Consider the following 56,504-nt stretch of genomic DNA (forward strand, 5'->3'; position numbering starts at 1 on the left):
GCTGACGGAAGGGTCCACCGGGCTGTGACAGGGACGGTTAACGGATACTCCTAAACGCCGCTTGCGGCCACAGAGGCTGCGAGGCGTGTTCTGAACGGTGACTGTTTTCCCGGTTTTCAGACGCCGGCGATCGTTTTTGGTAGTGAGTTTGCGCTGAGTATTGCGGGTACGTGGCTCCAGCTCTCCTGACTCTGTTAATAAGCTGCACCGGTCAGCAATGAGCTGGCCGGTGCCCCGCAATTAAACGTCAGGGTAAAAGCGACGCTTTTTTCAGCGTGATAGCAGAGAATTCATTTTTCGTGGTACCGACAGTTGTTTTACTGATGTTGCCCAAAAATATTCCTTAGTCAGATCTGAGATGCACCGCCATCGGCAAAAATTTCCGCGCCGTTAATATAACTGGCATCTTCACTGGCGAGGAAGACTACAGCTTTTGCTATTTCTTCAGTCTGGCCGATACGGCCAATCGGACTGCGGTCACGCAAAGATTGCAGAATGGCGTCAACGGGCTCGGGAAGGAAATCGTGTAAGGATTGAGTATCCACCGGTCCGGGGCTGAGGATATTAATGCGAACGCCAGCACCTTTTATGTCCAAAATCCAGCTGCGTACCATTGCACGTAAAGCAGCCTTGGTGCCTCCATAAACACTGAGGCCCTGACCAGGATTAATGGAGGCCGTTGAGCCTGTGATAATAATGCTGCTGCCTGGTTTCATAAGTGGTAATGCTTTCTGAACGGTAAACGTGATACCCCTTACGTTCGTTGTGAACTGACGATCGAACTTCTCCGGGGTAATCTGCCCGAGGGGTTCAAATTCGCCCATGCCGGCATTTGCTATCAGAATGTCAATACGACCAAACCGGGACAATATTTGCTTATAAAAACTATCCAGTTCGGAGAGGCTGGATACATCCACCTGAAACTGACTCGCATCCGGCCCAAGAGTACTAAGTGCGGATTTAAGTTTATTTTTGTCCCGGCCGGTAATGATCACAGTTGCACCGAGTGCTGCTAATTCCTGTGCGATCCCAAGACCAATGCCAGATGATGCGCCGGTCACAACCGCGATTTTGTTCTGAAAAGAGTGAGTCACTATGTATTCTCCTGATTATCGTGAGCTGGATTTATAGTGATCACTACATTAAAAATTAAATCCTCACAAGTTAAAATTCAAATTAAATTTAAAAGATGATTTATATCAACAATATGATTAAGTTGGTGTATGTAGATTGTTTTAGTGGTTACTACATTAACTTTTTCAGCAATGAAGTTAAAACAAGAGAGCAGGTTGCGACGATCTGCATTTTAACGCGAAGCATTAGTCGCAATTGCACAGGCACTCTTTCATGAGCATGGCTATGACGCTGTCAGGATTGCTGACCTGAAGCGGGGGCTGAACACCAAGCCGGATATCAAGGCACATACCTGACTGTTCATCGATAATCATGAGGGTCCATACAGGACAACGGTCAAACGTGACGTAAAACATTCCAAATCCGGTAAATTTCCGACATTTCAGATCCGGATCGCACTTGAGCTAAAAGCGCAGTTCAAAGTTGCAGCGACAGAGGCGTGGATGGGGCTTGGGAACTGGTTGAAAATGCCTGGACGGAGGGGGTTGGAGCAATGGGGGTTGAATTTAGAAGTAGGTTGTATTAGCTCATGGTTGATGTGATGTGTTTGTTGAACAGCGCAAAAGTTTATTTGATAGTCCGCTGTGTGCCAATAGCGGACGTCGCCGTTCAATTTTTATGAAAAAAAGCCCAAATCATTTGGGCTCGAAATTGTGGAGTAAATATTTTCATTCTTCCCTTTTGCGGTAGGGTTGAGTGAATTGTAATCGTGATTAGCTTCAGCCTTTTATTATTCTATGCTTTAAAGAAATTTGGTGGTTTATTTATCCATCGGTTAGGTGATTGTTTTATCAATATATGCTTTTAATTGGCTTCGTTTCTTGACGGATTTCTCTATAGGTACGATTAATTAATAGGGACATATTTAATGGCTTGGTAATGTTGAGGTTGGAAATTCATAAGGACCAAACTGCTTATTTATCAATATGTTAAATTTAATAACCACAGGGGAAATGATGAAAAAGAACACTAATGAACATACAAATGAATCAGAGACCTTGCTTAAGAGCGGACTTGCCTGGAATGGCCAACGTTTAGAGAGCTATCCCTCTGGCGAACTTGAAATTACTGTTATGAAAATGACCATCCCCGCTCATTCAGAGTTACCATGGCATACTCATCCCATTCCTAATACTGCCTACATTCTGTCCGGCTCTCTGACCATTGAAGACAAAGACAGCGGAGAAACCAAAACCTTTCATGCTGGCGAGGCTTTCAATGAGTCCATCGATATAGCACACCGAGGATTCACCACGGATGAAAGCGTTGACGTCATCATCTTCTACGCAGGCGCAAAGGGTGAGGAGCTCTCCGTCCCTTTACCTGGAGAAGAATCTGAGTATTAAGGCATCCAGTGCTTACTACTAATTGATTTTTAAAATGAATGGCGGTGGTGAAAGCTACCTCCATTCATCTGCATTACCTGTATGAGGCCGACACGTTTGACTCCTTACTGGTTCAACCCTAATCCTTTTTTATCTAAAAACTCAGTAATTGTTTGCGCGAGTTTTCGTATCTGGGAATCGTCACGCAGGTCTGGATGTTTCGCTAACCAGATATCCAGCGTTAGCATTGGTTGTTCAGTGGGCAATTTAATCAGCCGTGGTTCTTTATCCGCTAAAAAACAGGGTAAACCCGCTACACCAATTCCTGAACAAGCTGCCTCATATTGATTGCTCAAATCGCTGACTTCACAACTAACCCGCCTGTTTCCTATAACCTCATACAGCCATCTTTTATGCGCGAAACTGGGTTCCTTGTGGGAATAAGCAATAAAATCCCAGCTTGAAGGATTTTTAATATTCCTGTAATCAGGCGTGGTATATAAACCAAACTTCATCAGACCTGCTTTTTTTATAATATCGGTCTCTTCTATTGGCGGAGAGAGGCGCAGCGATAAATCAGCTTCCATTTTTGAAAGAGACACAAATTGTGGTTCACTCTGAATAGAAAGCTGTATGTCAGGATTTTGCTGCGTCATCTCAAAAAGAGCGGGAGCAAAAAAATGTCGGGCGAGTATTGGTGGAGCCGAGATCGCTACCCTTGAACGGGTAGATGTTTTACCGGAGGAGGAAAGTCGCGCAACGGAATAAACTTTCGCCTCAATATCCTTTGCCTCTTTTAAAATTTTTTCACCAATCGGTGTCAGGCGTGCTTCACGAGGTCGTCGGATGACAAGTTGAATGCCCAATACTGCTTCAAGCGATGCAAGCCTGCGACTCACTGTGGCTTGATCAACTTTCAAATCTTTTGCAGCACCTGAAATCGTACCGGCTTTAGCAATGGCCAGAAAAAAACGGAGATCTTCCCAATTCATGATGTATGCGTTTTTGCATGGATGGTGTGCAAATTTTAGTATTTACGCATGTCGTGTCAATTCTTATCCTTTAGTCATGATTCACTCATTTTGGCTTAGTTTGTAATGTCGAAAATAACGCCCACTTTAGCGGCAACACTCATCTCATCCTGCATGGGCTTTTTGGTCGTTCAACTCGATGTCAGCGTGGTTAATGTTGGATTGAGCGCATTGAGAGAGGCGTTTAAAACCGACCTTACTGGCCTTCAATGGGTCATCAATAGTTATGCTTTAGTGTTTTCAGCACTGCTAATTCTTGGAGGCGCATTAGGGGATAAGTACGGTGCAAAGACTGTCTTTGCCTGGGGATTTGGCATCTTTACGTTCGGATCGATCGGCTGTGGGTTAGCTGACGGCATGGCAATGTTGATTACGCTGCGTGGTATTCAGGGAATTGGCGCTGCCCTGTTGGTACCCACCTCCTTAACGTTAATCAGGCTGACTTTCCAGGATACAAATACCCGTCGTACGGCCGTTGCTATGTGGGGTGCCTGTGGAGGTATCGCTCTTGCTGCAGGACCGGTGCTGGGCGGCATCCTCATCCAGTATTTGGGCTGGCGAAGCGTGTTTTTAATCAATGTTCCCATTGGCCTTATCGCAATTATCCTCATCCTGCGTTTTGCTCCAGCTTCTCCACGTGTTGATAAGAAAGTCGATGTGCCGGGTCAGATAGCAAGCGCTATTGCCATCGCTTCCCTGACATATGCCCTGACAGAATCGAGCGATCGGGGCTGGACAATGTTGCCTCTTGTAGCGTTATGTCTGGCAATCCTCTCAACCTTAATATTTACAGTCACGGAAAGGCATGTGGCGGATCCTATGCTGCCTCCTCGTTTAGTCAAAAATAAGATGCTGATTGCAATGTGCCTTAGTGGCGCCGTCATCAACCTGGTTTTTTACGGCACCGTTTTTGTTCTAAGCCTCTTTTTCCAGACCGTTAAAGGCTACGGTGCATTCCAGACTGGCATCGCTTTCATTCCTTTGACTGCCGTGCTGACCGTATCAACGATGATATCTTCACGAGTTGCACGTCGGGTAAGTGCGATACGTATCATCACCACCGGATTTAGCGTGCAAATTATCGGGTTTTTATTGTTATCCCAATTATCGGTTAACTCATCTTTATGGCTACTGAATGGCGCACTAATGCTGGTCGGTATGGGTAGCGCGATGTCAGTACCCTCAGTTACAAATACGATGCTCGCTTCAGTTTCACAGCACGATGCCGGTATATCCTCGGGTTTGATGGCGTCAGCAAGACAGTTAGGTGGGGTCGTTGGCGTCGCCATCTTTGGGGCGCTAATAACACATACCGATACTGCAACATTTTCGCGCGGTATGGCTAAAGCGATGCTGCTCTCTGCCTTGGTTTTGTTGTTCTGCATAGTGATAAATCTCATTATGACGAGACGCGCACGCGAAGCAGTCGAGATTTAGTTCTCACTGTCAAGATGGATGCCGACATTGAACACAACCATTGCAAACGCCCTGTTTGTTAACTCGAAATGAACTGCCCCTTTATCATGATGCATGACCAAATTTACACTGTAAATTAGAGTTATCAGGGGGTATTGGAGTCATAGTTCCCATCTGGCAAACTGTCCGGCAACGCTCATAGCTGCAGGCAAATAAGTCTATTTTCAGGTGATCAACTGTTATGGCAGTAATCGCTAATGAAGATAGCGCCTTCATGTTATGATATACCCCGGTACAGTATGTGAGGATGTATGCCACACTCTCCTGAAGATAAAAAGCGAGCGCTTAACAGAATTAAAAGGATACAGGGTCAATGCGAAGGCATTCAGCGATCGCTGGAAGCTGGGGTGGATTGTGCTCCTGTATTGATGCAAATGGCTGCTGTCAGAGGCGCAATTAATGGTCTGATGACCGAGATCCTGGAAAGCTACATAAAAGAAGAGTTCGCAGGGAAGTTAACATCCGAAAGCGGTAGCGATCAGGAGATCGGTGAACTGGTTAAATTAGTTCGCTCTTATTTTAAGTAATCAGTTTGACGGTGGCTCATTTAGGGCCTTGGTGAAGCAGCGTTTTTTGGCGCTGCTTTTTTATGTCTACAGTTAAGAAGCTCAGTCTATTAAATTATCATCGTTAAATTATTTGAACGAGCCGCCATTAATCTATGTGCTAAAGTTTGTTCAGTATTTTACGGACGATCAATATGACTATTTCAAGCAATCAGAAAACCGGCCCCAGAGCGATAAATTATTCAATTAAATCAGATGACTGCAATAGTAGGGATCTTGTTTTGCACGCAGTTGTCAGAGACATTATAAAGTGGATTGATGGCAACCTTGATGTAAATCTTAGAGTTGATGTTATTACCAGAAAGAGTGGATATACCCACTGGTATTTTCAACGAAGATTCAAAGAAATAACCGGAATATCCATAGCGGATTACATCCGGATTTGTCGTGTTATAAATGCTACCAGTGCGCTAATCACTACCGACAAAAACATTATGTCGATCGCAATGGATAATGGTTTTAGTAGTCAGCAAACCTTCACGCGCGTCTATCGTCACTACGTTAACGAACCACCAGGAAGCATCCGCAAGGCCTATTGTGGCGAACCTGCATATGTTGAAAATATGAGGTCAGAAATGTTTCAGAGCTATCCTTTCTTCCAGAGTAGAGAAACGACTCATTAACCTTTTCTCACCTTCTTTTGTGGCGATAGCTAACAGCGGTCGCCGCTCTCATTGCATCATCATAAAGCGGGCGTTTGCAGAGGTTATGGGAACTACAAACAATTTCGTTGTTGTTTAATGTCATTAAAAAACAATTATATATATTGATTTTCATGTAAGATTCAAAAATTATATATACCCCATAGGGGTATGCGATCTATACTCCCCCTACTCAATAAACATTTACCACCTCTTTAGAGCGGCGTGATTAGCATTTTGCGAATAACCACTCCGCTCAATCCGAACCCTCAATTAAGTGGAGTGCAGTTATGAAATCACGCGCTGCTGTTGCATTTGGCCCAGGCCAGCCTTTAAAAATTGTTGAAATTGACGTCGAGCCACCACGCGCTGGCGAAGTGTTAGTAAAAATCAGTCACACCGGCGTCTGCCACACTGACGCCTTTACCTTATCAGGTGATGATCCTGAAGGCGTTTTCCCTGCAGTACTTGGACATGAAGGTGCTGGCGTAGTCGTTGAGGTTGGCGAAGGTGTTACCAGCGTAAAACCTGGCGATCACGTCATTCCTCTTTACACCGCTGAATGTGGCGAATGCCTGTTCTGCAAATCCGGCAAGACCAACCTGTGCACCGCAGTGCGTGCCACTCAGGGTAAAGGCCTGATGCCAGACGGCACAACGCGCTTCTCATACAACGGTCAGCCGATCTACCACTACATGGGTTGCTCAACTTTCAGTGAGTACACTGTGGTGGCTGAAGTCTCTCTGGCGAAAATAAATCCAGAAGCCAACCACGAGCATGTTTGCCAGCTCGGCTGCGGTGTAACCACCGGTATCGGCGCTGTTCACAATACGGCAAAAGTGCAGCCTGGTGATTCAGTGGCCATCTTCGGATTGGGTGGCATCGGTCTTTCAGCCATTCAGGGTGCGCGTCAGGCGAAAGCGGGCCGCATCATTGCTATTGATACCAACCCATCCAAGTTTGAGCTGGCTAAGCAGTTCGGCGCAACAGACTGCATCAATCCAAACGATTTCGACAAACCTATTCAGGAAGTCATTATTGAAATGACTGGCTGGGGTGTCGATCACTCTTTCGAATGTATCGGCAATGTGAACGTGATGCGTGCAGCGCTTGAGTCTTCACACCGTGGCTGGGGGCAGTCGGTCATTATTGGCGTAGCCGGTGCGGGCAAAGAGATTCCCACACGTCCGTTCCAGCTGGTTACGGGCCGTCAATGGAAAGGCTCTGCATTTGGTGGCGTTAAAGGCCGCAGTCAGCTGCCAGGAATGGTTGAAGATGCCATGAAGGGTGAAATTGAGCTGAAGCCATTTGTTACTCACACAATGTCACTTGATGACATTAATGATGCATTTGACCTGATGCATGAAGGCAAATCTATCCGCACCGTTATTCACTACTGATCTCTCAACGCATCAGGTGTGGCGCGCTTGTCGCACCTGTTTAATCAAGGATTAATTCATGAACGTTCAGAAAATCCATCCAGCGGTAGACGCCGACATTAAAGCTGCAAATGAGCATTTTTCTGGTGGCGTGCTGCATTGCCACTGCACGGAAAATCAGGTTGAAGTAAAGCTCGATAGCCAGACCATGTTTAATCACGCCTGTGGTTGCACGAAATGCTGGAAACCTTCAGGTGCTTTATTCTCACTGGTTGCAGTTGTTCCCAAAGGTAAAGTCTCTGTAATCGCAAACGCAGAGAAATTGAAAGTCGTTGATGAAAATGCCCTGATTAGACGTCATGCCTGTACCCAATGTGGCGTTCATATGTATGGCCGCATTGAGAACGAGCAACATGCATTTTACGGTCTGGATTTTGTTCATACTGAACTGTCTGATGCCGAAGGCTGGTCTGCGCCAGGATTTGCAGCTTTCGTTTCGTCCATTATTGAAAGCGGTGCGCCTGTTTCTAAAATGGCCGACGTCCGTGAGCGCTTGTCTGAGCTGGCGTTGACGCCATACGATTGTCTGTCACCAGAACTGATGGACATGCTGGCAGCTCACAGCGCCAAACAGGCTGGAACCTGGCAGGAATAAACGTCTCACGGTGAGTGTCGGGCGTTAATATTTTCTACTATAAAAACGATATGCAATGATGCTTAGCCGGTTACTCACCTCGCAGTAACCGGCTTTTTTTGTACCTGAATCATGTGGAATGAATCGCTGTAATTCCGAGGTGGTGGGTTATCTCACGGACAAAAACAAATCCTGCGAGCACCTGCAACGCCTCTTCCGATAAAGAGAGTGGATGGTAGGAAATATCATCCGCCAGTTTATTGAAGGCTTCCTCAATGTGCTCGGGTGTGGCTAAAGATGCATCTTCTAAATAGCCAGTACACACGGCCTTTAACAAAGGATCTCGGCTGCTTGCCTCACCATGGATCGGGGTGATTGTCGAATCGGATTCAATAATCTCCTCAGTGCGGTAAATCATCATTTCAAGGTGCCAGGCGGTAAGCGATGTCTGCGCCGTTATTCCGGATAGGATGTAATCCAGGCCTCTCGCTATATCAATTCTTTTGCCTGATTCGGGCCAATAAAAATGTGTGCTTTCACGTAATAGGGAAAATTCAGCGTTAATCATTTCACACCCTCAAGCTGTTAAAGGAGGTCGTTAAGCGTCCGTCTGACGTTGAACGCGTTAAAAATAGATGACATCATAAATACCACTAACGGGCTCATCTACAACAAGGTGTTTCTAATGGATCGTCTTACCAGTATGACGGTTTTTACGCGTTCCGTAGAATTGGGCTCATTTACCGCCGCTGCTGAAGCGCTGGATATGTCACCTCAGCTGGTTGGAAAAAACGTTTCCTTCCTTGAACAACATCTGGGTGTTCGCCTGATAAACCGCACTACACGACAGCACAGCGTGACTGAAGCTGGTCGCGACTTCTATGAGCGGGCAAAGATTATTCTTGCTGAGCTCGAGGCAGCAGAATCCTTTGCAGCCGAGACACGGGCGACACCGCGAGGCCGCATCCGTATTAATGCTCCTGTCACCTTTGGCGTTCATGCGCTTGCACCATTACTGCCGGTTTACCTTAAGCAAAACCCAGACGTTACTGTTGAACTGATGCTGGCGAACAGAATGGTAGACCTGATTGATGAAGGTTTTGACATCGTTTTTCGGGTTGGACATCTCCCGGACAGTGGTTTGGTTGCGCGCGCGCTACATCCATACCAGCTGATTGCCTGTGCTTCACAAGCTTACCTGGATGATGCGCCGCCTTTGGTTCATCCCAGCGATCTCAGCCAACATGAGTGCCTGATTTTCAGTCATACCTCGTTGAGAACACATTGGGAGTTTGAAAGCGCTGAAGGGATGCTACGTGTTGCCATCGACGGAAGGTTGATGCTGGACAGTGGAGAGGCGCTCATCAATGCTGCTCGCGCCGGACAGGGCGTGGCGCTACAACCTGCAGAGCTGGTTAAGCCACTGATTGATGAAGGCTACCTGATACAGGTATTGAGCGAGTTTAAAATTCCCACGCGTCCTTTGCATATTCTTCACGCACCCGATCGTCGCCTGACGCCTAAGGTACGCAGCTTCCTTGATTTTGCTTCAGACCACTTTGGTTCCGGACGGCTTTGAGTATCTGCCGCCCATAAACATTGAGTCAAATAGCGATGTCGTCATTGAGATTAACCTGTGATCTCAATGCCATCTCTCTGCGCCATGCATCAATTTTTTGCGGCCATTTAATCCCTTTAACGATGGATAATGAGCGCAGTAGTGGGAAGAGACGAATATCCGTGAGCGAGAAATGCCCGGTCTCTTTCTCTTGCTGCGAGAACAACACCTCAAGAATCTCGAGTTTTGCGTTTATCTCAGTCACCATGGTTTCGGTTTGTTCCAGCAAACGTGGGAAGGGACCGAAGACTGCTTCTTTTTTACTGACGAAATATTTTCTCGCCGCATCCTGACGAAACTCTTCAAAATCAGCGCTTGCCCAGCGCGGGATCGCCAGCGGATAAATCACTTTTGTCGCCTCTTCCATCCAGGCTTCGATGGCTGGATCGTCAGCCACGGTTAGGACAGAAGCTCCATAGTTCTCATCAATATACTTAACGATGTCCAGGCTTTCGCCAATCGCTTCATTGCTCTCTGTAACCAGTACCGGGAGCATTTTTTTACCGATGAGGCGAGTTGGTGTTTCTTCGTCATCATTTGGCAGGACAATGATTTCGCACTCAACATCTTTTAAGCCAAAAATCATGCGTGAGCGCACACAGAACGGGCAGTGATCGTACACATAAAGTTTCATAGCGGAGCCTTTCATCGTTTTTAATCTACAAAATTAACGGGTAAATCCATCAAAAGGCGTCATATACACGGCACCAAACGGATCTAAACGTTTACGGATTTCATCATCGGGTTCGCCGTAAACCGTCAGGCCGGTGATGGTGACTAAAGAGAGGAAGGTTTCAGCGAAAGGTGCGAACGTGTGATCAACATGGCTCACCAGGTCTTGCTGACGATAACGCTCAACGATGTGCGCTGTTTTCTGATCGTCGCTGACGCTGTAGACATAACTCAGCGTGCCGGGTTCTTTACTGGTGGCTTCTACAACGCGTGAAACCAATTCTTTAAACGCCGGAAATTGTCCGTCATTAACGGCCAGATTAAACACGCAGGTAATTTCATTTTTCATCGTAATCTCCAGAACTATGGGAGCAGGCGAATGTGCAAAGAAGAGAGGCAGGCATTCCCCGCAAGAGGAATATGCCGTTATGCGCTGGGGCATAACGGCGAATTTGACTAAGGTGCGCTGCTGGTCAGCTCGACTTTTTCAGCGTCTCGGCAAAAATTTCACCTGAGATTGCCCAGTTGTCGGTGGTTACGTCGTTGAAAATGACATAGACATACTGTGGGTCAACTTTAGCGTGGGTTGCGATAGCTTCAGTCACTGCTTTAGCGATAGCAGGTTTAGCATCATCACGACCATCGAACATCTGGATATTAACTACTGGCATGGTAGAACCCCTTCATGAGTGGATGAATTGTCAGACAACCTGACGTTGAAGAAATCCTACGCTGATAGCTGAGGTGGATAAACAGGCTCAAAGGGGACAGAGTGTAGAACTGATGTCTACAATCATTCGAATGCTTTTTGTGCCGCTAATTCAATCAACTCATCAATGATAAAACGTACGCCGGGTAGCAAGTGTCGGGCGCGGGGCCATATGACATTTAGCTCGGTGGGCGCTGGATTGCAGGCGGCAAGCAGGGGAACCAGTTTTCCTGTTTGTATATGTGGTCGTAAAAGCGCTTCAGGAAACTGAATTAAACCGGCACCGGCAATGCAGGCATCGATCATGGCATCGCCATCACTGATTTGATGAAAAGGTGTGGGTTTAAGTCTAATGTCCTTGCCGCTCTCGTCACGAATTAACCAGCTAAGCGGTGCGCCGCCGCGCCAGGCAAGAATACAGCGGTGCCCGGCCAGTTCGGTCAGCGTCTCAGGCTTACCGTACGTCGAAATATAGGCGGGTGATGCGCAGATAATCAGATGCTGGTCGTTCAGCTTACGCGCGATAAGATCGGTGGTGTCTTTAACTGGACCAAACCGGATGGCAAGATCAAAACCAATATCCAGTGGGTCAATGATGCGATCGTTAAACGTGATGGTTAGCTTCAGATGTGGATAGCGCTTAGTCATGTCCATCAATACCGGCATCATCACCGATCGGCCAAAGGCAGCAGGCAGATCGATCCTCACTGTTCCCGTGGGTTCCGTTAGCTTTGAACGCAGCGCCATCTCGGCCATTTGCAGGGTTTCCAGCGCACTCTGGCAGCTTGCCAGATACGCTTCGCCTTCCGTGGTCAGGCTGATTTTACGCGTGGTGCGATGAAAGAGTGGAATGCCGAGATTATGCTCAAGTCGCTGAATACTTTTGCCAATGGCTGATTTCGACACGCCCAACTGTTCAGCAGCTTCGGTAAAGCTACTTGCGTTAGCCGCCGTCACAAAGTGGACGATGCTGCTGAAAGATTCGGTAGAAATCACTGTTGGCATCGTGAGCGCCTGGATGAAAATCAGAGGGTTACTTTAGCGTAAACTCGAAATGCAAAACAGCGAACTGGAAGGATCATCTTGTCGAAAGGCACTCGGCCAAAACGTGGGGGGCAAGGAATGGTTGAATGGCGAACAATCTGTTCGCCATCTTCAGAAATCTTATTTTTTTACTGTCGTAGGTTTAAGGGCAAATTTGCCGTCGCCGGTCAGTGCCAGAACAATCAGACCAACAATCCAGAATGCAGGGAATTCCCAGCCACCGTTAGGATTAGTAAAGAAGAAGCCTGCAGGTCCGTGGACTGTGACAATCGCGCCCAGTAACACCGGAATCAAAACCACAGCAACAATTCGAGTGTAAATACCCAGAATCAATGCAATCGCGCCAATTAACTCGACTGCCATGGTCAGGTAAGCCAGACCACCCGGCAATCCTAGCGATGCAAAAAATTTAGCGGTACCTGCCGGTGTGAAGACAAAAAACTTCAGCCCAAAGTGCGCGAGAAAAAGGATGCCTAAAGACAGGCGCATAACCAGAGCTGCATAAGGTGTTGTACGGGTATCAAACATGGTGTGTTCCTCTCATTAAGTTGATGAGAGAACTCTACACTTATTCCTTTGAGGATATTATCCGATTAAAAAAGGTGACTTTGTTTCCAAATTGGAAATTAATCCCAGCGAGGTGCTCCATCAAAGGCTTCAACCAAAAAATCGATAAGTGCCCGGGATTTATGGGCAATATATTTAGCCGGTGGATAAACGGCATAAAGCCCCATTGGCGGTGCTTCGAAGGATGGAAGAACGGTCTGCAGTTTACCCGCTTTAAGCGCCTTGCTGACCACAAACGATGGCAGGCGGGATATGCCTAACCCTGCAGTGGCTGCATTTAAACAAACTTCGGCATTGGAGAATTTCATCCTTCCTTTAACAGGCTGAGTGATGAGTTGCTTGTTCTCATTCAGAAATGGCCACAAGTAAGGCTCACGAAAGTTTGTGTCCACCACGCAGTCATGCTCAGTGAGTTGCTCCCAATGGCTGGGTGTTCCCCGCGCGGAGAGGTAGTCAGGAGAGGCGACAAGAACAATCCTGATATCACAGAGTTTTCTGGCAATTAAGCTGCTGTCCTCTAACTTTCCAATACGTAAGGCCAGATCAAAACCTTCATCGATAACGTTTACCAGGCGGTCAGCAAAACGCACGTCGAGTTCAATATCAGGATATCGATGTGCGAACTCAATTAATAAATCTGGCATTTGTAGTGTGCCGAAGGTAACCGGCGCTGAAATTCGTAATATACCTGAAGGTGTATTCGAGGAATTTCGGACCGAGTCATTGAGGGCATCATAGTTGGCGATGAGTTGACGAATCTGCTCGTAATAAGCACGGCCCACTTCAGTCGGGGTCAACGAGCGGGTGCTTCGTCGAAGCAAGGTTACTCCCAGATCACGCTCAAGGCGTGAGATCAGCTTTGATGCCTGTCCATGGCTGGCACCCAGGCGCTGCGCTGCCGCCGTAAAACTACCGGTTTCCATTACCGCTATGAACATGCGGTCACACTCAATTCTTTCCATAATCCCTCGGGTTGATCGTCACCCTTCATTAAAAACAAATCATATACAAAGCATCTATGAAATGGACATTTATTTCATTTTGTTCCGAATCTAAGGTGTGAAGCATTAATGCTCAAATCCAGGGGGTTGAGCTCAATTCTTGAATACCGAGGTTAATACTATGGAAGATAATAAGCTAACGGGCCTGAACCGCTGGCTGTCGGATTTTCTGACGCCAGTCAGTGCCCCTCAATGGCCAGGAGAAATTCCACACGAGGTTGACCCACCAATTGGCAAGTTGCGCGGTAGCCGGTCCGACGGCGTCTATATTTATCGTGGCATTCCCTACGCGCAGCCACCGGTGGGAACGCGTCGTTTTGCGCCTCCTGTTCCAGTTCATCCATGGGAAGGCATCAAAGATGCGACTCAGTTTGGACCGATGAGCTATCAAGATGGCGAGGGTAATTTCTCCGAAGACTGCCTGTATCTGAATATCTGGAGCCCGGAGGTCAGTAATACAGCGGCACTTCCGGTTTACGTTTTTATTCATGGTGGCGGCTACGTTTTAGGAAGTGGCTCCCAACCACTTTACGAAGGAAAACACCTGGCTCAGCAAGGTATCGTGGTTGTCACTCTGAACTATCGTCTGGGCACTTTGGGCTTTCTGCCCTCTGCTGCGGCGTATGAAGAACATGGCACTACGGGAAACTGGGGGCTCCTCGATATTGTTTCTGCTCTCGAATGGGTAAAGGAAAATATCCGTGCATTTGGTGGCGATCCTTCGCGCGTCACGGTTGGGGGAGAATCAGCTGGCTCTTACGCGGTCAGTACGCTGATTGTTTCTCCGCTTGCGAAAGGCTTATTTGACCAGGCGATTATGCAAAGCGGAAGTCTGCCCAACGCCACGGCGGTTGCGCCAGAAAATGTTCTCTCTCTTGAACAGGCCCACGGTAAGGCATCACGTTTTTTTGATAAGTTGGGATTGAAGGATGATGCAAAAGGTCTGGCCGCTTTAAGGGAAGAGCCTGCCTATAAATTGCTGGCCGTATCTGCACAGTCAACACTGCAGCCGCCGCAAGTCGCCGGTTTCTGGCCCGTGCCTGACGGGCATGTTTATCATGCTGACCCCATTGAAACTGTCGCGAAAGGTGAGATAAACCCGGTCAGGTTGCTTGCAGGGTTTAATACCGATGAAGGCAGCCTTTTCGTACCGCCAGATGCGACTGAACAGCAATATGTCTCATTAATTAATAGTGCCTTTGGTGACAGTGCCGCTGAGGTTTTGCAACGTTTTCCGGTCAATATGGAACACAGCGCTGCTGCACGCATGAACCAACTCATTACGCTGGGATTACTGCGCAGCGGTCTATATCTGTATGCGGATACGCTGGCACGTCACCGCGAAGTCTATATCTATCATTTCGATTATGTCGATCCGGATATCGCTGCGACAGGATTGGGCGTTATTCATGGCTCTGAGTTAAAGTTTATTTTCAATAATCTTATCGATCATGATAACTGGAATGATGATTCGATTCAGGTTGCGCGCGAAGTGCAATCGGCGTGGATTAATTTTATTAAGTTTGGCAATCCCAATGCGCCGTCTGAAAACCAGCTATGGCAAAAATATGATTCCGCGTCGCCGCAAGAGATGCATATTGCTGAAGAAAGAACTATGCAGCCGGTTTTAGACCGGGATGATGTGGTGTTCATTAATCAACGATTACAACGTCAGCGCTAAATCAGTGTTATCATTAATAGCGGCATATAATTAGCCGCTATTAAATCACTCGCTTACAGGTGTGACTTTTAAATCTTTGAACCATGCAACCGTGCCTGACTCAATCCAGATGCCAACACCACCCTGTGCTGAACTACCCAACTTGAGGTCATTGACCATGAAGGCAGGTGTGGGATTGTTATTCAAATACAGTGTGGCATGCTGACCAGTGACCACGATTTTCATATGTATCCATTGGTCAGGTTCGATATCAGCGTAGGTTTCATAGCGTTCCGGGGCTTCTTTACGCAGCCTATCGAAACGAAAGTTTGGATAGGCAAAATACTGAACGCTGTGATTACGACGAACTTGATCCTGCGACTGGCTATTGGTTGGACGTAGGTAAATGTTTTCAAAACTGCCATCTGGCTGAATGCGAAATGACACACCCGCAAAACCTCTCGCGTAGTCAGGCGCTCCTGTCGCCAGCGTACTGGCAAGATCTACTTCAATAATACCGTTATGAAAGCTGACGGGTAACCATGCCATGAAGTTACGATCGGTTAATGTCTCTTTGTTTGGATCTTGCCAGTGATTGGAGGGTAAAGACATCCGCAATGCTTTACTTCCTTTGAAATTATCGTCCTCCAATGTGACACCTATCAAGTTAAATTCCTCAACAGGCTTAAGTAGCGCTGTATTGGCATCTGAGCTGAAGGCAAGAATGCAGCCAACCGTTAACAATCCACTTTTTTTAATCATGAGTGACGGCCTTAAAAATTGAGTCGTGTTTTCGTCAGATTACGATAGGCGCATTACTGATAAGGATAAATATTAACGTGGTATCGACAGAATATATGTTTTGTTTGGAATAGCCTTAATCAGGTCTATCCATGTCAAAATATTAAGTAATGGAGAATGTAAGTCTTTGCTGTTGGCACACGCAGATAGGTATATTTTTAACACGCCTCCTAATGCTGTAAAAACGACTTGAATGCCTTGGCCAGCTTTCATGAAGAACCTGAAGTAATGTGATGGATTATATCCACAACAGAATCCAATTCGATTTCAGGATAGTGTTCACGCATGCCCAGAAGTAACCCATCATCTGTCCACTCGTTCTGCCTACCCAGATAAAAGGCAACTGCAGATAACGGCATCTTCTCGACCTTAGTCACCAACACTAAGATCTTATCCGAAACATCCGAAGCATTTACGTACAACATTGGGCCCGGGACTATCTTCTTCTCCCGCCAGCGTATGGTATGCGTTTTAAGTCCTGACCGAACTTCAGGTAGCAAGCGTGAAACGATTTTAAGGCTCTGCACAAATACTCCTTCAAGGTTAAGAGTGGGTTATCGCTAAGCATAATAGGACGCAGAGGTGCGCTGATAAGATATGCCTATCAGCGCGATAGTTAGCCCGATCACAATACCAGCATTTATTGTTAACATTGAAATGGTAACCATGGTTATCATTATTCCATCGAAAGCAAACAAGCTTTCAACCATACATACTAAGGAATATGACCATGAAAACTATCAAAGCAATGTCTATCGCCGCTGTAGCCGCTCTTTCACTGATGTCAGCAGCAAGCTTCGCGCAGAGCGTTACTGCGACTTCCCTGACACTGGATGGTGCTGAAGCGAAAATCGCCGCACAGGCACAGCAGCAGGGCCAACAGTATAAAATTCTTGAAGCCAGCAATGGCAATGTTGTTCACATGACCGCTGAGCTGTACAAATAACGGATGGTCTCAAATGGAAGTTCCAGAAGAGGTCACCCTATGGGCGGCCTTTTTTGCGTTTGAATCTATAAGGTGTTTTTGCCTTGTCCCCGGTTCACTAAAACACTTAGGTGTTATCTAGGGCCCTGTTCTCAGCTTAAAACAAATTGAATTATTGATAAGCCTGTAAAAAGGTTAACTCCAGAAATCAGCCTAACCACAGCAGCTATGTCCAAATAAAGAATTGCTTGTCGCCCACAACCATCCTTCATAAATTCTCTTACACCCCAACAAAATTATCGTAGGCCGCAGAGATGAGTGAGTTCGTTACAGAGGAGTGGAACAAAGAGGGTTATTTAATCAGCACGGATGAAAATAAACTGGACCTCGCCGCCATACACCGTTATCTCACCACTTCGACATGGGCAGCAGGCATTGATGAAGAGACGGTTTATGCCTCGGTACAAAACAGCCTTAACTTTGGTCTTTATCATCAAGGCTTACAAATTGGCTTTGCGCGGCTCATCACGGATTACGCCACCTTCGCTTATCTGTGCGATGTTTACGTGCTCGACGCGTATCAGGGAAACGGCCTGGCACGCTGGTTGATGGCGTGCATTCATGCGCATCCGGTTTTTGCGCGGCTGCGCAGAATTACGCTGTTCACCAGCACGGCGCCGTGGCTGTATGAAAAGTTTGGCTATCAACCGGTTAACCAGCCGAATTACGCGTGGACGATTACCCGGCCTGATATCTACAAAAACAAAGCGTGATAAATCTCACAGCGCCAGCTGAATCGCCTGCACCTCATCCTCCTGCTGCGCCGGCCGCGCGCAGCAGATCAGCACTTCATCATCCGCCACTTGCGCGCTCGGTGGCGTTAGGTAAGTCACCGCGCCTTGCAGCAGTTTGGTTTTACAGCTGCCGCAATGTCCGGCGCGACAGCTGTACGCTGGGCTCAGGCCACGCGCTTCAGCCAGCTCAAGCAGCGAACCGGTATCCGGCGTCCAACGCGCCTCTTTCAGTGAATCCATGAACTTCACCGGCACCGATTGGGTTGCTATCGGCAACAGCGGTTTTGCTTCTTTAACAATATCGTTGGTGCGCTGCAGCGACGATGGCCCAAAGGCTTCGGCGTGAATGCGATCGTCGGCGATATTCAAGGCGCGCAGCCCGTCGTACAGCGCCTGGGTAAATTGCGGCGGACCGCACAGATAGAAGTCGTAATCGTTAAACGGCAGCACCCGCGAGAGCAGCGCCATATCGATGCGGCCGGCAAAATCGTAATCAACATCCGGTTCTGCATCCGCCGTCTGGCTTAGCACGCGCACCAGTTTCACCGCGCCGTGCGCCGCCGCCAGCAACTGGTCGAGTTCGCGCACAAAAGGGCGCTCGGCTTTGCTGCGCGCCGACTGGAACAGAAACGTAGGGCGCAGGCGCTGTTTGCGCACTCCTTCGTATATCAGATGTCGCAGCATCGCCAGCATCGGCGTGATGCCCACGCCGGCGGCAAGCAGCACCGCCGGACGTGGTTCGCTGGCGTCGAGAGTAAAATCACCCGCCGGCGCACGCGCTTCCAGCGTATCTCCGGTGTGGAGATGATCGTGCAGGTAACGCGAAACCACGCCATCGCGCTTGACGCTGATGCGGTAAAAATTCTCCGATGGCGCGACCGAAAGCGTGTAGGCGCGCATCAGCGGCTTATCCGTACCGGGCAACTGCAGGCGAATCGGCAGATGTTGACCGGCCAGATGCGGCAACAGACCCGCGCCATCATCCGGCACTAAATGAAACGAGCGGATCGTGGCGCTCTCATCCACCACCTTAATCACCTTGAGCGGACGCCAGCGCGAAGCCAGATCTGCTGCACGCAGGCGTTCGGCGGCGGCTTGCCAGTCGCCGGTCATCAGCGAACTGGGTGCGACGCCATCCGGCGGCGTTAACCAGCGTAAGGCGAGGGCGGCACGACGACGCACGATACGGCGCGGGCGAAACGTCCACAGCCGCTCGGCACCCTGAAAAGCGGCGATCTCGGGCGAGTCGAGAATCACTTCGGCATCGCCGCTCAGTTGCAGCGTGTCGCCGCTGGCGTAATCAACAAACAGCAATCCCGCTTTGCCATTATGGTGAATGTTGCCCAGCGTGGAGAAAAACAGATTGCCGTTGAAGTCGGGAATGGTCAGCAGACCATCTTCGCTGACGCGCACGAAACCCGGTTTGCCGCCGCGATGCGAGGCATCAACCTGGCGTTCGGCATAGGTGGCGACGTAGAAGGTATCCGCCGCGCCGATGCTGGCGCGCGCGGCATCATCCAGCGCGCTCAGGGTTTCCACCTCACCGCGATAAGGTTCGGCGGGAGGATGTGCAAAGTGAAAGTCACGCAGCTGGATATAGCGCGGGCAGTTGCCAAAACTCTGCTCCACCTGCACGCGAAAACCAGCGCCAATCGCCTGCAGCACGCCGTTCATGCGGTTACGTCGCCGCGTGTGCAGTTCGATGCCGAGCAGCCCAATCGGCGCGCCATCCTGCATGCCCGCCGCCGCGGGATCGCCTTGATGCGGACGCGCCTCGATATCCAGCGTGGTGGCATTGGGCGAGAAGATAAAACCGGGTTGGCCTTCCAGCAGCGTGGCCCACGCATCGCCGTGCGCATCCACGCTGCCCGCCACAATAAACGGCAGCTGCGCGTAGAAGTCGCGGTGTTGATCTGGCATGTGATCGCGGATCACACGCTGGCCGACGTCCGCCATGCGCTCCGCCACGCCCGCCTGTTGCTGAAGCGCAATTTCACCCTGATGCCAAACCGGCAGTTTCTTGCTCATGATGGTGGACTCAGGCGATGCTGCGCAGGCCAGCCGCAGTTTGGGGGAAGGGCACAAAGCCCGGCAGCGCTTCGATGCGACGCAGCAGCGCGTTCACCGCCGGATAGCCAGAGAGATCGACATTGCCTTCTGGCGCACCCACGATATAGCTGTACTGCGCGACGTCGGCGATAGTCGGACGATCGCCGACCAGCCATTCACGGCCTTCGAGATGCTGCTCAATGCGTGACAGCACCAGATGCGCGCGGGCAATCACCTCTTCTGGATTGAACGGGCGGCCAAATACGGTAATCAAACGCGCCGCGGCTGGACCAAAGGCGATATCACCGGCTGCCACGGTGAGCCAGCGCTGTACCGCCGCCGCGCCCAGCGCATCTTCCGGCAGCCATTCGCTGCGACCGCTTTTCTTCGCCAGATAGACCAGAATGGCGTTGGAATCGGCAATAAACACGCCGTCATCCTCCAGCACCGGCACCTGACCAAACGGATTCATGGCGAGGAATTCCGGCGTTTTGTTTTCGCCAGATTTGAGATCAACATCGATGACTTCATGCGGTAAATCCAGCAGCGACAGGAACAGACGTGCGCGGTGAGCATGACCAGAAAGCGGGAAGTGATAGAGTTTCATGTTGCGGTTCCTTAGGTGTTGCTCGGGATAATCCCGAGCCTTGCCATAAGGTTCGCACAGACAATTTAGCGGCAGAATAGCCGGGTTAGCGAAGTCATTGTTGCGAAAAATGGAAGAATCGTGCCGGAGCTACTTCTTAGCTTCCACGCCTGGCGTAGCGGAGCGAACCAAATACTGTTCGGTCACGTCCGGCAAATGCGTCAAGGTCCAGTCGGCCATGGCGATTTCCTGCTCACGGATGCGCGAGAAGATATCGGCACTTTCGTGATCGTTGAGATGCTGCGCCGCCGCAATCAGTGAGGTGTAACTGGCAATCTCAAGGTGCTCAAACACGTGGCCGCTGATCGCGCCTTTCACCACTTCATCTTCCACCATCACGCCGCCAATCGACTGACCGAAAGCAGAGATTTTGCCGGCGAGGTCTTTCAATACCGATTGAGAAGTGGAGTAGCGATCGATCACGCTCTGCACCAGCGTCTGATGTTCACGGGTCTCAACAATATGCTGTTCGATACGCAGTTTAAGGTCGGGATAGTGTTCAAGGCGCGAGGCCATTTTTTCCAGCATGCTTTCAGCCTGTTTTTCCATGGCATGGGCATCTTTTACCCAATCGAGAAAGTGCTCTTCGCTGTTGTGGCTCATAATATTTTCCTGACAAATAAATAAAAGGAGATTGCGGCTGTTGCCGAATTACCGGCCAGCCGCAATAACGTTATGCGGGAGATTTATCGACGACTCGACGGCTTTTTTTACCGCCTTTTCGTCCCGCTTCAATCGCACGCTCTGGATTATTACGAAAATTGCCGCCGCTTAATTGGCCGCCTTTTTTACCCGCTTCGCGGGCTCTTTCCGGGTCCATGGCAAAATTGCCAGAACCGCCACGTGGTGCTGTCATAATGAATACCTCAGATAAAGGGATAACGCATATTTCATTTGCTACTTAAGGTTAGCCCTAAAAGCCAAACGTACAACCAATTGAAATTAGGAATTATCCTAAGGGTATTGAAATCGTTCAGTTATTTTTTATACTTAAAAAAAGTTGATTTGATAAAAAAGATAATTAAAAATTCGCGATTAATGGATGAGATAAAATAATTGACCGCTGCGCTTATAATTTTTTTCTCTTCCAACGTGATGAAATGAATTAACATTCCTGATGCTTTTATTTTTTTCTCAGACAGAGAGTGGCGACCAGATCATTAGCCATAATCTTAAAAGGGGTTTAATAAATATAAATGCTAATAAAAAGGGATTATTTTAAGCGAAGCGCACTATTTCTGCTTTTTAACCATAAATAGTGCGTTGGGATTATTTTACCAGCACCTGCGCACCGGCGTTTTTCTCCAGTCGCGTTACGTCAAACAGCGACAGCAGCACCAACAGCGCCACACCGGCAAAGGCGATATGAATATCGCTTTGCGCAATTTCGCTATGCTCCTGCCACAACATGGATGCGCGCAGGAACAGCGCCGCCAGCGCAATACCCGCGCTCATGCTGAACTGGAAGAAGATGCTGAACACCACCGAGGCATCGCTCATCTTGTTTTGCGGCACATCGGCGAAGCCCAAGCTGTTGTAGCAGCTGAACTGCAGCGAGCGCGACAGCCCGCCAACAAACAGAATCGCGGCAATCGCGAAGTAGCCCAGCGACGGAGTGAGCAGCAAGCAGCCGAGCATCGCTGCAAGGCTGATCATGCCATTGAACATCAGCACGCGACGAAAGCCCCAGCGCTTCATCAACCAGGTTGTCGCTGGCTTCATCGCCAGGTTTCCGGCAAATACCCACAGCACCATCGCACCGGCCTGCGCCGCGCTCCAGCCAAAGCCAAGCTGAAACAGCAACGGCAGCAAATAGGGCACCGCGTTGATCGAGGCGCGGAAGAACGAGCCGCCAATCACCGCATTACGGAAGGTGGCAATTTTCATCGCGCTAAACGGCAGCAGCGGCTGCGCATGGCGGAAGCTGTGACGATACGCCAGCCAGCTGCACAGCATGCCCAGCAGCAGCAACGGAATGCCAAAACTGAGATGCATCTGCCCGAGCGCTTCCAGCGCGATAATTAATGAGGTGCAGGCGGTGGCGGTAAGCACAAAGCCGCGCACATCAAACGGCCGCCGCTGTTCGCTTTTAAACTGCGGCACCAGATAAGCGGTGGCGATAATGGCGAGGATGCCGAGCGGAATATTGAGCCAGAAAATCCACGGCCAATGCCCGTAGGTGACAATCAAACCGCCCAGCGGCGGGCCGAGCACCGGCGCAATCAAACCCGGCCAGGTAATAAAGGCGATGGTTTTCACCATCTCCTTTTTCTCCGTGACGCGCAGCACTACCATGCGACCGACCGGCACCATCATCGCGCCGCCAATGCCTTGCAGAATGCGGCTCAACGTGAACATCGCGAGCGTGTCGCTCAATCCACACAGAATCGACGCGAGGGTGAAAATCAGGATGGCGCTGGCAAACACCGTACGCGCGCCAAAGCGCTCTGCCAGCCAGCCGCTCATCGGAATAAATACTGCCACCGCCAATAAATAGGCGCTGACGCCAATGTTCAGCGCCACCGGGCTGGAAGCGAAGTCGCGCGCCATCTGCGGAATCGCGGTGGTGATCACCGTGGCATCGAGGTTTTCCATAAAGAAGGTCACGGCGACCAACAACGCTAACAGCAGGGTGCGATGGGAGTTCGGTCTGGCTTCTCTGCCTGAGTCGATCATGCGAGGTCCTGCGAAAACAGAAGGATGCAAAGACTTTTAATGAAAAGCGCGGCAGGTGCAAATCAAAATCACAGAATGTATAAGTCTTAGCGGCGCAATTCATTGCTCGATGAATCGCGCCGCTAAGCAATGTGCGATGACAGGATGCGCACTGGATAAAATCAGATGGTTTCTGCCACGGTAGCTTTTGCCTCAATAAACGCTATCACCGCTTTCGTCACCTCTGCCGTATTCGCTGTGCCGCCAACATCCGGTGTCAAAATGCCCTGAGCGCAGACATATTCAACACCTTGCATAATCAGCGCCGCAGCATCCCGCTCGCCGAGGTGCTCCAGCATCTGTACCGCCGTCCAGAACGTGGCGATCGGATTGGCGATGCCTTTGCCGGTGATATCAAACGCCGAGCCGTGAATCGGTTCGAACATCGACGGGAAGCGACGTTCAGGATCAATGTTGGCGGTGGGCGCCACGCCCAAACTGCCCGCCAGCGCGCCGGCCAGATCCGACAGAATATCGGCGTGCAGATTGGTGGCGACAATGGTATCGAGGCTCTGCGGATGCAGCGTCATGCGATGCGTCATCGCATCCACCAGCATCTTATCCCACTGCACATCCGGGAACTCCTGCGCCACTTCAGCGGCAATCTCATCCCACATCACCATGCCGTGACGCTGGGCGTTGGATTTGGTCACCACCGTCAGCAGCTTGCGTGGACGCGACTGCGCCAGTTTGAAGGCATAACGCATAATGCGCGTCACGCCAACGCGGGTGAAGATCGCCACTTCGGTGCCGACTTCTTCCGGCAAACCACGATGCGCGCGCCCACCATTACCGGAATATTCGCCTTCTGAGTTTTCCCGCACAATCACCCAGTCGAGATCGCCGGGGCCGCGATTGCGCAGCGGCGAGGTGACGCCCGGCAGAATTTTGGTCGGACGCACGTTGGCGTACTGGTCAAAGCCCTGACAAATTGGCAAACGCAAACCCCACAGCGTGATGTGATCCGGCACGTCGGGCGCGCCGACCGCACCAAAGTAAATCGCATCAAACGTCTTCAGCGTTTGCAGGCCATCTTCCGGCATCATTACGCCGTGTTGCTTGTAGTAATCCGAGCCCCAGTCAAAGGTTTGCACCGTAAACGTCAGCTGCGGATCGTGACGCGTCAACGCGTGCAGCACGGCTACGCCAGCAGAGATCACTTCCGGGCCAATACCATCCGCAGGAATCGCGGCAATTGAGTAGTTACGCATGATGTTTCTCCAGTTAGGTCAATGTGTATGAGGATGAGCAAGCTCTGCGGGATGCGGTGTTTTGCCGCGGGCAGAGAGAATCAGAACTACAATCGCCGATAGCACCAGCAGCCCGGCAACAAAATAGAGTCCCCACGTATAGCTGCCCGTTTGCTGACGGATCACGCCAATCATCATTGGGCCGACAAAACCGCCAAGGTTGCCGATAGAGTTGATGGTGGCGATGCCCGCGGCCGCCGCGGGACCGCTCAGGAACAGCGTCGGCATGCTCCACAGCGGCGGTTTGGAGGCGCTGATGCCGACGGTGACCAGCGTCAGGGCGATAATCACCGTAAACAGCGTGCTGACGTTCCCGGCATAAATCAGTCCGGCAGCCGCCAGCAAACAGGCACCGATAACATGCCAGCTGCGCTCTTTGGTGCGGTCCGAATGGCGCGCCCACAGAATCATGCCGATCACGCCCAGTACCGCCGGGAAGGCGTTGAGGAAACCAATTTCTATTGAGGACGCGCCGAAGCTGCGGATGATTTGCGGTGACCAGATGCCGAGGGTGTACAAACCTGCGGATGTGCCGAAATAGACCAGCGCCAGCGCTAACACACGCTTATCGGCCAGTCCGCGCCAGGCGCTGCTGTGGCTTTGATTGGCCGCGCGCGCCTGTTCTTCGGCCTGCATGGTCTTTTCCAGCCACGCCCGTTCTTCATCGGTGAGCCACTTGGCTTTCGCCGGGCGATCGGTGAGGTAAAACAGCACCACGATGCCGAATATCAGTGCCGGTATCGCTTCCAGCACAAACATCCATTGCCAACCGGCGTAGCCAAGCAGGCCATGCATCTCCAGTAATGCGGCGGAAATGGGCGAACCTAACGCAGTGGAAAGTGGGGCCGCAGCCATAAAGATGGCGGTAACCTGCGCACGTTTCGCCGCCGGGAACCAGTAACTGAGATAAAGGATGATGCCGGGGAAGAAACCGGCTTCCGCTACGCCAAGCAGAAAGCGCAGCAGGTAGAAGCTGGTGGTGCCCTGCACAAATGCCATGCAGCCGGAAACCAATCCCCATGTGATCATGACGCGCGCAATCCAGATGCGGTGCCGACTTTATGCAGAATTAAATTCGACGGCACTTCAAACAGAAAATAACCGAGAAAAAAGATTCCAGCGCCAAAGCCAAATACCGTGGGCGAGAAACCTAAATCCTGATTCATAGTTAATGCAGCAAAACCAATATTGACGCGATCGAGAAAAGCGATGAAGTAGAGCAGCATGATGAAGGGCACAATGCGTAACGTCACTTTACGCATCACCCTTTTTTCGAGGTGAGAGTTCATATTAAAGTGCTCCAGATTGTGTAGGGTGGTGTTATTTTTTGTAATCGAGTTCAGTATGCAGTTTTACTTTGGCTTATCATCAGATGTGGATTATATAAACTATTTGCATAATCAGCGGGTGAGGGGAATGTGGATATAAATCAATTGCGTTGCTTTATTTCGGTCGGTAAAGAACTGCATTTTGGCCGCGCCGCACAAAAGATGGAAATGATGCCTGCGTCACTTTCTCGCTTCATTCGTTTACTGGAAGAGGACCTCGGCGTGCGTCTGTTAAATCGATCGACGCGTAATGTTTCATTAACTGCCGAAGGCGCGCTCTTTTTTGACGACGCCAGCAAATTAATCGATCAATTTGATGCGCTGGCGAAACGTTTTAAAGTGGGATTAAAAGATGAACGCCGCACATTACGTATTGGTGCGATTGATAGTGCCGCGCGTGGGTTAGTTCCGGCGTTACTTAATTTATTTGTTCCGCTGCATCCGCACAGCGATATTCATATTATTGAAGACAAAACCATTAATTTAATTCCGAAATTAAAGTCGGGTTGGCTGGATATGATTTTTATTCGCGAGCCGCAAAGTATTGATGCGTCATTAGCGGTGCGCTTTATCACGCGCGAAAGCTGCGTGCTGGCGGTGCCGATTCAGCATGCGCTGGCGGCTCGTGAACGGGTGGCGGTGGCCGATTTTCAACACGAAGCGATGATCATTCCAGACCGGCGCACACGCCCGCACAGTCACGATCTCACCATGAGCCTGTTTAAACTGGCGGGATTCACGCCGCACATCGCGCAGTTTGCCGAAGAGAAGCAAACCATCCTGAGCCTGGTTGCTGCGGGGCTGGGATTGGCGGTGGTGCCCGCCTCGTATCGCACCATGAACAGCGACAGCGTTAGCTATATTGCGCTGGATCTGCCGGAGCAGATTAAAGGATTGCCATTGAGCATTGCCTGGCAGAAGGGCAACGAAGATCGGTTTCTGCGCGAGATGCTGCGCCTGTTGCATGAGCATCAGCGTGAGCTGACGGATAAGTTGTGATTTCCCTCACCTTAACCCTCTCCCAGAGGGAGAGGAAACTGGCCGCTGCGGAGTTTAACAATTCCCTCTCCCGCCTGCGGGAGAGGGCCAGGGTGAGGGGCAAAGCGCACTTTCCACCCTGTGGCTAATTCCCACCACTCTCTCTATGATGAAAACTTTCCCGCGCCAATGTCGGGAACGATCAATGAGTTAGGGAAAAATTGCGCGATGACCATTTTAAACGACCTGGATTTGCGGCAGCTGGAAGCCTTTTCGGCGGTGATCTCTGCCGGTAGCATCACGGCGGCGGCGAAGGCGCTCAATCGCTCGCAGCCGGCGGTGTCGCGTTTGATTCAGGAGCTGGAACAATCGCTGGGTTATCCGCTGTTTATCCGCAACGGGCCGCGCATTCATCCTTCGGAAGAGGCGCTGCAGCTGCATCAATACGTGCAGAAAGCGCTGCTCTCGCTGCAGCAGATTCGCCTGCGCGCGCAGGAGATCGCCCATCAGCAGCATCGTCCGCTGAGCATCGCCGCCACGCCGGCATTGGCGGCGGGTTTGCTGCCGCAGGCGCTGGCCGCGCTGAATCTGCAGAACAAAGTGCAGATCATCAGCGAATCCGCCGTGCAGACGGCGCATGCGGTGATCACTGCCGAAGCCGATCTCGGTTTATGCAGTTTGCCGCTGGAGCATCACGCGGTGGAACTGCACTGGATTGGCCAGTCGCAATGCGTGGTGGCGCTGCCAGAGCATGACGAGCTGGCGGCGCAATCTCAGCTGTCGTTAAGCAGCCTGGCGGGACGCCGTTTGATTGCACCGTGGAGCCCGCAGCGGTTGCGCGGGCGCTACGAAAAGGCGCTGAAAATGGTCAAAACGCCGCTGCACGAAACCATCGAAACCAACTCCTCCGCCAATATTCTTGGCTGCGTGCGCGCCGGGCTGGGCGTGGCGATTCTCGAACCGGTCACCGGTTGGGGCATGCCGCTGGCCGGTGTGGCGATTCGTCCAATTGAGGAGGATATTCCCTACTACTTTGGCGTGATCACGCCGCAGGGAAGACAGATTTCAGCTGCCGCGCAGGCGCTGGTTGAGGCGTTAGCCAGCGCGGCCGCCGATTTGCTGCCGGGTTTTGAGCGTCTGCCCGCCAGCGAGCATCCGCGTATTATGCGGTTGATTAATCAGGATTAAATATCTCACCCCAATCGTATTTTTTAGCGGTGCGATAAATCGCGCCGCTCCGAAATATACGTGATGTCAGTCATCAGCCAGCGTATAAAAATCTTCTTTTAACAAGCCTTATAACATTTCCGGCATAAGATATAAGAAATCCATTGGTCAAAAGCTGAGCGCGATTATTGACTCTGTTTTAGGGCAAGAGGATTATGCGAAACCTTAGCTCTTACTATGTGATTTAGTGATTAATGACCATTAACTATGTGTTATCAGGATAATGGAAATGCACAATCACTTACGCGATTTGGTGGTTTCGTCCGCACCCTGGCCGCCGCTTATTTCTGGGAAAACATGTATGACTTATGCCGCCGATGGCCTTGCCGCGCTGGAAGCTCAGCTTCAGCAGGATCTGGAATATCTTGAACTGCCCGCTAAATCCTGGGTGCCCGAGCGCACACAGGATGGCGCACTCGTGCGTGACGTGGTGGTGATCGGCGCGGGCATGTGCGGGCTGGCGGCGGTGGCGAAATTGCAGTTCAGCGGCATCAGCAATGTGGTGGCGTATGACGCCGCACCCGCCGGGCTGGAAGGTCCGTGGGTGACCTTTGCGCGCATGGAAACGCTGCGTTCACCGAAATCTCTACAAGGCCCGGCGCTCGGCATGGCGCAACTGACGTTCCGCGCGTGGTTCACCGCGCAGTGGGGCAAAGAAGCCTGGCAAGCGCTGGATAAAATTCCCAAAGCGCAGTGGATGGATTATCTGATTTGGTATCGCAAGGTGCTGAATCTGCCGGTGCGTAACAATGTACGCGTCACCCAGATTGGCTTTGCTGGCGATCTGATTACGCTCGATGTAAGCGGTGCCGAAACCGGCCGCATTTACACTCGCCGTTTGGTGCTGGCCACCGGACGTTCTGGTCTTGGCGGCTTTGCCGTGCCGGATTTCCTGCAAGGTATTAGCCGCCAGTTCTGGGCGCACTCCGCTGACGACATTGATTTCTCAGCCTTAAAAAGCAAACGCATCGCGGTGATTGGCGCAGGTGCATCGTCAATGGATAACGCCGCCACCGCGCTGGAAAACGGCGCGGGCGCGGTGGACCTGCTGATTCGTCGTAAGCAGATGCCGCGCATCAATAAAATGACCGGCATCGGCAGTCAGGGCGTGGTGCACGGCATGCATCAGCTGCCGGACGCGTGGAAGTGGAAGTTTGTCGATTACACCGCCACCACGCAAACGCCGCCGCCGCGCTCCTCGACGCTGCGCGTATCGCGTCATGCCAATGCTCGCTTCTTGCTTAATTGCGGCATCAAAGCGGTTAAGCAAGAGGCCGATGGGCTGCTGATCGAAACCACGCAAGGCGCGCTGCGCTACGACTACCTCATTGCGGCCACCGGCTTTAGCAACGATTTCCACGACCGCCCGGAGTTTGCCGCGCTCGCGCCACATATCCGCAGCTGGCGCGACGGACGTTATCAGTCGTCAATGGGCGCGCCGCGAGCCAATCTGCTGGAAGCGCCGGATCTCGGTCCCGCCTTTGAATTCCGCGAACTGACACCAGGCGCATGTCCGCTGTTGGCGCACATTCACTGCTTCAACGATGCCGCGATGCTGACGCACGGCAAAGTCTCCGGCGATATTCCGGCGGTGAGCGCCGGTGCCGATCGTCTGGTGCGCGGCATTACCGCTTCGCTGTTTGCCGAAGACGTCGAGCAGCATTACGCCAACTTACAGGCTTTTGACACCCCTGAATTGCAGGGCGATGAATGGGTGGATTCCACGCCCTTACTCAACCAGGAGAACGCGCAGTGAGTGACGCAATTGATCGCGCAGTCGGTTTAAACGCTGAAGATGCGCTGTACGGCACGCGCCGCCTGCGCCCGGAATTTGTTGACGGCGCGGAGCAGTGCCGCATCTCGGTGCTGGCACCCAACGACGATCAGGGCTTAGCGCCGGATGTGCGTTTAGCGCTGGCGCAGCGCATGGCGCAGCTGAATAACGATGCCGCGCTGCAACAGGATTATCAGACGCAGCTGGCGGCGTTGCAGCCGTCAGAGGCGCTGCTGGCGCTGGCGGCAGGCGCCACCGATCTGCCAGAACCGCTGGCGACCATCGCGCGCCACGCCGATCTCATTACCCAGCAGCCAATGCACGCCACCGAGCAGCACATTCGCCTGCTGGAGCAAGCCGGATTGAGCAATTCACAGATTGTGGCGCTCTCCGAGCTGATCGCTTTTATTAACTTCCAGACGCGCGTCGCGGCCGGATTACGTTTGCTGAGGTCTGCATGATTCCATCGGTTAATCTCAAGCCGCTGCACTGGCATCCGTATATTGCGCCGGTTGAGGTAGAAGAGGCCACGCCCGCGCAGCTCGATGCGATGAAAGTGACGCCATCGAATAAGAAGATCTCCGAATATGTGCGCACGTTAGCGCACGATCCCGACAGCTACGTGGCGCGTACCGTGCTGTTCAACGCCATTATGTATGTCGATGGCGGGCTGGATCGCGCGGATCGTGAACTCGGCGCGCTGGGCGCGTCGATCGTTAACGGCTGCAAATATTGCGCGGTGGTGCATGCGCGTCGTCATGCGCAGCTGGCGGAGAGCGATGCGGTGGTGAGCGCCATCTATTTTGATCGTGCGGATGTGCTCGGCGAGCGAGATGCGGCGATCTACCGTTTTGCCCGCCGCCTGTCGGTGACGCCGTCAGAAGCCAGCGTCGAAGATATAGCGGCACTGCGCGCGGTCGGCATGAACGATCAGGAGATTATCGATCTGATCCACGCCATCGCCATTTTTGGCTGGGCCAACCGTCTGATGCATGTGCTTGGCCATGCTGACCTGCACAAATAAGGGCTGCTGCATGTTAGAACTCAACGATATTACGCTCTCTTACGGCAGCACGCCGATTCTGAAAGGTGTCGATCTGTCGGTGAAACGCGGCGATGTGGTGTCGATCATCGGGCCAAGCGGCACCGGCAAAACCACGCTGCTGCGCTGCATTAACTATCTGGCGAAACCGGCGTCGGGCACCATTCAGCTCGATCAGATCCGCATGGATTATCAGTCACCGGATAAAGCGGCGATCCAGGCGATCCGCCTGCGCACCGCGATGGTGTTCCAGCAGTTCAACGTGTTCAAAAACATGACGGTGCTGGAAAACGTGATGGATCCGCTGATCGTCATTCAACGCAAAAGCAAACAGCAAGCGCGCGATATCGCCGTGCAGGAGCTGGAGCGAGTGGGATTGGGCGCCAAACTCGATCACTATCCGTCGCAGCTTTCCGGCGGTCAGCTGCAGCGTACCGGCATCGCGCGCGCGCTGGCGGTGCGTCCTGATGTGATGTTGTTTGATGAACCGACCTCATCGCTCGATCCGGAGCTGGTGGGCGAGGTGCTGAAAGTGATTAAAGATGTGGCGTCCTCCGGCATTACCTCGCTGCTGGTGACGCACGAAATGCAGTTCGCCAAAAGTATCTCGAACCGCATCGTCTTTATGGATCAGGGCGTGGTGGCCGCGCAGGGCAGCCCGACTGAGATGTTTGATAATCCAACCCTGCCGCGACTTGCTCAGTTCCTCAATTCAGAACGCGTATTCTAATAATTAAAGGAATCAACGACATGCCTGCAATCAAAACCACTTTACGTCGCCTGGCCGCGCCTGGCATCATCGCGCTGGCACTCATCAGCGGTAACAGCTTCGCCGACGCGGTGCGCACTATCAAAATCGCCACTGCGGCGGAGTCTAAACCGCTGTCGTGGGGCGCGATTGGTCACGAGCCGCAGGGCTACGAGCCGGACGTGCTGAAAGCCATCAACGCTAAACTGCCGCAGTACAAATTTGTGATGGAAGGTGCGGCGGATATCGCCCAGGAAACCGGCCTCGCCACCGGCAAATATGACATGGCGACCGGCGGTTATTACAAAGCGCCAACGCGCAGCAAACAGTTCCTGATCCCGGATGCGCCGATCGGTGCCAGCCTGATGAAGATCTACAGCCGCAGCGATAGCACCATCAACAGCATGAAAGATCTGGTCGGCAAGAAGATTGTGCCGGTTACCGCCGGCGGCGGCGTGTACAAATTCGTGACGCAGTGGCAGCAGGACAACCCGAACGACAAAGTTGAGATCAAAGCTTCGAGCGCTGGCGTGCCTTATCCGGATCGTCTGAAAGAGGTGCAGCGTGGCAAATATGATGCGCTGATCCTGCCTTCGAACCTCGGCGAGCAAACGGTGATCGACAACCAGAAACTGGCGATCAAAGCCAGCGAGCCGGTTGCCATCAACAACACTTACGTGCTGATTCACCGTTCAGCCGAGAACCAGGCGCTGAACGATGACATCAACAAAACGCTGCAACAGCTGAAAGCGGACGGCACGCTGGATAAGCTGGCGCAGAAGTGGTTTGGCGAAGACGTCACGAAGTACATGAAGTAAGGATTCACTAAAGCTGCGCCCGGTGCTGAGCCGGGCGTTGCTTCATTGTTAGCAGGAGTGTTTCACCGTGAATCTGACTTCGATGATTCCCGAGCTGCTCTCGGCGCTGCCGTTGACGCTTGGCATAATGTTTGTCGCGATGATCGTCGGGTTCTTCCTGGCGCTGATCGCCACCGTGTTCCGCGTGCGCCGCATCCCGGTTATCAGCCAGTTTGTGGATTTGTACGTCTCATACGCGCGCAGCGTGCCGGTGGTGCTGCAGCTGTTTGTCGCGTTTTATGGCTTGCCGCTGGTGGCCGAGCAGTTTGGCTTCAGCGATTTTGTCACCGCCAACATCGCGGCGATGATTGGCCTGAGCCTGTATCACGGCGGTTATCTGTCGGAAGTGATGCGCCCGGCGTTTCTCGCCGTGGAGAGCGGCCAGCATGACGCCGCCGACAGCATGGGCTACAGCTTCCGCCAGAAAATGCTGCGTATTGTCGGTCCGCAAGCGGTGCACTATGCGCTGCCGGGTTACGGCAATGCGATTATCTATCTGATTCATAACGTGGCGCTGGTGATGTACATCGGTGCGGCGGATGTGATGGCGACTGCGCATCTGATCATGGAACGCGACTACAACCAATATCAGTTCGGCACTTATCTGGTGCTGGCGGTGCTCTATTCGCTGCTGTGCGGCGTGGCCTGGTTGATTATCCGTTTCTTCGAACAACGTCACGCGAAGTACAGCTCGAAAACTGCTGCACGCGTCAAATTCACCAGCGTCTGATAAGGGAGAGAAACCATGTTTGATCTTGAGGTTTTACTGCCGGACTTCTGGAGCATTCTCGATGCGGTGCCGGTGACGCTGCTGATGGCGGTGACGGTGTTTATCTGTTCAACGCTGCTCGGCGGGCTGTTTGCCTTTGTTGAACATCGCCGCCTTCCGGTGCTGCGTCAGTTGGTGATCGCCTACAAAATTGCCTTTAAAGGCGTGCCGATGGTGGTGGTGATTTTCCTCGCCTATTACGGTTTGCCGCCGGCGCTGGATTTCGTCGCCACGCTGATTGGCGTGAAAGTGAATGCGCACTCGCTGCCGAACTGGGTGATCATCATCGTTGCCCTAAGCGCCTGCGTCGCGGCGTTTCAGGCGGAAGTGTGGAAGGGCGCGCTCAACTCATTTGATAGCGGACAATCGGATGCGGCGCTGTCGCTCGGTTACAGCGGCGGCCAGCTGTTCCGCCGCGTGATGTTCCCGCAGATTATCGTGGCGGCGATTCCCGATCTGGCGAACGCCTTTATGGTGATCATGAAAGCGCTGTCGCTGGCGTTTGCCATCGAAGTGGTGGATATCTTCGCCCAGGCGCAACTGACCGCGGCGCTGAATTTCTACTACCTCGAAGCCTTCCTGGTGGCGGTGGTGTTTTACATGGTGATTGCCTATGTGGTGACCAAGATCGCCGATAAGATTGAGGCGAGATTGCGGGTACGGACCTGACCCAATCCGCGCGATAAATCGCGCCGCTACGATCAAGTGCGCCCAACCGTAGCGGCGCACTTTGTTGTGCAAATAAGCCACCGCCAAATCACTTTCATTCTGCAAGTTACTTGCAAAATGAAAGTCACTCTGCAACAGTATCCGCCATCAAACCGATGCGGGATAGCCAACCTTGAAAAACCAAACGCTCCACAACATGCCTTGTCCCATCGCGCGCAGCCTTGGGCGCATTGGCGATGGCTGGAGCATACTGATTATGCGCGATGCGCTGGCCGGTTTTACGCGCTTCGATGAGTTTCAGAAAAGCAGCGGTGTAGCGCCCAACATATTGTCGCGGCGGCTGAAAGAGCTGGTGGACGATGGCTTGCTGGAGAAGGTGTGTTACAGCACCAGCCCGGCGCGCTTCGAATATCACCTGACGGCCGTCGGTCGCGATTTTCGCGGCGTAATTCTGGCGCTCACCGAGTGGGGCAGCACGCATTTCTCGCCGGAAGGTCGCCAGATGCAGCTGGTGGAAAGCGCTACGCAGCGTCCGGTGAAGATGCAGCTGGTCGATAGCGAAAACGGCCAGCCGCTGACGCTGGATAACTATCAGATGGTGCCCGGCCCGGCAGCGGAGCCGGTGATGCACTATCGCCATGATTATCTGCAGAAAAAACGCGCTGGAGATAACACCCAGAAATTTGCGCCGCCGCCGCTGCACCAGCCGCAGTCATAACGGCAACGCGCAAGTATCCGCAGATTAAGGAATGAAAAATGAAACGAATTGTCATTACCGGCATGGGGCTGGTATCGCCGCTGGGCTGCGGCACGGAAGCGGTTTGGCAGTCGCTGCTAGCGGGGAAATCGGGCATCAGCGCCTTGCCGCCAGAGATGGTGCAGGATATCGCCTGCAAAGTGGCGGGACAGGTGCCGACGCTGGAGCAGGATCCCCAGCACGGTTTTAATCCCGACGGGATTATCGCCGCCAAAGATCGCAAGAAAATGGATCGCTTTATCGAGTTCGCGCTGGTGGCGGCGCATGAAGCGCTGACGCAAGCCAACTGGTTCCCGCAGGACAGTGCGCAACAGCAGCGCACCGCCACGGTGATCGCCACCGGCATCGGCGGCTTTAACGAAATCGCCAACGCGGTTGAAACCACCGCCGAGCGTGGGCCGCGTCGCTTGTCGCCGTTTACCATTCCTTCGTTTCTCGCCAATCTGGCGGCCGGACACGTTTCGATTGCACACGGTTTTCGTGGGCCGATTGGCGCGCCGGTGACGGCGTGCGCGGCGGGTGCGCAGGCGATTGGCGATGCAGCACGGCTAATTCGCAGCGGCGAAGCGGATATTGCGCTGTGCGGCGGCACCGAAGCGGCGATCCATCGCGTGAGCCTGGCCGGATTTGCCGCAGCGAAAGCGATGTCGGGCGGCTTTAACGATCGTCCAGAGCAGGCTTCGCGTCCGTTTGATCGCGACCGCGACGGTTTTGTGATGGGTGAGGGCGCGGGATTGCTGGTGATTGAATCGCTGGAACATGCGCAGGCGCGCGGCGCGACACCGCTGGCGGAGCTGGTGGGTTACGGTACCAGCGCGGACGCTTACCACCTCACCGCCGGCCCGGAAAATGGTGAAGGGGCACGCCGGGCAATGGAAACCGCGCTGGCGCAGGCGGGCATTACGGCGAGCGAGGTGCAGCATATCAATGCGCATGCCACGTCGACGCCGGTCGGCGACAAGGGCGAACTGGCAGCAATTAGCTCACTGTTCGCTGGCAGCAAGGTGGCAATCACTTCCACCAAATCGGCCACCGGACATCTGCTCGGTGCGGCGGGTGGCGTTGAAGCGATCTTCTCGATTCTGGCGCTGCGCGATCAGGTTGCTCCGCCGACGCTCAATCTGCAGCATCCGGATGAAGCGGCTGTTGGGCTGAATCTGGTGGCACTCAAGCCACAGCCGACGGCAATGACCTATGCGCTTTCCAACGGTTTTGGCTTTGGCGGCGTGAATGCCAGTTTGTTGTTTAAAGCCTGGCAATAGGTTTCCTAATGCTCGTCAGTCAAGACATGAAAACCCTTAATCACTGAGAGCACACATTGTAGCGGCGCAATTCATTGCGCGATAAATCGCGCCGCTACGAAATGTGCGGTGATTTGATAGGGTGCTTAACTGAGGCATTAGGCAAAAGGTTTCCTATAATGGACCGACGATAGCGCGCAGGAATCGCCCCTTTGAGCACTGAAAATGAAACCCAGCAGCTGGCGGAAGAGCTCCGTAAGATGGTCAGTCATTTGGTACGTAACGTCCGCGTCAGCACCGCGACCGTGCGCACCTCGCAATATGAAACCTTAGATCTGCTCGACAGCCATGACGCGCTTTCTATCGCCGATCTCGCGCGGCTGCGCGGCGTGAAGCATCAAAGCATGCGATTAGTGATTAACGAACTCGAGGCGCAAGATTTGGTGCTGCGACAAAAAAGCGCGCAGGACGCGCGGGCGCAGGTGATTGTGCTGAGCGATCAGGCGCGCGCTGCGTTGGCGGCCGCACGTCAACAGCGTGCCGACTGGCTTGCGGCGCGCATCAATGAAACACTCGACCAGCAGGATCGCGACGATCTGCAAAAAGGGCTGGCTGCGTTACGCAAACTGCTTTAACTGCGTCATCACCGCCGCCAGCGTGTTCATGCCCCAATGCTCCGCGTATTTTCCCTCTTCAATTCGCACCATATCGATCACCGCGATCGTTACAGGTAAACCGGTGGGCGCGATGCCCATCAGCGATCCGCTGTGAACGCCGGTTATTGTTTTGCGCGTGGTGACCCAATCGCGCTCGGCGATTTGATCTTCAATGTGCACCTGAAGATGGGAGAAAGCGGGGCGCAGGATCTGATCGAAGGTGTGCCAAAGACTTTCGCGATCGCTGGGCGCGCCGGCTGGCGCTGAGCGGTTAATGAAGTTTTCGCCGACGAGTTGATCGAAAGCCTGGCGATCGCCTTCGGCAATCACCTGCTGATTGAAACGACGCACAACGGCTTTGTTATGTTCTGACATGGTGAGTCCCCGCTGAATATGTACAGTTTAACTGTATATATTTAACGGCAAGTACGGAAGGCGAGTTTGTCAGGTTGTGCGGTGATTATGGTGCGCGCTGATGCCCTCACCCCGGCCCTCTCCCACGGGGAGAGGGAGCAAAAAGTTCCTCGCCCGCTTGCGGGAGAGGGTTAGGGTGAGGGACAAAGCGCACCCAACTCAGCGCTTACTCAGCGCTTCCCACAATCCCAGCAGATAGGTGGTGCCTAGCGCGCGGTCGTACAAACCGTAGCCCGGACGGCCGGTTTCGCCCCAGATAAAGCGGCCGTGATCCGAACGGATGTAGCCATCGAAGCCGTTGTCATGCATTGATTGCAGCACTTTATACATATCCAGCGAACCGTATTCGGTTGGGTGCGCGCACTCGTAGAAATCTTTATCCTGGATAATCTTGATGTTACGCACATGGGCGAACGGAATACGTTTGCGGCGCGAGAACTCCGCCAGAATGGCGTACACATCATTACTCGGATCTTCGGCAATCGATCCGGTACACAGCGTGATGCCGTTAGCCTCGGAATCGACCACGTTACAGATCCAGTCGAGATCGTCGCGGTTCTTCACCACGCGCGGCAGGCCGAAGATCGAATACGGTGGATCGTCCGGGTGGATCGCCATCTTCACGCCCACTTCTTCACATACCGGGATCACCGCTTTCAGAAAGTAAGCGAGGTTTTCACGCAGCTTAGCGTCATCAACATCTTTGTATTGGGCAAACAGATCCTGCACTTTTGCCAGACGCTCCGGTTCCCAGCCCGGCAGGGCGAAACCATTGGCGTTGCCCAGTACTTCCTGCACCACTTCGTCGAGGCTCTTATCAATGCCTTTCTTCTCGAACGCCATGGTGAGCGAGCCGTCTGGCAGCACGTAGTTCATGTCGGTCTTCATCCAGTCAAACACTGGCATGAAGTTGTAGCAAATCACTTTCACACCCGCTTCGGCCAGGTTACGGATGCTCTGCTGATAATTTTCGATGTAACGATCGCGGCTTGGCAGACCGATTTTGATGTCGTCGTGAATGTTGACGCTTTCGATCACTTCCACGGTCAGCCCGGCGGCATGCACCTGCTTAACCAGCGCGTTAATTTTCTCTTTCGGCCAGGTTTCACCTACCGGCACGTCATACAGCGCGCCCACGACGCCGCGCACGCCCGGCACCTGACGAATATATTCCAGCGAAACTTTATCTTCTTTCGGACCAAACCAACGCATTGTCAGTTGCATAATGTCATCCACCGTTATCGTGTCTGTGATAACTGATAAACTACCATTCTAGTAAACATCATGACAGCGCAGCGCGTCCAATAAGCCTTGATCCGCGTCACAGAACACAATTTATGCATCAGTGATGCAGCACAATTTCACCGAAATGCTCTTTGTATTTAAATAATTCCAAATCAGATCGCAGACCCAATTTACGCAGTGCAGTCTGTTTTTGCCCGCTGATGGTTTTACGGCTGCGCGCATATTTTCCGGCGATTTGCGTAATGCTTAATCCATCCAGATAGCAACGGATCACCTCGATCTCACGTGGGCTGAGATTGCGCAGCAGCAGCGTGATATCTTCGCCAGTTTGACGCGGCAATAAATAGTCATGCATTTCCCGATCGCTTTCCTGAAACTTATCCATCTCCAGCAGCATATCGGCGGTGAGAAAACGCTTGTTACGGCATACCTGATGCAGGGCGGTAATCAGCACTTCCTGATCTTCACTTTTACCCACAAAGCCATGCACACCCGCTTTTAACAGCAGTTGCACTATTGCCGGTTTTTCTACTGCCGAGGAGATCAGGATTTTCAAATCGGGATAACGCGCGCGCAGCTGTTTCACCATCTGCAGGCCGTCGAGTTCGTCTTCGCCAAGCATGTAGTCCAGCACCAGCACGTCCACTGAATGACGCTGCAAAAATGCCATCAGCTGCTGGCGTTGCGAAAAGGCGCCAGCCAGCTCCAGCAGCGCTTCCTGCGCCAGACGATACTGAATTGCTTTGCCGATCAGGGGATGATCGTCTAATACGGCAACCTGCCAGATTGCATCTTGTTTCATGGTTTCACCTCATTATCAGGATTATTTTTTAGTGCGTGAAGGAAGATCGCTTCCAGTTCGGCCACTGCTGTAGCGACTTCGGGAATCAGCTGCTGCAGGAACGCACTCTCTCGTTGTTCGGCTGCCTGCTCGGCGGCGAGGCAACTCTGTTGTAGGCTTTCAGCGCGCAGTAATTTGGCGCTGCCAAGTAATTGATGTGCAGCGTGGTGTGCACCAGGGAAGTCCTCCGCCATGGCAGCTTGCTCCAGTTGTGCAAGATCGCGCGCATTTTGCTGCTGAGCGGTGGTGACCAGATCGCGCCAGGCTTGCGGATCATTGGCCGCGAGGTTTTCCAGGGTAAGCAGGGTTTCATTACGCATGCTGCTGGCAGCGCTGCCGGTGACCACTCGCAGCAGCTGGGTGCGCTCCAGCGGTTTAAACAGGCAACCATCCATGCCAGCCTGCGTCGCGAGTTGTGCAACGCGCTCTTCTGCCATCGCCGTCAGGCCATAAATCGGGACTGCGCGGCGATTCATTAGCTTCTCCTCAATACGTAACTGGCGGGTAAATTCAAAGCCATCCATGCCTGGCATATTGCAATCGGTGATCACACGATCAACGTCATGTTCGCGCCACAGTGCCAGCGCCGTTTCACCGTCTTCTGCCACCAACACATGATGCCCGGCGTAACGCAACTGTTGTGCCAGTAGCAGGCGATTGGTGGCGTTGTCATCCACAACCAGCATTCTTAAGGATGCGTGCACAACGTCATCAACTGGCTCAGCTTCTGCTTCAGTCAGCGTGGCGGGCTGGGCGATGAAGCGCAGCATAAATACGCTGCCCTCATCGGGCTCGCTCTCTACATGCAGCTCGGTTCCCAGCATCACCGCCAGACGGCGACAGATGTTGAGACCCAGTCCGGTGCCACTGACGCGATTAGTGCCCTGATCCACCTGAACAAAGGGCTCGAAAATCGCCTTTTGCTGTTCTGGCGTGAGACCCACCCCACTGTCGCAGACTTCCAGTACGTATTCGGGTTTAGTGATATCTGCCTGGTAAAGCGCCACTTCAACTTCACCCCGCGCGGTAAACTTAATGGCATTGCTGACCAGGTTCGCCAGGATCTGCTTCAACGCCACGGGATCGAACAGCACGCTGTCCTGATCGATATCCAGCATGACATTGAGCGCCAGCCCTTTATTTAGCGCCACCTGACGGAAAAGCGCTTCAGTGTCGTAAACCACATCGCTCAGTGACATCGGCATGTGGCGAATGCTGAAATGACCGGATTCGATTTTCGCCAGGTCGAGAATATCGCCGACCAGCGAGAGCAGTGAACGGGAAGATTCCCACGCCAAATCGATATTCTTTTGCCGCTGCGCTTCGTCGCTCTGACCTAAATGTTCAATCTCCAACAGGCCAATCAGTGCCGCCAACGGCGTGCGGATTTCATGGCTCATATGTGAAAGGAAAGTACTTTTCGCCTCGCTGGAGCGCAGTGCCGCACGCTTCGCTTTACGCACGTCCTCTAACAAGGTTTCGATCGTGTGCAGTTGGTTGCTGATTTCGCGCTCGTGCTGGCGCTGCCTCGCCAGCGACGATTTCAGCAGATGGTTGCGCCACAGGAAAAACAGCAGGCAAATGCCGGCCACCGCAGCAATACGCAGCACGTAACTGCGATAGCTCTGCCAGGACGTGCTGGTTGCGGGCGGCGTGTACTTGATCCAGCGCTCCATCAGTGACTGCATGGTTGGCTGCGGAATATCGGACAGCGCTTTATTCAGGATTGAATTCAGATGCTCATCCGCCACATTGGTGGCCATCGCCATGCGAAACATCGGCAACGGTGCGACAAACGCCACTTTGAAGCGATCGTTGAAGTGGTTATTCAGCAAATATTGCGCCGATTCGTAGGGCACGATAAAGCCGTCAACCTCTTTGTCCTGCAGCTGCCCGAGGGAGTCGAGCGAAACCGCATTTTCACTAAAATCGATGGTTGGCCAGCGGCGACGCAGATCAAAGCGGTAATAAGAACGCTCGTAGATGCCGATGCGTTTCCCTGTCATCTCATCGAAACTGTGCCAGTTACTGTCGCTGCGGGTCATCACCACCCAAGGCGAATAGACATAAGATCGCGTGTATTGAATCTGCGGGCTCTGCTTTGACGCGCCGTCACTCACCACAATCAGGGAATCGCGTTGATTAACCAGCGCATCGCGCATATTGCTCAAGCCCCGCATTGGGTTGTAATGAAAACGAATACCGGTGCGTTGCGAGATGAGATTTAACAAATCAACGCTGAGTCCGGCGACACGCTGTTTGCTGTCGAGAAAGGTGAAAGGCAGATGTGTAGGGTCGTAATTCACCGTGATGTCGCGGTGCTCCGCCAGCCATTTTGCTTCGGCTTCGCTAAGGTCCAAAGGATGATTCTTCACCACCGACCGGTAATCAAGCCCCCAGGCTTCGGCAATTTGTACGGCATTACGTAGCGGGATATTTTTAAGAATTTCATTAATGGCGTCGATCAGCTCAGCATTGTCCGCGCGGGCGGCAAAGCGCGCATCCACATCATTCATGTAAGGCGTGCTATGGCCTTCAATGATGTTCTGCAAGCCGCGCTGCGACAAATAGCGCTGCGTGGCGGAGTTACTCCAGAACACCATGTCCTCATTAAAAGCGGTATCGGTATAGGCCCAGAGCGGCGGTGAGGCGGGCGCTAATGTGGCTTCGGGATAGCGTTTATGCAGCAGCGCTTTCAGTTCGTCGTCACCGTAGTACATCAGGCGGTAGCGGCTGTCATTCAGCTGACGATCAAATTTTGCCTGGCGGCGGCTAATCAACACGCTTTGCGCCAGCGAATAGGGAATACTCAGCGCCAGTTTGGTTTCATGATTAGCAGCCTGCGGGTAGTAAGGAATTAAATCGACTTGCTTGTTATTGAGCGCGTTAACCAGATCGAGACGGGTGTTATAGCGCTTAACTTCGACCGGGCGATTCAGCGTTTTCGCGATGATGGCCAGATAATCGGCGGACAGTCCTTCAAAGGTGTCCTCTTCGAATTCAACCGAATAGGGCGGTAACGTATGGCTCCATACGCCGACGCGCAGCACCGGATGACGTTTTAGCCACTGCTGTCCCTCTGCATTCAGCGTCACTTCAGGGGAAACCAGACCGTAACGCGGCGTGAATTTTAAGGTGGTGGCGCTCCAGGCCGACAGGCAAAAGCCCAACAAAAAAATCATGCTAAAAATGCGTTTGCCCACGAATTGATTCTCAGTTTTCTTTGCTGCTTTAGGCACTGCCGTGCGGCGGTGCGGCCCTCTGGCTGCGCTTTAATGCGCCAGTGACCCTTCACAGCGGCACGAAACTCAACGGTTATTAAATGCTTTTTAAGAAATTTCTTACGTCTGTAGGCGAGGCTTACTACAGGCTGGTACTTAAGTAAGTTAAGTCAGCTGTTTTGACAGCAAACTTTCGACGTAACTCCTGAAGTTTCTCCAATTTGCCGCTGCTAATCGGCTTTTCATTTGTTTTATTTACAGAAACTTCCCGGCAGGCAAAATAGCGCTTATTTCCTCTCCTTCAGCCAACCATGTCAGAAGAAGCGCTGCGTCAGCAGATTCAGAACCTGAAAAAGCATAATGCGCGGTTAAAGCGTATAGCGCATGACGCGCGTAATAAGCTGAGTGCAGCGCTGGATGGAACCGGTTTATGTTTGTGGCAGCTGGATATTCCCAGCGGCAAGCTGGTGATTTTTAATCGTCGCTGGGGTGCGATGCTGGGTTTTCAGCCGAAAGAGACCAAAGCGCAGTTCGATGTGTGGCGCGGACGCCTGCATCCGGATGACGCCGACGAAGTGCTCAAAGCTTTTTACGATCACATTGAAGGGCGCGCGCCTTATTACGAAGCGCTGCACCGCATGCTGGGCAAAAACGACAACATTAAATGGGTGCTGGATCGCGGACGCGTTACCGAATGGGACGCAGCGGGCAATCCGCTCAAAGTCACCGGCACGCACATCGATATGACCAAAGAGAAGCAGTACGAAGCGCAGCTCTCATCGCTGGCGCATCACGATCCGCTAACCGGACTGACTAATCGCCATGCGCTCAATACGCAGTTCAGCAGGATGAAAGCGCTGGGCCCACTGTGCGTGGCGTTTATCGATCTCGATAACTTCAAACACGTCAACGATACCTTGGGACATCGCAGTGGTGATGAGGTGTTGATTCAACTGAGCCAGCGCATCATCGACGTGGTGCCGCCAAACGTGGTGATTGGCCGACTCGGCGGCGACGAGTTTGTGCTGCTGATGCCGTTCCTGATCGACTATCCGAAAGTGCGCATTATGATGCAGGCGGTGCTGGATGCCGCGCTGACGCCGTTTGATATTGATAATGGACATGCGCAGATTGGTGCGTCAATTGGCATTGCGCAGGTGCAGGAACGCGACAGCTTCGATGAAGCGCTGACGCGGGCCGATGAGGCGATGTATCAGATTAAGAAGAATGGTAAGCAGGGTTTTGGGTTGGCGGGGTAGCTTTTACCCTCTCCCGCAGGCGGGAGAGGGGACTGATCGAGCTTACATATGGCAGCGTTTCCCTCTCCCTGTGGGAGAGGGTCAGGGTGAGGGCATCAAGCCGCACCAATCTCAATCCGCCAGCAAATGCCCATACATGGTCATCAATCTGCGGGTGACGCCATTAGTCCAGCCGAAGCCGTCCTGCAGCGGATATTCGCCGCCGCCACCCGGACGGGCGCGATCGCCGCTGATGTCATACTTCTCCACCATCTTATGATGCAGAGAATAGAAATTATTCACCGTATTCAGCCAGTTAACGGCAATTTCTGTCGCCAGCGTCTCTTCACCGTAGTGATTCAAACCGACCACCGCCATCCACTGCAACGGCGCCCAGGCATTGGGTTTATCCCATTGTTCGCCGCTCTCCACCATCGAGGTTAACAAACCGCCTTGCGTCAGTAACAGATGGCGCAGCGCAACGGCCTGCAGGTGCGCCTGCTCGGGCGAGGCGAGGCCGAGGAACAGCGGCACCACCGCAGCAGCGGTGAAGGCGCCAAAGCGTTCGCGACGCCAGTCGTAATCGCGGTACACCCCGGCAGTGTTATCCCACAGATAGCGATGAATCGCCTGCTTACGCGCATCGGCTTTTTTCTGCCACGCCAGCGCCGTGAGCTCTTCACCTTTGGCATGTGACAGCGTCGAAATCATCAGCTCCAGCTTGTAGAGGAACGCGTTGAGATCGATCGGAATAAATTGCGTGGTGCGGATACTCGCCAGACGCTGCGGATCGCGCAGCCAGCGTGAAGAGTAATCCCAGCCCGATGCAGCACCGGCACGCAGATCGCGATAAACCTCGTTGGCCGGACGACCTGATTTCTTCGCGGTTTCAATATCTTCCAGCCACGACTCATCGCGCGGCGTGTCGCGATCGTCCCAGTAACGGTTGAGCAGCGAACCATCTGGCATGCGCACCACGTGGCGATAGGCCTGATGCGGCATCAGCTCACCCGCGCCGTCCATCCAGAACTGGTACTCTTTCATCAGCTGATCGAGATAGCGTTTCGCGCCGCGAATGCCATCTTCTTCAAACAGTTCCACCATCAGCGCAAACACCGGCGGCTGCGAACGGCTGAGGTAGTAAGTACGGTTGCCATTTGGCACGTGACCGTAGTTATCAATTAGCCAGGCGAAGTTATCCGCCATATGACGCAGCAGATCGTCGCGGCCGGCATCGGCGAGGCCGAGCATGCTGAAGTAGGAGTCCCAGTAATAGGTTTCTCCAAATCGGCCGCCGGGCACCACATAAGGTTTCGGCAACGGCAGCAGCGATGAGTGTGCCAAATGTTGCTGTGGCATTTTGGTTAACACCGGCCACAGATCGTCAATATGTTCGGTTAAGGTTTTATCTGGATTGGAAACATAAAAACTCTCATTCACCTGAGGTGAATAAAAATGTTCGTGCACGAATGCTTCCAGATCAAAATCCGCTGCGCGTTTACGGCGACGAAAACGGATTAAAATATCCAGCGGATCGAATTTTGGTGCGCAGTCCGGAAACGTTTTGCTGTCAGCAAATATGTGCGATGTCTGTACCTGCTCAAACAGTTCCATGTAGCGATCGGCAGGCGTCAGCGCATCCGGCGCGGGCAAACCTTCAATCAGCTCGGGTTCCGGCTCCGAATCCTGCATACCTTCGCGAACGAACTCGTGAGGATTATATTGATACTCCAGTTCAGCATCAGCGCGTCGATCCTCGAAAGCGTTATATTGCTGTTGGTTAGTATTAATAGCAGCCTCCTGGTAAATTCTTGAATGCGTAAAGAACAAATTATAGAGCTCTGAACGGGCGAAACAACAATGCGATTTATCTATGAACGTAATAAATCATGTCGATGGATCCGGTGTTTTTATGATTTTTCAGTGATTACAACGGACTATATTTCAGGAAATGAAAGCGGCTTTTAGGATGGATGTTTAAATAGCTGCACAGAAATATCTGTATTTAAGAAAATCGCTAAAATTTGCGCAAAAAAGCGTGGGATGGCTTGATCAATTTATGGCAAACGCAGCGGAGATTGAGCTGTATTTCCCTCACCCTAACCCTCTCCCGCAGGCGGGAGAGGGAACCGATAGAGCTAAAATGTGGCAGCGCCTCACTCTCCCACAGGGAGAGGGCCGGGGTGAGGGCATCAGGCCGCACCTTACTTCTGCAACGCCGCCTTTATCACGTCCGCATACGGCGTGGTGGGGCGGCCAATCAGTTTGCTTAGCGTATGGCTCTCGTCAAACAAACCGCCTTTTTCGGCGCCGGCATCTGAATCTGCCAGCATCTCTGACAAGCCCTCTGGCAAACCGGCACCTTTCAGCGCAGCGGCAAATTCGGCTTGTGGCAGATTGATGTAATCCACTTGCTCGCCAGACTGTTTAGCAATCTCGGCGCTGAACTGCGCCAGCGTGTAGCTGTCGTCGCCAGCCAGTTCATACACCTTGCCCGCCTGATCGTCACGGCTGATCACTTCGGCCGCTGCCGCCGCATAGTCAGCGCGCGCCGCGGAAGCGATGCGACCTTCGCCGACCGCACCAATAAAGGCATGATGCGCCAGCGCGGGCGCAATACTCGCCGCGTAGTTTTCGGTGTACCAGCCGTTACGCAGCAGCGCGAAAGGAATGCCCGAGGCTTTCAGCTGGGCTTCAGTCGCACGATGCTCAACGCCTAAACCCAACGGCGAGGTATCGGCATGCAGTAAGCTGGTGTAGGCGATAAAGCCAACGCCGGCGGCTTTAGCCGCATCGATCACCGCCTTGTGCTGCACTTCACGCTGGCCAACTTCACTGGAAGAGATCAGCAGCAGTTTATCGACACCGGCAAAGGCGCTTTGCAGCGTTTCCGGTTGGCTGTAATCCGCCGCTCGCAGCGTTACGCCCAGCGCCTGCAGATCGGCCGCTTTCTCGGGCGAACGCACCGCCGCAATGATTTCGCTAGCCGGCACTTTTTTCAATAACGCATTAATCACCAGACGGCCCAGTTGGCCTGTGGCACCTGTAATCGCAATCATGTTGTTCTCCTTTTGAACTGGTATGAAAACAGCCTAAGCGATAAACTAACTTTTAGTAAGTACTTACAGATTTGTTAGTTTGGAGAAGCTGAGTTAAATGTCTGAAAAGTTGAGTGAAAAGTTTACGCGCGGTGAGTTGCTTAACGTGAATTGCCCGTCACGCGACGTGTTGAAGCGCATTACCAGCCGCTGGAGCGTACTGATTTTGCTGGCGCTGCGCGAAGAAACCCTGCGTTTTAGCGAACTGCGCCGCAAGATTGGCGGCGTCAGCGAACGTATGCTGGCGCAGACGCTGCGCTATATGGAAGAGGATGGTTTTGTGGAACGCATTGCCTATGACGTGGTGCCACCGCACGTTGAGTATCGTTTGACGTCGTTAGGCCGCGAAGTGGAAGGGCAGGTGACCGGACTGGCGGATTGGCTGGAGAGCAATGTGCATCGGATTTTGAAGGCGCATTGAGAAGGGCCGCCATTTATGGCGACCGCCGCACCCTCAAGCGCGTAAATACTTCTCAAACCAACCCAGCGTGCGGCTCCATGCTAATTCGGCGGCGGTTTTGTCATAACGCGGCGTCGAATCATTGTGGAAGCCATGATTCACACCGGGATATACATAGCCTTCATGGATTTTGTGATTGGCTTTCAACGCCTCTTCATAGGCTGGCCAACCTTCGTTGATGCCTTTATCCAGCGCGGCGTAGTGCAGCAACAGCGGCGCTTTGATGCGCGGCACATCTTCCGCTTTAGGCTGACGGCCGTAGAACGGTACCGCGCAGGCCAAATCAGGGAACGCGACTGCCGCCGCATTGGCTACGCCGCCGCCGTAGCAGAAGCCGGTGATACCCACTTTGCCGGTGCCCTCTTCGTGGTGCATCAGGAAATCAATCGCGGCGAAGAAGTCATTCATCAACTTGGTGGGGTCGACTTTGGCCTGCATCACTTTGCCTTCATCATCATTCCCCGGATAACCGCCCAGCGAGCTCAAACCATCTGGTGCCAGCGCGATGTAACCGGCTTTCGCTACCCGTCGCGCCACGTCTTCGATGTAGGGATTGAGGCCACGATTCTCGTGCACCACTACCACCGCAGGCACTTTGCCGGATGCATTGGCCGGTCGCACCAGATAGCCGCGCACCTCGCCGTGACCTTGCGGTGACGGATAGTGAATGTATTCCGGTTTGATCGCCGGATCGGTAAATTCCACCTGCTGCGCCAGCGCATAATTGGGGCTCATGGCGCTGAGCAGCGTGGCGCCGGTCATGCCGGCGATGGTGAATTTCGCCGCCATCGCGATAAATTCGCGTTTGCTGATTTTGCCGTGCGCGTAGTAATCGTAAAGCTCGAGCAGTTCCTGAGGGAAATCCTGTGCAGTAAGACGGGCCATAACCTCTCCTTCGCTGTTTAACTGGTTGATTACTGCTCTAAAAAAGCACAGCTTGTCGCCGCTGGCAAATACCATGCCGCAGCAGGTTAACGTCACTGCGTTTACATCACCTGTTTAATAAACAGCAGAAATATATCTTTTGTTCTAAAAATATTAGCTTTTAATTAACAATTCTGATCATCCTGCGCTGTCCGGAAATATTTACATGCTCAACGTATTTACCGTAAATAACGCCATTTTTCTTCGCACTAAAAAATAAATAAATGAAGTGCTTACCTGATAAGCACAGCGGGAATAGGCGGAAAACAATAACAATATTGTCACAATGAATGAGGGTGATTAACCTTAACGTCGTGATTTTTAAAGTATTAGTTTCTGCTGAAAACAATGATCGAAATCAAAAAACACTGTTATAGTTTTACCGACTTCCCCTGTATCTTTTTGTTCGCACCACTTCCTTTTACATTGGCGCGACATTTCTTTAAGCACGGCGAAATAACCGCTGCGCTCTGCTTGTTAATTATAAGTAAAAATTCGGTGTAATTTGTGGCAATGAGGTAAGCAATGTTTGGATTAGACGCCTTTCATCTGGCCAGGATTCAGTTCGCTTTTACTGTTTCCTTCCATATTATCTTTCCAGCCATCACCATCGGTCTCGCCAGTTTCCTGGCGGTGCTTGAAGGGATGTGGCTGAAAACCCGTAACGAGACCTATCGCGATCTCTACCATTTCTGGTCAAAAGCGTTTGCCGTTAACTTCGGCATGGGCGTGGTATCCGGATTGGTGATGGCGTACCAGTTCGGTACTAACTGGAGCGGTTTCTCACAGTTTGCTGGCAGTATCACCGGCCCGCTGCTCACCTATGAAGTGTTAACCGCCTTTTTCCTTGAAGCGGGCTTCCTTGGCGTAATGCTGTTTGGCTGGAACCGCGTCGGTCCAGGCTTGCACTTCTTTGCAACCTGCATGGTCGCGCTCGGCACCATCTTCTCCACCTTCTGGATTCTGGCGTCAAACAGCTGGATGCATACGCCGCAGGGCTACATCATCCAGAACGGCATCGTGGTACCGGAAGATTGGCTGAAAATCATCTTCAACCCCTCGTTCCCTTATCGCTTGTTCCACATGTCGGTCGGTGCCTTCCTGGCCAGCGCCTTCTTTGTCGGCGCGTCGGGCGCATGGCATTTACTGCGCGGTAACGACAATCCAGCGATTCGTAAGATGTTCTCGATGGCGCTGTGGATGGCGCTGATCGTGGCACCGATTCAGGCGATGATCGGTGATGCGCACGGCCTGAACACCCTTGAGCATCAGCCTGCGAAAATCGCGGCAATTGAAGGACACTGGGAAAACAAGCCGGGTGAAGCCACACCGCTGATTCTGTTCGGTGTGCCGGATATGGAGCAGGAGCGCACCAAGTACGCGCTGGAAATCCCGTACCTCGGCAGCCTGATTCTGACGCACAGCCTGGAGAAGCAAATCCCTGCGCTGAAGAGCTTCCCGAAAGAGGACCGTCCAAACTCCACCATTATCTTCTGGTCATTCCGCGTGATGGTGGCGCTGGGCCTGCTGATGATTACGCTCGGCGTGGTGTCTTTGTGGCTGCGTTTCAAAGGCCGTTTGTATCACTCGCGTCCGTTCCTGTGGTTCACGCTGTTGATGGGTCCATCGGGTTTGATCGCCATTCTGGCCGGTTGGTTTACCACCGAGATTGGGCGTCAGCCGTGGGTGGTATATGGCGTGCAGCGCACCATTGATGCGGTCTCGGCGCATGGCGATATGCACATGAGCATCAGCCTGCTGGCGTTCATTCTGGTCTACTCGTCGGTGTTTGGTGTCGGTTATCTCTACATGATGCGTCTGATCAAAGAGGGTCCGGTGACCGGCGAAGGTAAAGAGGTTGATCACGGTGGTCCGGGTCAGCATCACACGCCAGCGCGTCCGTTGTCGGCGGCCAAAACCCATAGCGAAAAGAGTGGGGAGCACTAAGATGATCGACTTTTCAATTATCTGGTTTGCCATCATCGTGTTTGGCACCTTGATGTACATCGTGATGGATGGTTTCGATCTCGGCATTGGCCTGCTGTTACCGTTCAATAAAGATCCCATCGAACGCGACATGATGGTTAATACCGTTGCCCCGGTTTGGGATGGCAACGAAACCTGGCTGGTGCTGGGCGGCGCGGCACTGTATGGCGCGTTCCCGCTGGCCTACTCGGTGCTGCTGGATGCGCTGTCGATTCCTTTGACGGCGATGCTGATTGGCCTGATCTTCCGTGGCGTCGCGTTTGAGTTCCGCTTTAAAGCCACGCTAGAACACCGTGCGTTCTGGGATAAGTCATTCATTGCCGGTTCACTGCTGGCCACCTTCAGTCAGGGCGTGGCCGTGGGCGCTATCCTGAATGGTTTCCCGGTGGTGGGCCGTGAATATGCGGGTTCAGCGATGAGCTGGTTAGCGCCGTTCCCGCTGTTCTGCGGCGTCGGTCTGGTCATCGCCTATGCACTGCTGGGTTGTACCTGGCTGATCATGAAAACCGAACACGATCTGCACCGTAAGATGTCTGCGCTGGCGACGCCGCTGACGCTGACGTTGCTGCTGGTGGTGGGCATTATCAGTATCTGGACGCCGCTGACGCACGCGGATATCGCGCAGCGCTGGTTCTCGCGTCCGAACCTGTTCTGGTTCCTGCCGGTTCCGGTACTGGTGGTGCTGTGTTCGTGGGGGATTGTGCGCGCCATCAAACGTGAAGCGCATTACTCGCCGTTCATCCTGACATTGGCGCTGATTTTCCTTGGCTTCTCGGGCCTCGGTATCAGCATCTGGCCGAACATCATTCCACCGTCAATCACCATCTGGCAGGCGGCGTCTCCGGCGAGCAGCCAGGCGTTTATGCTGGTGGGCGGCCTGCTGATTATTCCGGTAATTCTGGGTTACACCTTCTGGAGTTACTACGTGTTCCGCGGAAAAATCAAAGCCGACGAAGGATACCATTGATATGAAAACCGAGGTCAGCAACATGAAAACTCACTCTGAAACGAAGATTCCGTGGTGGAAGCAGGTGATGTGGCTGGTAGTCATTTACGGCGCAAGCGTGCTGGCACTCGGTGTGGTGGCATCACTGTTTCGTATGATGATGACGGCAGCGGGCATGCGTTCGCACTGAGCCCGCGCACCGCTTCAAGCAGTTGATATCACCGCAAGGTCGTCATTCGTGACGACCTTTTTTCTTTTCATGCGCGATAAAAACGTTAGTAACCTAAGCAATTAATGCTTTTCCCGCTGCGCTACCTTTACTCTTCCTTACGTTGGTAATACGTTTTTGTTATATTTATGTGACGAATAACGCAAATTCATGACGTTAACCACCTCATTCGACCATCAAAATCATGCTCAGCCTGAATGTAAAAAAACAGTACATCAACGATCTGGTGGACTGGATAGAAGCGAACCTGACCGACGAGCTCAACATCGATCTGATTACCCTGAAATCCGGTTACTCCAAATGGCACATGCAGCGCATGTTCAAAGAGATGACCGGACAAACGCTGGCGTCCTACACGCGCAAACGTCGTCTGACCATGGCGGCGATGGCGCTGCGTCTGACCAGCATGCCGCTGATCGATATTGCGGTGCGCTTTGGTTTTGATAATCAGCAGAATTTTACCCGTGTGTTTAAAAGCCACTTCTCGATGACGCCGGGTGCTTATCGTCGCATTCCGGAAATGCTGATGAAGGATTTTCACAGCCGCATCTCCACGCAGCGTGAGTGGGTCAATGCGCGTCTGGCGCAGAAGCCGGAGATTCAGCTGTGTGGCGAAGTGATTGAGTGGGAATGCCGCTTCGGGGAATACATCGATCATCAAAATCATGTGGTGGCGCAGCATACGCGCGATTTCATCGCTTTTGCCGGTCAGCATGTGAACCGCGGCTGGCTGGGCTTTCAGTTCAGTCCGGGCGTGCATTCTGCTGACCAGCAACACATCAGCCTATTCCAGGCGCTGGAGAGTCAATACGCCGATGTGCTGCCGCGTAACGTGCAGAACTGGACCGGCGAGAGGGGTTTGTATGCGGAGATTGACTGGCACGGCGCGCCGGAAGAGATCAACGCATTCACCGCGGAGATTTACTACAACCATTTGCCAGCGCTGGGCGTAGCACGCCGTGCGGGCAAAGATTTGCTTAAGCTGGATCTGAAATACAGCACGCCCGATCTGCTGCAAGGCACCTTCTATATTCCGGTGACGGATAAGTAATGCATAATTCGTGCGGTAAACCGTGACAAACCGCACGATTTTATAAACTCACTGGCATAATGAGCGTAAAATTCTTCATCGAAACCTGATTGGCCGCGTAAATCACCAGCCGCCACACATCAGGCTGGATAATCACCTGCATTTCTGGTCCATTCCGGGCCGCTATAGTGAACAGACAAAAAAATTATGCGACTTCTACCGTTGTTCCTCATGACAGCGCTTGTAGCGTTTTCTTCGCTGGCAAGTGCACAAATGGCTGAGCCTTTTTCACCGCCGGGCGGACTGCATCCGCACCAACCGCATTGTGCGCAGCATGAAATTCTGGGCGACAATGTGCTGCCGAAACATAGCCAGGATGATGGCAGTTTCGTGACCTGTGGCAATCACCAGGCGTAATCCGGTTTTAAAATCCGTGACCGCTGCAATCTAAGCGCGGTCTCGGCAGTCAAACGCATCTATGTATTGCGTAATAAATTGCGGCGCTCCACTTCCTGCTTGTCATTTGCACCTTATCCCTCACTGCTCTTCATCGTAGCGGCGCGATTTATCGCGCTGTTTTAACATGCCAATTTACCAATAGCATTTTTCGGCATTGCGTCGAAGATATATCATAACTATTCTCTCCCCATCAGATGAGAATGACTTTCACTATCTTTAAGGGAGACACTACTTGCAAACTCACCCTTCCAAACGCGCGCCACGTCGTGTGCGCAATGAACTGCGTTTCCGCCACATCAGCGTGGTCAGCAAGACGCTGATTGCCGGTGAATTCTGGCGCATTGTTTTCAACGGCAGCGATCTGGCCGGCTTCAACTCGCCATCGTTTGACGATCACATCAAAGTGTTCTTCCCGGAACATGCCGGTGCAGAGTTGGCGCTGCCGCAGATCACCGATGAAGGCATCGTTTGGCCGAATGGCGTGCGTCCTGCCGCGCGTGATTACACGCCGCTGGAATTTAACGGCGTCGATTCTCTGACCATCGATTTCTACATCCACGATGGCGGCGTTGCCAGCAGCTGGGCAAACCAAGCCAAAGTGGGCGATCGAATCGCGATGGGCGGTCCGCGCGGTTCGTTGGTGATCCCGGCGGATTACGCCTGCCAGATTTACGTCTGTGATGAGACCGGTCTGCCCGCCTTTAAACGTCGTTACAGCGAAATCCAGGCGCAGGAAATTCACCTGCTGGCCTATGCCGATGAAGCCACCGGCCGCGATTATCTCGGTGATCTGCCAAATGTACAGGTGAGTTGGTTGGGCAGCGGCACCATGCAGGCCGATAACCTGGCACCGATTAAGGCGCAGCTGGATAGGATTGCGCTGCCTGCCACTGAATACTTCATCTGGCTGACGGGCGAGGGCGAAGCGGTGAAACTGCTGAGCGATTACTTCACCCAAGGACGCGGTGCACATACCGATTTCGTGCGCGCCGTAGCTTATTGGCATCAGAAATAACGCCAACGTCGCGCGCGCTGCCGCCTGTGTTGAATTTTGCCAGGTGGCAGACTACTATCAACCTCCCTTAATTAGCGCTCAGGAAGGCAATGAAACAGCAGCGGGATTTTCCATGGCAGTCCGATCACGCACAGCGCACCGTCTGTACAGGCGCACGTAAGAAGCGTCGGGAGCGGATGCTGGATGCTAGCGATATCCGCCTGTTAATGCTGCACTTTCTCGCCATCAGCTCTGCGCATGGGTATGAGTTGATCAAATCGGTTGAAGAGCTCTCCAAAGGGGAATACTCACCCAGCCCCGGCATTATCTATCCCAACCTTACGTTGCTCGAAGAGATGGATGCGATTCGCGTGGTCGATGCCCAAGCATCTCGTAAAGCCTATGCGCTGAATGAAGGCGGCGAGGCGCTGCTGGCGGAGAATCGTGACAATGTGAATGCGATTATCGAGCGCTTAACCTCGCTGGCGATTCTGGTGAATAACCGCAGCATTCCGCAGGTTGAACAGGCGATTCATCTGATCAAACACACCTTGAATCATCGTCTGGCGCAGGAAGAGATTTCGGATGAGGCGCTGGAGATCGTGATCAGCGCGCTGCAGGAAGCGGCGGAAAAAATCGCTAAAAGTTAGCAGGTCGCCATGAATGACGACCTTAGGTGCGTGTACATCCGTTTATTCCGATAACGCACGAACCCCAAATCAACTCTTCTTCTTATCCACATGCCCCAACGCGCGATCCGGCCAGCAGACGTCGCGCACGCGCTGCTTCAGCGCTGCCGCATCCGGGAATCCGCCTTCCTGCTTACGCTCCCAAATCACCTGACCATCAATGGTAATCTCAAACACGCCGCCGGTTCCCGGCTGTAGCGTTACCGCGCTTAAATCCTCGGCAAAGGTATGCAGCAACTCCTGCGCCATCCAGGCGGAACGCAGCAGCCAGTTACATTGTGTGCAGTAATGAATGGTAATCGCTGGTTTCTGTGACATAACGTGTCTCATTTAGATAATGAAGTTAACAAAATGTGCGGTCCAAGATACATCTTAGCTTACTGCTAGTTGATAATGATTACCACTTGCATTACATTCCTTTCGACATCATTTATTACAAAAAATAAGTCCATAATTTTTACGGTCTTTTAACCAAGGTCCGTACTTTCCGGCAGCAAGCAAGTGAGCGAATACTAACAATTAACCAGGTATTTCGCGCATGTCTTCACTCTTTCAGGGAACAGCCCAGCAACGTCTTTTCAAAGTTGCCATCTTATCTTCAGCTATTCATGCCGCTTGCAGCTTTGCCGCCAGCGATAGCACCAGCAATGAACCGGTTCTCACCGTCACCGCGCCAAAACAGCAGGCCGGCAATAAAACCACCATCACAGCACAAGAGCTGCAAAAACGCGGTGCGAACGATTTCGGTTCGATCATGCGTTATGAGCCGCTGATCAGCGCCACCGGATCCAGCGGCGGATCCTCTGCCGGCAAAAGCGGTTTTGACCGCGCGGGTTACACCGGTTACAACATTCGTGGTCTGGAGAGTAACCGCGTCGGCATGGATATCGACGGCATTCCGATTCCCGATGCCACCGGCCGCCCTTACGTCAGCCGCACCGGCAACAACACCTTTGGAATTGGCCGCGATTACATCGATCCCTACCTGTTCGGCAGCGTTGATATTGAGAAGGGCGCCACGGCGGTGGATCAGCCGAATACCTCGATTGGCGGTAACGTCTCGTTCCACAATAAAACCGCTGACGATTACCTTAGCAGCGACAAAAATACTTATTTCGGTTACCAGAGCGATTACGACTCATCGAATCGCAGCTGGCACAACGGCATCACCGCCGCTGCTGGCGATGACGAGCTGCGCGGCCTGTTTGTTTACAGCCGTCGCGACGGCCAGGAAACCCGCAACAACAGCGACGTGAAACAGGCTTATCCGGCCAACTGGCACTCTGACGCCTTTATGACGTCCGGGATCTGGCAGCCGAACGATCAGCACAAGCTGAGCGCCACCTTTGATTACTACCACAAAACCAACCACAGCCATTACGATACCTGGGATACCAGCGGCAACACCGTTTGGGGCACCGCGCAGCAGCAGAGCGATACGCGCCGCTGGGGCATCAATCTGGCGGATGAGTGGACGCCGTACAACGACTTTATCGATACGCTGACCATGCGCCTTTACTGGCAGCAAACTCAGGCGCACGACAATACCTATCTGCCGACCAGCGCCAGCCAGTACGGCTTTGTCTATTCCGATTTCAACGTCGATAGCTATGGCTTCGACACGCGCGGCACCAAAACGCTGGGCCGCCACGAGCTGAGTGCCGGTGTCAATGCGCGCCTGGACAACAGCGAGCGTCCGTTCCGCCAGGAACCAGCGCCGAGCGCCTTTAGCGCCATCACCCAACCGCAGTCTGACAGCCGCACTTTCGCGGTGGCAGGATACCTGCAAGATAAGATCAATTTCGATCTTGATAGCCACAACTTCGCGGTCATTCCCGGCGTGCGCGTAATGTATCAAAGCACTAAGCCGAAAAATCTCGGTGATCTCACCACCGGCAGCACGGTGCTGACCGAAGAGCAGGTTGATGCGCTGTATGGCAAAACTAACTCCGATACGCAGGTGCTGCCATCGCTGACCTTCCAGTACGATTTAACGCCAGCGCTGACCACCTATCTGCAATACAAACGCGGCGTGCAGTTCCCCACC

Annotated in this window: 58 protein-coding genes and 1 pseudogene (1 of these 59 running past the window's edge); 32 read left to right on the forward strand and 27 right to left on the reverse strand. The window is 52.7% G+C overall.

What is annotated here, in order from left to right; genetic code table 11:
• Window positions 1–347 precede the first annotated feature (347 nt).
• Window positions 348–1,094 carry an SDR family NAD(P)-dependent oxidoreductase gene (locus KVT28_RS16365; protein WP_101761839.1) on the reverse strand — a complete coding sequence of 249 codons (747 nt, stop codon included), beginning with the start codon at window positions 1,092–1,094 and terminating at the stop codon, window positions 348–350.
• Window positions 1,095–2,090: 996 nt separating this feature from the next.
• Between KVT28_RS16365 and KVT28_RS16370 the strand changes: the two genes are divergently transcribed.
• On the forward strand, window positions 2,091–2,480 hold the full coding sequence (locus KVT28_RS16370; RefSeq protein WP_101762019.1) for a cupin domain-containing protein: 390 nt from the start codon (window positions 2,091–2,093) through the stop codon (window positions 2,478–2,480).
• Between the two features lie 104 nt (window positions 2,481–2,584).
• Here the strand turns inward: KVT28_RS16370 and KVT28_RS16375 are convergent, their stop codons facing one another.
• The gene (locus KVT28_RS16375) at window positions 2,585–3,451 is read right to left on the reverse strand and encodes a LysR family transcriptional regulator (protein WP_217549348.1); all 867 of its coding nucleotides are present in this window, start codon (window positions 3,449–3,451) and stop codon (window positions 2,585–2,587) included.
• A gap of 105 nt (window positions 3,452–3,556) precedes the next feature.
• Here KVT28_RS16375 and KVT28_RS16380 point away from each other — a divergent pair, with 105 nt between their 5' ends.
• From KVT28_RS16380 to gfa, 5 genes are all read left to right on the forward strand, one after another.
• A complete protein-coding gene (locus KVT28_RS16380) occupies window positions 3,557–4,927 on the forward strand; it encodes an MFS transporter (protein ID WP_101761842.1) in 1,371 nt (456 codons plus the stop codon).
• Between the two features lie 290 nt (window positions 4,928–5,217).
• Entirely contained in the window at window positions 5,218–5,493 is a 276-nt protein-coding gene (locus KVT28_RS16385) for a metal/formaldehyde-sensitive transcriptional repressor (protein WP_101761843.1), read from the forward strand.
• A 173-nt stretch (window positions 5,494–5,666) separates the two neighbouring features.
• A complete protein-coding gene (locus tag KVT28_RS16390) occupies window positions 5,667–6,155 on the forward strand; it encodes a helix-turn-helix domain-containing protein (RefSeq protein ID WP_101761844.1) in 489 nt (162 codons plus the stop codon).
• A gap of 308 nt (window positions 6,156–6,463) precedes the next feature.
• Complete coding sequence (locus tag KVT28_RS16395) at window positions 6,464–7,573, forward strand: S-(hydroxymethyl)glutathione dehydrogenase/class III alcohol dehydrogenase (RefSeq protein ID WP_217549350.1); 1,110 nt, start codon at window positions 6,464–6,466, stop codon at window positions 7,571–7,573.
• Between the two features lie 58 nt (window positions 7,574–7,631).
• The gene (gene gfa, locus KVT28_RS16400) at window positions 7,632–8,207 is read left to right on the forward strand and encodes an S-(hydroxymethyl)glutathione synthase (RefSeq protein ID WP_101761846.1); all 576 of its coding nucleotides are present in this window, start codon (window positions 7,632–7,634) and stop codon (window positions 8,205–8,207) included.
• A gap of 109 nt (window positions 8,208–8,316) precedes the next feature.
• Here gfa and KVT28_RS16405 read toward each other — a convergent pair whose 3' ends face one another.
• Complete coding sequence (locus KVT28_RS16405) at window positions 8,317–8,754, reverse strand: hypothetical protein (RefSeq protein WP_101761847.1); 438 nt, start codon at window positions 8,752–8,754, stop codon at window positions 8,317–8,319.
• Between the two features lie 117 nt (window positions 8,755–8,871).
• Between KVT28_RS16405 and KVT28_RS16410 the strand changes: the two genes are divergently transcribed.
• On the forward strand, window positions 8,872–9,765 hold the full coding sequence (locus KVT28_RS16410) for a LysR family transcriptional regulator (protein ID WP_101762020.1): 894 nt from the start codon (window positions 8,872–8,874) through the stop codon (window positions 9,763–9,765).
• A gap of 25 nt (window positions 9,766–9,790) precedes the next feature.
• Here the strand turns inward: KVT28_RS16410 and grxB are convergent, their stop codons facing one another.
• The 6 genes from grxB to KVT28_RS16440 all read right to left on the reverse strand — a co-directional run bounded on the left by grxB (window position 9,791) and on the right by KVT28_RS16440 (window position 13,758).
• Window positions 9,791–10,438 carry a glutaredoxin 2 gene (grxB, locus tag KVT28_RS16415; protein WP_101761848.1) on the reverse strand — a complete coding sequence of 216 codons (648 nt, stop codon included), beginning with the start codon at window positions 10,436–10,438 and terminating at the stop codon, window positions 9,791–9,793.
• A gap of 33 nt (window positions 10,439–10,471) precedes the next feature.
• Window positions 10,472–10,825, reverse strand: coding sequence for a putative quinol monooxygenase (locus KVT28_RS16420; RefSeq protein WP_101761849.1), 354 nt, complete (start codon window positions 10,823–10,825; stop codon window positions 10,472–10,474).
• A 124-nt stretch (window positions 10,826–10,949) separates the two neighbouring features.
• The gene (locus KVT28_RS16425; RefSeq protein WP_101761850.1) at window positions 10,950–11,147 is read right to left on the reverse strand and encodes a 4-oxalocrotonate tautomerase family protein; all 198 of its coding nucleotides are present in this window, start codon (window positions 11,145–11,147) and stop codon (window positions 10,950–10,952) included.
• Window positions 11,148–11,269: 122 nt separating this feature from the next.
• Window positions 11,270–12,190, reverse strand: coding sequence for a LysR family transcriptional regulator (locus KVT28_RS16430; protein WP_101761851.1), 921 nt, complete (start codon window positions 12,188–12,190; stop codon window positions 11,270–11,272).
• A 159-nt stretch (window positions 12,191–12,349) separates the two neighbouring features.
• Entirely contained in the window at window positions 12,350–12,757 is a 408-nt protein-coding gene (locus KVT28_RS16435; RefSeq protein WP_007886514.1) for a DoxX family protein, read from the reverse strand.
• Window positions 12,758–12,855: 98 nt separating this feature from the next.
• Entirely contained in the window at window positions 12,856–13,758 is a 903-nt protein-coding gene (locus tag KVT28_RS16440) for a LysR family transcriptional regulator (RefSeq protein ID WP_101761852.1), read from the reverse strand.
• Between the two features lie 160 nt (window positions 13,759–13,918).
• Here KVT28_RS16440 and KVT28_RS16445 point away from each other — a divergent pair, with 160 nt between their 5' ends.
• A complete protein-coding gene (locus tag KVT28_RS16445; RefSeq protein WP_101761853.1) occupies window positions 13,919–15,478 on the forward strand; it encodes a carboxylesterase/lipase family protein in 1,560 nt (519 codons plus the stop codon).
• 45 nt (window positions 15,479–15,523) lie between these two features.
• On the opposite strand, the gene KVT28_RS16450 is transcribed toward KVT28_RS16445, so the two are convergent.
• Window positions 15,524–16,219 carry a family 16 glycoside hydrolase gene (locus KVT28_RS16450; RefSeq protein WP_101761854.1) on the reverse strand — a complete coding sequence of 232 codons (696 nt, stop codon included), beginning with the start codon at window positions 16,217–16,219 and terminating at the stop codon, window positions 15,524–15,526.
• Between the two features lie 248 nt (window positions 16,220–16,467).
• Window positions 16,468–16,785 (reverse strand): ASCH domain-containing protein, encoded by a 318-nt coding sequence (locus KVT28_RS16455; RefSeq protein WP_101761855.1) that lies wholly within the window; start codon window positions 16,783–16,785, stop codon window positions 16,468–16,470.
• Window positions 16,786–16,988: 203 nt separating this feature from the next.
• Here KVT28_RS16455 and KVT28_RS16460 point away from each other — a divergent pair, with 203 nt between their 5' ends.
• Together KVT28_RS16460 and KVT28_RS16465 are read left to right on the forward strand one after the other, a co-directional pair.
• Window positions 16,989–17,204 carry a YdgH/BhsA/McbA-like domain containing protein gene (locus KVT28_RS16460; protein WP_101761856.1) on the forward strand — a complete coding sequence of 72 codons (216 nt, stop codon included), beginning with the start codon at window positions 16,989–16,991 and terminating at the stop codon, window positions 17,202–17,204.
• Window positions 17,205–17,497: 293 nt separating this feature from the next.
• Entirely contained in the window at window positions 17,498–17,956 is a 459-nt protein-coding gene (locus KVT28_RS16465) for a GNAT family N-acetyltransferase (RefSeq protein WP_217549352.1), read from the forward strand.
• A gap of 6 nt (window positions 17,957–17,962) precedes the next feature.
• Here the strand turns inward: KVT28_RS16465 and KVT28_RS16470 are convergent, their stop codons facing one another.
• The 7 genes and pseudogenes from KVT28_RS16470 to KVT28_RS16500 form a co-directional block, all read right to left on the reverse strand.
• Window positions 17,963–20,005: a pyridoxamine 5'-phosphate oxidase family protein gene (locus KVT28_RS16470; RefSeq protein WP_217549354.1), complete on the reverse strand. Its 2,043-nt coding sequence runs from the start codon at window positions 20,003–20,005 to the stop codon at window positions 17,963–17,965.
• 10 nt (window positions 20,006–20,015) lie between these two features.
• Window positions 20,016–20,633 carry a glutathione S-transferase family protein gene (locus KVT28_RS16475; protein ID WP_101761859.1) on the reverse strand — a complete coding sequence of 206 codons (618 nt, stop codon included), beginning with the start codon at window positions 20,631–20,633 and terminating at the stop codon, window positions 20,016–20,018.
• Window positions 20,634–20,762: 129 nt separating this feature from the next.
• Window positions 20,763–21,275: a ferritin-like domain-containing protein gene (locus tag KVT28_RS16480; RefSeq protein WP_101761860.1), complete on the reverse strand. Its 513-nt coding sequence runs from the start codon at window positions 21,273–21,275 to the stop codon at window positions 20,763–20,765.
• A gap of 70 nt (window positions 21,276–21,345) precedes the next feature.
• Window positions 21,346–21,528 (reverse strand): general stress protein, encoded by a 183-nt coding sequence (locus tag KVT28_RS16485; RefSeq protein ID WP_101761861.1) that lies wholly within the window; start codon window positions 21,526–21,528, stop codon window positions 21,346–21,348.
• Window positions 21,529–21,941: 413 nt separating this feature from the next.
• Window positions 21,942–23,348 (reverse strand): MFS transporter, encoded by a 1,407-nt coding sequence (locus KVT28_RS16490; protein ID WP_101761862.1) that lies wholly within the window; start codon window positions 23,346–23,348, stop codon window positions 21,942–21,944.
• A 161-nt stretch (window positions 23,349–23,509) separates the two neighbouring features.
• Window positions 23,510–24,598, reverse strand: coding sequence for a tartrate dehydrogenase (locus KVT28_RS16495; protein WP_101761863.1), 1,089 nt, complete (start codon window positions 24,596–24,598; stop codon window positions 23,510–23,512).
• Between the two features lie 18 nt (window positions 24,599–24,616).
• Window positions 24,617–25,926 (reverse strand): annotated as a pseudogene (locus KVT28_RS16500) (MFS transporter).
• A gap of 129 nt (window positions 25,927–26,055) precedes the next feature.
• Between KVT28_RS16500 and KVT28_RS16505 the strand changes: the two are divergent.
• The 12 genes from KVT28_RS16505 (at window position 26,056) to KVT28_RS16560 (ending at window position 36,662) form a co-directional block, all read left to right on the forward strand.
• The gene (locus KVT28_RS16505) at window positions 26,056–26,964 is read left to right on the forward strand and encodes a LysR family transcriptional regulator (RefSeq protein WP_101761865.1); all 909 of its coding nucleotides are present in this window, start codon (window positions 26,056–26,058) and stop codon (window positions 26,962–26,964) included.
• A gap of 207 nt (window positions 26,965–27,171) precedes the next feature.
• Complete coding sequence (locus tag KVT28_RS16510) at window positions 27,172–28,131, forward strand: LysR family transcriptional regulator (protein WP_206098203.1); 960 nt, start codon at window positions 27,172–27,174, stop codon at window positions 28,129–28,131.
• Window positions 28,132–28,471: 340 nt separating this feature from the next.
• Window positions 28,472–29,926, forward strand: coding sequence for an NAD(P)-binding domain-containing protein (locus tag KVT28_RS16515; RefSeq protein ID WP_217549356.1), 1,455 nt, complete (start codon window positions 28,472–28,474; stop codon window positions 29,924–29,926).
• Window positions 29,923–30,405: a CMD domain-containing protein gene (locus tag KVT28_RS16520; protein WP_110867263.1), complete on the forward strand. Its 483-nt coding sequence runs from the start codon at window positions 29,923–29,925 to the stop codon at window positions 30,403–30,405. The genes KVT28_RS16515 and KVT28_RS16520 overlap by 4 nt, the downstream gene beginning before the upstream one ends.
• The gene (locus KVT28_RS16525; protein WP_101761869.1) at window positions 30,402–30,968 is read left to right on the forward strand and encodes a peroxidase-related enzyme; all 567 of its coding nucleotides are present in this window, start codon (window positions 30,402–30,404) and stop codon (window positions 30,966–30,968) included. Before KVT28_RS16520 ends, KVT28_RS16525 begins: the two co-directional genes overlap by 4 nt.
• A gap of 10 nt (window positions 30,969–30,978) precedes the next feature.
• Entirely contained in the window at window positions 30,979–31,716 is a 738-nt protein-coding gene (locus KVT28_RS16530) for an amino acid ABC transporter ATP-binding protein (RefSeq protein ID WP_101761870.1), read from the forward strand.
• Window positions 31,717–31,736: 20 nt separating this feature from the next.
• Window positions 31,737–32,552 carry a transporter substrate-binding domain-containing protein gene (locus KVT28_RS16535; protein ID WP_101761871.1) on the forward strand — a complete coding sequence of 272 codons (816 nt, stop codon included), beginning with the start codon at window positions 31,737–31,739 and terminating at the stop codon, window positions 32,550–32,552.
• 82 nt (window positions 32,553–32,634) lie between these two features.
• The gene (locus KVT28_RS16540) at window positions 32,635–33,321 is read left to right on the forward strand and encodes an amino acid ABC transporter permease (protein ID WP_154155525.1); all 687 of its coding nucleotides are present in this window, start codon (window positions 32,635–32,637) and stop codon (window positions 33,319–33,321) included.
• A gap of 15 nt (window positions 33,322–33,336) precedes the next feature.
• The gene (locus tag KVT28_RS16545; RefSeq protein WP_217549359.1) at window positions 33,337–34,029 is read left to right on the forward strand and encodes an amino acid ABC transporter permease; all 693 of its coding nucleotides are present in this window, start codon (window positions 33,337–33,339) and stop codon (window positions 34,027–34,029) included.
• A gap of 172 nt (window positions 34,030–34,201) precedes the next feature.
• Complete coding sequence (locus tag KVT28_RS16550) at window positions 34,202–34,747, forward strand: helix-turn-helix domain-containing protein (RefSeq protein ID WP_110867258.1); 546 nt, start codon at window positions 34,202–34,204, stop codon at window positions 34,745–34,747.
• 38 nt (window positions 34,748–34,785) lie between these two features.
• Window positions 34,786–36,048, forward strand: coding sequence for a beta-ketoacyl-ACP synthase II (gene fabF / locus KVT28_RS16555; protein ID WP_110867257.1), 1,263 nt, complete (start codon window positions 34,786–34,788; stop codon window positions 36,046–36,048).
• Window positions 36,049–36,239: 191 nt separating this feature from the next.
• Window positions 36,240–36,662 carry a MarR family winged helix-turn-helix transcriptional regulator gene (locus KVT28_RS16560; RefSeq protein ID WP_101761875.1) on the forward strand — a complete coding sequence of 141 codons (423 nt, stop codon included), beginning with the start codon at window positions 36,240–36,242 and terminating at the stop codon, window positions 36,660–36,662.
• Here the strand turns inward: KVT28_RS16560 and KVT28_RS16565 are convergent.
• The 4 genes from KVT28_RS16565 to KVT28_RS16580 all read right to left on the reverse strand — a co-directional run bounded on the left by KVT28_RS16565 (window position 36,645) and on the right by KVT28_RS16580 (window position 42,365).
• A complete protein-coding gene (locus KVT28_RS16565) occupies window positions 36,645–37,058 on the reverse strand; it encodes an ester cyclase (protein WP_101761876.1) in 414 nt (137 codons plus the stop codon). The two genes, KVT28_RS16560 and KVT28_RS16565, sit on opposite strands and share 18 nt — an antisense overlap.
• A gap of 198 nt (window positions 37,059–37,256) precedes the next feature.
• A complete protein-coding gene (gene uxuA / locus KVT28_RS16570; protein WP_101761877.1) occupies window positions 37,257–38,321 on the reverse strand; it encodes a mannonate dehydratase in 1,065 nt (354 codons plus the stop codon).
• Between the two features lie 118 nt (window positions 38,322–38,439).
• A complete protein-coding gene (locus tag KVT28_RS16575; protein WP_137386443.1) occupies window positions 38,440–39,144 on the reverse strand; it encodes a response regulator transcription factor in 705 nt (234 codons plus the stop codon).
• Window positions 39,141–42,365, reverse strand: a complete 3,225-nt coding sequence (locus KVT28_RS16580; RefSeq protein WP_240632897.1) for a transporter substrate-binding domain-containing protein — start codon at window positions 42,363–42,365, stop codon at window positions 39,141–39,143. Before KVT28_RS16580 ends, KVT28_RS16575 begins: the two co-directional genes overlap by 4 nt.
• 350 nt (window positions 42,366–42,715) lie before the next feature.
• Here KVT28_RS16580 and KVT28_RS16585 point away from each other — a divergent pair, with 350 nt between their 5' ends.
• Complete coding sequence (locus tag KVT28_RS16585; RefSeq protein ID WP_101761880.1) at window positions 42,716–43,663, forward strand: sensor domain-containing diguanylate cyclase; 948 nt, start codon at window positions 42,716–42,718, stop codon at window positions 43,661–43,663.
• A 111-nt stretch (window positions 43,664–43,774) separates the two neighbouring features.
• Here KVT28_RS16585 and treF read toward each other — a convergent pair whose 3' ends face one another.
• Complete coding sequence (gene treF / locus KVT28_RS16590) at window positions 43,775–45,433, reverse strand: alpha,alpha-trehalase TreF (protein ID WP_217549484.1); 1,659 nt, start codon at window positions 45,431–45,433, stop codon at window positions 43,775–43,777.
• A gap of 413 nt (window positions 45,434–45,846) precedes the next feature.
• A complete protein-coding gene (locus KVT28_RS16595; protein ID WP_217549363.1) occupies window positions 45,847–46,701 on the reverse strand; it encodes an SDR family oxidoreductase in 855 nt (284 codons plus the stop codon).
• Between the two features lie 97 nt (window positions 46,702–46,798).
• Here KVT28_RS16595 and KVT28_RS16600 point away from each other — a divergent pair, with 97 nt between their 5' ends.
• Entirely contained in the window at window positions 46,799–47,161 is a 363-nt protein-coding gene (locus tag KVT28_RS16600) for a helix-turn-helix domain-containing protein (RefSeq protein ID WP_101761882.1), read from the forward strand.
• Window positions 47,162–47,194: 33 nt separating this feature from the next.
• Here the strand turns inward: KVT28_RS16600 and yghX are convergent, their stop codons facing one another.
• A complete protein-coding gene (gene yghX / locus KVT28_RS16605; protein WP_101761883.1) occupies window positions 47,195–48,085 on the reverse strand; it encodes a YghX family hydrolase in 891 nt (296 codons plus the stop codon).
• A gap of 564 nt (window positions 48,086–48,649) precedes the next feature.
• Between yghX and KVT28_RS16610 the strand changes: the two genes are divergently transcribed.
• From KVT28_RS16610 to KVT28_RS16625, 4 genes are all read left to right on the forward strand, one after another.
• Window positions 48,650–50,071 (forward strand): cytochrome ubiquinol oxidase subunit I, encoded by a 1,422-nt coding sequence (locus KVT28_RS16610; RefSeq protein WP_101761884.1) that lies wholly within the window; start codon window positions 48,650–48,652, stop codon window positions 50,069–50,071.
• Window position 50,072: 1 nt separating this feature from the next.
• A complete protein-coding gene (gene cydB, locus KVT28_RS16615) occupies window positions 50,073–51,077 on the forward strand; it encodes a cytochrome d ubiquinol oxidase subunit II (protein ID WP_064738586.1) in 1,005 nt (334 codons plus the stop codon).
• Window position 51,078: 1 nt separating this feature from the next.
• Window positions 51,079–51,246 carry a DUF2474 domain-containing protein gene (locus tag KVT28_RS16620; protein WP_101761885.1) on the forward strand — a complete coding sequence of 56 codons (168 nt, stop codon included), beginning with the start codon at window positions 51,079–51,081 and terminating at the stop codon, window positions 51,244–51,246.
• A gap of 223 nt (window positions 51,247–51,469) precedes the next feature.
• Window positions 51,470–52,336: a helix-turn-helix domain-containing protein gene (locus KVT28_RS16625; RefSeq protein ID WP_101761886.1), complete on the forward strand. Its 867-nt coding sequence runs from the start codon at window positions 51,470–51,472 to the stop codon at window positions 52,334–52,336.
• Window positions 52,337–52,531: 195 nt separating this feature from the next.
• Here the strand turns inward: KVT28_RS16625 and KVT28_RS28225 are convergent, their stop codons facing one another.
• On the reverse strand, window positions 52,532–52,588 hold the full coding sequence (locus KVT28_RS28225) for an SEC-C metal-binding domain-containing protein (RefSeq protein WP_137386906.1): 57 nt from the start codon (window positions 52,586–52,588) through the stop codon (window positions 52,532–52,534).
• Between KVT28_RS28225 and KVT28_RS16635 the strand changes: the two genes are divergently transcribed.
• The 3 genes from KVT28_RS16635 to KVT28_RS16645 all read left to right on the forward strand — a co-directional run bounded on the left by KVT28_RS16635 (window position 52,589) and on the right by KVT28_RS16645 (window position 54,418).
• Window positions 52,589–52,732, forward strand: coding sequence for a hypothetical protein (locus tag KVT28_RS16635; protein WP_162129952.1), 144 nt, complete (start codon window positions 52,589–52,591; stop codon window positions 52,730–52,732).
• Between the two features lie 274 nt (window positions 52,733–53,006).
• The gene (locus tag KVT28_RS16640; RefSeq protein ID WP_217549365.1) at window positions 53,007–53,789 is read left to right on the forward strand and encodes a siderophore-interacting protein; all 783 of its coding nucleotides are present in this window, start codon (window positions 53,007–53,009) and stop codon (window positions 53,787–53,789) included.
• 89 nt (window positions 53,790–53,878) lie between these two features.
• Window positions 53,879–54,418 carry a PadR family transcriptional regulator gene (locus KVT28_RS16645; RefSeq protein WP_217549367.1) on the forward strand — a complete coding sequence of 180 codons (540 nt, stop codon included), beginning with the start codon at window positions 53,879–53,881 and terminating at the stop codon, window positions 54,416–54,418.
• A 69-nt stretch (window positions 54,419–54,487) separates the two neighbouring features.
• Here KVT28_RS16645 and KVT28_RS16650 read toward each other — a convergent pair whose 3' ends face one another.
• Window positions 54,488–54,775 carry a SelT/SelW/SelH family protein gene (locus KVT28_RS16650; RefSeq protein WP_192412075.1) on the reverse strand — a complete coding sequence of 96 codons (288 nt, stop codon included), beginning with the start codon at window positions 54,773–54,775 and terminating at the stop codon, window positions 54,488–54,490.
• Between the two features lie 220 nt (window positions 54,776–54,995).
• On the opposite strand from KVT28_RS16650, the gene KVT28_RS16655 reads away from it, so the two are divergent.
• Window positions 54,996–56,504, forward strand: partial view of a TonB-dependent receptor gene (locus tag KVT28_RS16655; protein WP_217549369.1) — the 5' portion only. Its footprint extends 825 nt past the window's final position; 1,509 of the gene's 2,334 nt are visible here — the first part of the coding sequence; its start codon is at window positions 54,996–54,998; the stop codon falls past the right edge of the window.

Origin of the sequence: Pantoea sp. GbtcB22, assembly GCF_019091025.1 — a bacterium.
GTDB lineage: Bacteria > Pseudomonadota > Gammaproteobacteria > Enterobacterales > Enterobacteriaceae > Pantoea > Pantoea leporis.

What these genes read in the sequence shown, in the direction of transcription:
- KVT28_RS16530 (WP_101761870.1), top strand. Translation starts at nt 30,979, where the DNA reads ATGTTAGAACTCAACGATATTACGCTCTCTTACGGCAGCACGCCGATT.
- cydB (WP_064738586.1), top strand. Translation starts at nt 50,073, where the DNA reads ATGATCGACTTTTCAATTATCTGGTTTGCCATCATCGTGTTTGGCACC.
- KVT28_RS16475 (WP_101761859.1), bottom strand. Translation starts at nt 20,633, where the DNA reads ATGAAACTCTATCACTTCCCGCTTTCTGGTCATGCTCACCGCGCACGT.
- KVT28_RS16545 (WP_217549359.1), top strand. Translation starts at nt 33,337, where the DNA reads ATGTTTGATCTTGAGGTTTTACTGCCGGACTTCTGGAGCATTCTCGAT.
- KVT28_RS16600 (WP_101761882.1), top strand. Translation starts at nt 46,799, where the DNA reads ATGTCTGAAAAGTTGAGTGAAAAGTTTACGCGCGGTGAGTTGCTTAAC.
- KVT28_RS16540 (WP_154155525.1), top strand. Translation starts at nt 32,635, where the DNA reads ATGATTCCCGAGCTGCTCTCGGCGCTGCCGTTGACGCTTGGCATAATG.
- KVT28_RS16585 (WP_101761880.1), top strand. Translation starts at nt 42,716, where the DNA reads ATGTCAGAAGAAGCGCTGCGTCAGCAGATTCAGAACCTGAAAAAGCAT.
- KVT28_RS16650 (WP_192412075.1), bottom strand. Translation starts at nt 54,775, where the DNA reads ATGTCACAGAAACCAGCGATTACCATTCATTACTGCACACAATGTAAC.
- KVT28_RS16620 (WP_101761885.1), top strand. Translation starts at nt 51,079, where the DNA reads ATGAAAACCGAGGTCAGCAACATGAAAACTCACTCTGAAACGAAGATT.
- KVT28_RS16495 (WP_101761863.1), bottom strand. Translation starts at nt 24,598, where the DNA reads ATGCGTAACTACTCAATTGCCGCGATTCCTGCGGATGGTATTGGCCCG.
- KVT28_RS16595 (WP_217549363.1), bottom strand. Translation starts at nt 46,701, where the DNA reads ATGATTGCGATTACAGGTGCCACAGGCCAACTGGGCCGTCTGGTGATT.
- KVT28_RS16515 (WP_217549356.1), top strand. Translation starts at nt 28,472, where the DNA reads ATGACTTATGCCGCCGATGGCCTTGCCGCGCTGGAAGCTCAGCTTCAG.
- KVT28_RS16410 (WP_101762020.1), top strand. Translation starts at nt 8,872, where the DNA reads ATGGATCGTCTTACCAGTATGACGGTTTTTACGCGTTCCGTAGAATTG.
- KVT28_RS16565 (WP_101761876.1), bottom strand. Translation starts at nt 37,058, where the DNA reads ATGTCAGAACATAACAAAGCCGTTGTGCGTCGTTTCAATCAGCAGGTG.
- uxuA (WP_101761877.1), bottom strand. Translation starts at nt 38,321, where the DNA reads ATGCAACTGACAATGCGTTGGTTTGGTCCGAAAGAAGATAAAGTTTCG.
- KVT28_RS16390 (WP_101761844.1), top strand. Translation starts at nt 5,667, where the DNA reads ATGACTATTTCAAGCAATCAGAAAACCGGCCCCAGAGCGATAAATTAT.
- KVT28_RS16485 (WP_101761861.1), bottom strand. Translation starts at nt 21,528, where the DNA reads ATGACAGCACCACGTGGCGGTTCTGGCAATTTTGCCATGGACCCGGAA.
- KVT28_RS16430 (WP_101761851.1), bottom strand. Translation starts at nt 12,190, where the DNA reads ATGCCAACAGTGATTTCTACCGAATCTTTCAGCAGCATCGTCCACTTT.
- KVT28_RS16635 (WP_162129952.1), top strand. Translation starts at nt 52,589, where the DNA reads ATGGCTGAGCCTTTTTCACCGCCGGGCGGACTGCATCCGCACCAACCG.
- KVT28_RS16535 (WP_101761871.1), top strand. Translation starts at nt 31,737, where the DNA reads ATGCCTGCAATCAAAACCACTTTACGTCGCCTGGCCGCGCCTGGCATC.
- fabF (WP_110867257.1), top strand. Translation starts at nt 34,786, where the DNA reads ATGAAACGAATTGTCATTACCGGCATGGGGCTGGTATCGCCGCTGGGC.
- KVT28_RS16395 (WP_217549350.1), top strand. Translation starts at nt 6,464, where the DNA reads ATGAAATCACGCGCTGCTGTTGCATTTGGCCCAGGCCAGCCTTTAAAA.
- KVT28_RS16460 (WP_101761856.1), top strand. Translation starts at nt 16,989, where the DNA reads ATGAAAACTATCAAAGCAATGTCTATCGCCGCTGTAGCCGCTCTTTCA.
- KVT28_RS16405 (WP_101761847.1), bottom strand. Translation starts at nt 8,754, where the DNA reads ATGATTAACGCTGAATTTTCCCTATTACGTGAAAGCACACATTTTTAT.
- KVT28_RS16425 (WP_101761850.1), bottom strand. Translation starts at nt 11,147, where the DNA reads ATGCCAGTAGTTAATATCCAGATGTTCGATGGTCGTGATGATGCTAAA.
- KVT28_RS16470 (WP_217549354.1), bottom strand. Translation starts at nt 20,005, where the DNA reads ATGAGCAAGAAACTGCCGGTTTGGCATCAGGGTGAAATTGCGCTTCAG.
- KVT28_RS16525 (WP_101761869.1), top strand. Translation starts at nt 30,402, where the DNA reads ATGATTCCATCGGTTAATCTCAAGCCGCTGCACTGGCATCCGTATATT.
- KVT28_RS16610 (WP_101761884.1), top strand. Translation starts at nt 48,650, where the DNA reads ATGTTTGGATTAGACGCCTTTCATCTGGCCAGGATTCAGTTCGCTTTT.
- KVT28_RS16420 (WP_101761849.1), bottom strand. Translation starts at nt 10,825, where the DNA reads ATGAAAAATGAAATTACCTGCGTGTTTAATCTGGCCGTTAATGACGGA.
- KVT28_RS16450 (WP_101761854.1), bottom strand. Translation starts at nt 16,219, where the DNA reads ATGATTAAAAAAAGTGGATTGTTAACGGTTGGCTGCATTCTTGCCTTC.
- KVT28_RS16575 (WP_137386443.1), bottom strand. Translation starts at nt 39,144, where the DNA reads ATGAAACAAGATGCAATCTGGCAGGTTGCCGTATTAGACGATCATCCC.
- KVT28_RS16385 (WP_101761843.1), top strand. Translation starts at nt 5,218, where the DNA reads ATGCCACACTCTCCTGAAGATAAAAAGCGAGCGCTTAACAGAATTAAA.
- KVT28_RS16480 (WP_101761860.1), bottom strand. Translation starts at nt 21,275, where the DNA reads ATGAGCCACAACAGCGAAGAGCACTTTCTCGATTGGGTAAAAGATGCC.
- KVT28_RS16580 (WP_240632897.1), bottom strand. Translation starts at nt 42,365, where the DNA reads ATGATTTTTTTGTTGGGCTTTTGCCTGTCGGCCTGGAGCGCCACCACC.
- KVT28_RS16510 (WP_206098203.1), top strand. Translation starts at nt 27,172, where the DNA reads ATGACCATTTTAAACGACCTGGATTTGCGGCAGCTGGAAGCCTTTTCG.
- KVT28_RS16625 (WP_101761886.1), top strand. Translation starts at nt 51,470, where the DNA reads ATGCTCAGCCTGAATGTAAAAAAACAGTACATCAACGATCTGGTGGAC.
- KVT28_RS16375 (WP_217549348.1), bottom strand. Translation starts at nt 3,451, where the DNA reads ATGAATTGGGAAGATCTCCGTTTTTTTCTGGCCATTGCTAAAGCCGGT.
- KVT28_RS16465 (WP_217549352.1), top strand. Translation starts at nt 17,498, where the DNA reads ATGAGTGAGTTCGTTACAGAGGAGTGGAACAAAGAGGGTTATTTAATC.
- KVT28_RS16370 (WP_101762019.1), top strand. Translation starts at nt 2,091, where the DNA reads ATGAAAAAGAACACTAATGAACATACAAATGAATCAGAGACCTTGCTT.
- KVT28_RS16645 (WP_217549367.1), top strand. Translation starts at nt 53,879, where the DNA reads ATGAAACAGCAGCGGGATTTTCCATGGCAGTCCGATCACGCACAGCGC.
- yghX (WP_101761883.1), bottom strand. Translation starts at nt 48,085, where the DNA reads ATGGCCCGTCTTACTGCACAGGATTTCCCTCAGGAACTGCTCGAGCTT.
- KVT28_RS16445 (WP_101761853.1), top strand. Translation starts at nt 13,919, where the DNA reads ATGGAAGATAATAAGCTAACGGGCCTGAACCGCTGGCTGTCGGATTTT.
- KVT28_RS16435 (WP_007886514.1), bottom strand. Translation starts at nt 12,757, where the DNA reads ATGTTTGATACCCGTACAACACCTTATGCAGCTCTGGTTATGCGCCTG.
- KVT28_RS16380 (WP_101761842.1), top strand. Translation starts at nt 3,557, where the DNA reads ATGTCGAAAATAACGCCCACTTTAGCGGCAACACTCATCTCATCCTGC.
- KVT28_RS16440 (WP_101761852.1), bottom strand. Translation starts at nt 13,758, where the DNA reads ATGGAAAGAATTGAGTGTGACCGCATGTTCATAGCGGTAATGGAAACC.
- KVT28_RS16490 (WP_101761862.1), bottom strand. Translation starts at nt 23,348, where the DNA reads ATGATCGACTCAGGCAGAGAAGCCAGACCGAACTCCCATCGCACCCTG.
- gfa (WP_101761846.1), top strand. Translation starts at nt 7,632, where the DNA reads ATGAACGTTCAGAAAATCCATCCAGCGGTAGACGCCGACATTAAAGCT.
- grxB (WP_101761848.1), bottom strand. Translation starts at nt 10,438, where the DNA reads ATGAAACTTTATGTGTACGATCACTGCCCGTTCTGTGTGCGCTCACGC.